This window comes from Buttiauxella brennerae ATCC 51605 (genome assembly GCF_001654925.1).
Classification (GTDB): Bacteria; Pseudomonadota; Gammaproteobacteria; order Enterobacterales; family Enterobacteriaceae; genus Buttiauxella; species Buttiauxella brennerae.
On sequence record NZ_LXER01000017.1, the window covers coordinates 230,687 to 288,357 of the forward strand.

General features: G+C 50.7%; 43 protein-coding genes and 2 pseudogenes (2 of these 45 running past the window's edge). 19 read left to right on the forward strand and 26 right to left on the reverse strand.

Annotated features, from left to right (window positions below; genetic code table 11):
* The 3 genes from M975_RS09185 to M975_RS09195 form a co-directional block, all read right to left on the reverse strand.
* A protein-coding gene (locus tag M975_RS09185) for an NAD(P)-binding protein (RefSeq protein WP_064558916.1) crosses the window boundary here: on the reverse strand, nt 1-1,535 show its 5' portion. It extends 358 nt beyond the left edge of the window; the window shows 1,535 of its 1,893 coding nt (coding positions 1-1,535); it begins with the start codon at nt 1,533-1,535; its stop codon lies beyond the left edge, outside the window.
* Nucleotides 1,536-1,643: 108 nt separating this feature from the next.
* The gene (locus tag M975_RS09190) at nt 1,644-2,117 is read right to left on the reverse strand and encodes an ester cyclase (RefSeq protein WP_064558917.1); all 474 of its coding nucleotides are present in this window, start codon (nt 2,115-2,117) and stop codon (nt 1,644-1,646) included.
* 59 nt (nt 2,118-2,176) lie between these two features.
* Nucleotides 2,177-3,604 carry a gamma-aminobutyraldehyde dehydrogenase gene (locus tag M975_RS09195; protein ID WP_064558918.1) on the reverse strand — a complete coding sequence of 476 codons (1,428 nt, stop codon included), beginning with the start codon at nt 3,602-3,604 and terminating at the stop codon, nt 2,177-2,179.
* 301 nt (nt 3,605-3,905) lie between these two features.
* On the opposite strand from M975_RS09195, the gene M975_RS09200 reads away from it, so the two are divergent.
* Together M975_RS09200 and M975_RS09205 are read left to right on the forward strand one after the other, a co-directional pair.
* Nucleotides 3,906-4,631, forward strand: a complete 726-nt coding sequence (locus tag M975_RS09200; protein ID WP_064558919.1) for a FadR/GntR family transcriptional regulator — start codon at nt 3,906-3,908, stop codon at nt 4,629-4,631.
* A 24-nt stretch (nt 4,632-4,655) separates the two neighbouring features.
* On the forward strand, nt 4,656-5,351 hold the full coding sequence (locus M975_RS09205; protein WP_064558920.1) for a cache domain-containing protein: 696 nt from the start codon (nt 4,656-4,658) through the stop codon (nt 5,349-5,351).
* Between the two features lie 42 nt (nt 5,352-5,393).
* On the opposite strand, the gene M975_RS09210 is transcribed toward M975_RS09205, so the two are convergent.
* The 3 genes from M975_RS09210 to puuE all read right to left on the reverse strand — a co-directional run bounded on the left by M975_RS09210 (nt 5,394) and on the right by puuE (nt 9,922).
* A complete protein-coding gene (locus M975_RS09210) occupies nt 5,394-6,872 on the reverse strand; it encodes an APC family permease (RefSeq protein WP_064558921.1) in 1,479 nt (492 codons plus the stop codon).
* A 324-nt stretch (nt 6,873-7,196) separates the two neighbouring features.
* The gene (locus M975_RS09215; RefSeq protein WP_064559190.1) at nt 7,197-8,645 is read right to left on the reverse strand and encodes an NAD-dependent succinate-semialdehyde dehydrogenase; all 1,449 of its coding nucleotides are present in this window, start codon (nt 8,643-8,645) and stop codon (nt 7,197-7,199) included.
* Nucleotides 8,646-8,656: 11 nt separating this feature from the next.
* Complete coding sequence (puuE, locus tag M975_RS09220) at nt 8,657-9,922, reverse strand: 4-aminobutyrate transaminase (protein ID WP_064558922.1); 1,266 nt, start codon at nt 9,920-9,922, stop codon at nt 8,657-8,659.
* A 110-nt stretch (nt 9,923-10,032) separates the two neighbouring features.
* On the opposite strand from puuE, the gene pdxR reads away from it, so the two are divergent.
* Both pdxR and zinT read left to right on the forward strand, forming a co-directional pair.
* Nucleotides 10,033-11,517, forward strand: coding sequence for a MocR-like pyridoxine biosynthesis transcription factor PdxR (gene pdxR / locus M975_RS09225; protein ID WP_064558923.1), 1,485 nt, complete (start codon nt 10,033-10,035; stop codon nt 11,515-11,517).
* Nucleotides 11,518-11,610: 93 nt separating this feature from the next.
* Nucleotides 11,611-12,258, forward strand: coding sequence for a metal-binding protein ZinT (zinT, locus tag M975_RS09230; protein WP_064558924.1), 648 nt, complete (start codon nt 11,611-11,613; stop codon nt 12,256-12,258).
* A gap of 144 nt (nt 12,259-12,402) precedes the next feature.
* Here the strand turns inward: zinT and M975_RS09235 are convergent, their stop codons facing one another.
* A complete protein-coding gene (locus M975_RS09235) occupies nt 12,403-13,695 on the reverse strand; it encodes an MFS transporter (RefSeq protein ID WP_064558925.1) in 1,293 nt (430 codons plus the stop codon).
* 282 nt (nt 13,696-13,977) lie between these two features.
* Here M975_RS09235 and M975_RS09240 point away from each other — a divergent pair, with 282 nt between their 5' ends.
* The 6 genes from M975_RS09240 to M975_RS09265 all read left to right on the forward strand — a co-directional run bounded on the left by M975_RS09240 (nt 13,978) and on the right by M975_RS09265 (nt 22,648).
* Complete coding sequence (locus M975_RS09240; RefSeq protein ID WP_064558926.1) at nt 13,978-14,925, forward strand: dihydrodipicolinate synthase family protein; 948 nt, start codon at nt 13,978-13,980, stop codon at nt 14,923-14,925.
* A gap of 422 nt (nt 14,926-15,347) precedes the next feature.
* Nucleotides 15,348-15,842, forward strand: a complete 495-nt coding sequence (locus M975_RS09245; RefSeq protein WP_064558927.1) for an SH3 domain-containing protein — start codon at nt 15,348-15,350, stop codon at nt 15,840-15,842.
* Between the two features lie 58 nt (nt 15,843-15,900).
* Nucleotides 15,901-16,851: a hypothetical protein gene (locus M975_RS09250; RefSeq protein ID WP_064558928.1), complete on the forward strand. Its 951-nt coding sequence runs from the start codon at nt 15,901-15,903 to the stop codon at nt 16,849-16,851.
* Between the two features lie 40 nt (nt 16,852-16,891).
* Nucleotides 16,892-18,280: a serine/threonine protein kinase gene (locus M975_RS09255; protein WP_064558929.1), complete on the forward strand. Its 1,389-nt coding sequence runs from the start codon at nt 16,892-16,894 to the stop codon at nt 18,278-18,280.
* 143 nt (nt 18,281-18,423) lie between these two features.
* The gene (locus M975_RS09260) at nt 18,424-20,130 is read left to right on the forward strand and encodes an alpha,alpha-trehalase (RefSeq protein ID WP_064558930.1); all 1,707 of its coding nucleotides are present in this window, start codon (nt 18,424-18,426) and stop codon (nt 20,128-20,130) included.
* Nucleotides 20,131-20,470: 340 nt separating this feature from the next.
* On the forward strand, nt 20,471-22,648 hold the full coding sequence (locus M975_RS09265; protein ID WP_064558931.1) for a TonB-dependent siderophore receptor: 2,178 nt from the start codon (nt 20,471-20,473) through the stop codon (nt 22,646-22,648).
* 44 nt (nt 22,649-22,692) lie between these two features.
* On the opposite strand, the gene M975_RS09270 is transcribed toward M975_RS09265, so the two are convergent.
* The 4 genes from M975_RS09270 to ebgR form a co-directional block, all read right to left on the reverse strand.
* Nucleotides 22,693-24,192, reverse strand: a complete 1,500-nt coding sequence (locus M975_RS09270; protein WP_064558932.1) for an amino acid permease — start codon at nt 24,190-24,192, stop codon at nt 22,693-22,695.
* 97 nt (nt 24,193-24,289) lie between these two features.
* On the reverse strand, nt 24,290-24,742 hold the full coding sequence (locus M975_RS09275; protein ID WP_064558933.1) for a beta-galactosidase subunit beta: 453 nt from the start codon (nt 24,740-24,742) through the stop codon (nt 24,290-24,292).
* A complete protein-coding gene (gene ebgA / locus M975_RS09280) occupies nt 24,739-27,810 on the reverse strand; it encodes a beta-galactosidase subunit alpha (protein ID WP_064558934.1) in 3,072 nt (1,023 codons plus the stop codon). Before ebgA ends, M975_RS09275 begins: the two co-directional genes overlap by 4 nt.
* 221 nt (nt 27,811-28,031) lie before the next feature.
* On the reverse strand, nt 28,032-29,009 hold the full coding sequence (ebgR, locus tag M975_RS09285) for a transcriptional regulator EbgR (protein ID WP_064558935.1): 978 nt from the start codon (nt 29,007-29,009) through the stop codon (nt 28,032-28,034).
* 233 nt (nt 29,010-29,242) lie between these two features.
* Here ebgR and ygjJ point away from each other — a divergent pair, with 233 nt between their 5' ends.
* Nucleotides 29,243-30,283: a protein YgjJ gene (gene ygjJ / locus M975_RS09290; protein ID WP_425339003.1), complete on the forward strand. Its 1,041-nt coding sequence runs from the start codon at nt 29,243-29,245 to the stop codon at nt 30,281-30,283.
* 9 nt (nt 30,284-30,292) lie between these two features.
* On the forward strand, nt 30,293-32,665 hold the full coding sequence (gene ygjK, locus M975_RS09295; protein ID WP_064558937.1) for an alpha-glucosidase: 2,373 nt from the start codon (nt 30,293-30,295) through the stop codon (nt 32,663-32,665).
* Nucleotides 32,666-32,810: 145 nt separating this feature from the next.
* Here ygjK and M975_RS09300 read toward each other — a convergent pair whose 3' ends face one another.
* Nucleotides 32,811-33,062 carry a GlsB/YeaQ/YmgE family stress response membrane protein gene (locus tag M975_RS09300; RefSeq protein ID WP_064558938.1) on the reverse strand — a complete coding sequence of 84 codons (252 nt, stop codon included), beginning with the start codon at nt 33,060-33,062 and terminating at the stop codon, nt 32,811-32,813.
* Nucleotides 33,063-33,286: 224 nt separating this feature from the next.
* Here M975_RS09300 and ycgR point away from each other — a divergent pair, with 224 nt between their 5' ends.
* Complete coding sequence (gene ycgR / locus M975_RS09305; RefSeq protein WP_064559191.1) at nt 33,287-34,018, forward strand: flagellar brake protein YcgR; 732 nt, start codon at nt 33,287-33,289, stop codon at nt 34,016-34,018.
* A gap of 72 nt (nt 34,019-34,090) precedes the next feature.
* Here the strand turns inward: ycgR and emtA are convergent, their stop codons facing one another.
* Nucleotides 34,091-34,699, reverse strand: coding sequence for a membrane-bound lytic murein transglycosylase EmtA (emtA, locus tag M975_RS09310; RefSeq protein WP_064558939.1), 609 nt, complete (start codon nt 34,697-34,699; stop codon nt 34,091-34,093).
* A gap of 105 nt (nt 34,700-34,804) precedes the next feature.
* Between emtA and ldcA the strand changes: the two genes are divergently transcribed.
* Together ldcA and M975_RS09320 are read left to right on the forward strand one after the other, a co-directional pair.
* Complete coding sequence (gene ldcA / locus M975_RS09315; RefSeq protein WP_064558940.1) at nt 34,805-35,725, forward strand: muramoyltetrapeptide carboxypeptidase; 921 nt, start codon at nt 34,805-34,807, stop codon at nt 35,723-35,725.
* Between the two features lie 91 nt (nt 35,726-35,816).
* Nucleotides 35,817-37,529 (forward strand): annotated as a pseudogene (locus M975_RS09320) (potassium/proton antiporter); the annotation flags it as partial.
* Here the strand turns inward: M975_RS09320 and M975_RS23575 are convergent.
* The 3 genes and pseudogenes from M975_RS23575 to M975_RS09330 all read right to left on the reverse strand — a co-directional run.
* Nucleotides 37,473-37,595: pseudogene (locus tag M975_RS23575) on the reverse strand (hypothetical protein); the annotation flags it as partial. The pseudogenes M975_RS09320 and M975_RS23575 overlap by 57 nt on opposite strands.
* A gap of 34 nt (nt 37,596-37,629) precedes the next feature.
* The gene (gene dadX / locus M975_RS09325; protein ID WP_064558942.1) at nt 37,630-38,703 is read right to left on the reverse strand and encodes a catabolic alanine racemase DadX; all 1,074 of its coding nucleotides are present in this window, start codon (nt 38,701-38,703) and stop codon (nt 37,630-37,632) included.
* A gap of 14 nt (nt 38,704-38,717) precedes the next feature.
* On the reverse strand, nt 38,718-40,022 hold the full coding sequence (locus M975_RS09330; protein WP_064558943.1) for a D-amino acid dehydrogenase: 1,305 nt from the start codon (nt 40,020-40,022) through the stop codon (nt 38,718-38,720).
* A 326-nt stretch (nt 40,023-40,348) separates the two neighbouring features.
* On the opposite strand from M975_RS09330, the gene M975_RS09335 reads away from it, so the two are divergent.
* Nucleotides 40,349-41,884 carry a SpoVR family protein gene (locus M975_RS09335; protein WP_064558944.1) on the forward strand — a complete coding sequence of 512 codons (1,536 nt, stop codon included), beginning with the start codon at nt 40,349-40,351 and terminating at the stop codon, nt 41,882-41,884.
* Between the two features lie 64 nt (nt 41,885-41,948).
* Here M975_RS09335 and fadR read toward each other — a convergent pair whose 3' ends face one another.
* On the reverse strand, nt 41,949-42,668 hold the full coding sequence (gene fadR / locus M975_RS09340) for a fatty acid metabolism transcriptional regulator FadR (RefSeq protein ID WP_064546136.1): 720 nt from the start codon (nt 42,666-42,668) through the stop codon (nt 41,949-41,951).
* 298 nt (nt 42,669-42,966) lie between these two features.
* On the opposite strand from fadR, the gene nhaB reads away from it, so the two are divergent.
* Nucleotides 42,967-44,532, forward strand: coding sequence for a sodium/proton antiporter NhaB (gene nhaB, locus M975_RS09345; protein ID WP_064558945.1), 1,566 nt, complete (start codon nt 42,967-42,969; stop codon nt 44,530-44,532).
* A 145-nt stretch (nt 44,533-44,677) separates the two neighbouring features.
* Nucleotides 44,678-45,208, forward strand: coding sequence for a disulfide bond formation protein DsbB (gene dsbB, locus M975_RS09350; protein WP_064558946.1), 531 nt, complete (start codon nt 44,678-44,680; stop codon nt 45,206-45,208).
* Nucleotides 45,209-45,256: 48 nt separating this feature from the next.
* On the opposite strand, the gene M975_RS09355 is transcribed toward dsbB, so the two are convergent.
* Both M975_RS09355 and ymcF read right to left on the reverse strand, forming a co-directional pair.
* On the reverse strand, nt 45,257-45,493 hold the full coding sequence (locus M975_RS09355; protein ID WP_064558947.1) for a putative hemolysin: 237 nt from the start codon (nt 45,491-45,493) through the stop codon (nt 45,257-45,259).
* Nucleotides 45,494-45,564: 71 nt separating this feature from the next.
* Nucleotides 45,565-45,741 (reverse strand): cold shock small protein YmcF, encoded by a 177-nt coding sequence (ymcF, locus tag M975_RS23370; RefSeq protein WP_134183199.1) that lies wholly within the window; start codon nt 45,739-45,741, stop codon nt 45,565-45,567.
* 813 nt (nt 45,742-46,554) lie between these two features.
* Here ymcF and M975_RS09365 point away from each other — a divergent pair.
* Complete coding sequence (locus M975_RS09365; RefSeq protein WP_064558948.1) at nt 46,555-47,547, forward strand: acyltransferase family protein; 993 nt, start codon at nt 46,555-46,557, stop codon at nt 47,545-47,547.
* Nucleotides 47,548-47,628: 81 nt separating this feature from the next.
* Here the strand turns inward: M975_RS09365 and M975_RS23100 are convergent, their stop codons facing one another.
* The 7 genes in view from M975_RS23100 to M975_RS09400 are tightly spaced (at most 59 nt apart) and all read right to left on the reverse strand, a layout consistent with a single transcriptional unit that may run on beyond the window.
* On the reverse strand, nt 47,629-49,389 hold the full coding sequence (locus tag M975_RS23100; protein ID WP_167350534.1) for a tail fiber/spike domain-containing protein: 1,761 nt from the start codon (nt 49,387-49,389) through the stop codon (nt 47,629-47,631).
* A 59-nt stretch (nt 49,390-49,448) separates the two neighbouring features.
* On the reverse strand, nt 49,449-51,932 hold the full coding sequence (locus tag M975_RS09375; protein ID WP_064558949.1) for a host specificity factor TipJ family phage tail protein: 2,484 nt from the start codon (nt 51,930-51,932) through the stop codon (nt 49,449-49,451).
* Nucleotides 51,844-52,311, reverse strand: a complete 468-nt coding sequence (locus M975_RS09380) for an NlpC/P60 family protein (RefSeq protein ID WP_064558950.1) — start codon at nt 52,309-52,311, stop codon at nt 51,844-51,846. The genes M975_RS09375 and M975_RS09380 overlap by 89 nt, the downstream gene beginning before the upstream one ends.
* Complete coding sequence (locus M975_RS09385; protein WP_425339000.1) at nt 52,304-52,729, reverse strand: hypothetical protein; 426 nt, start codon at nt 52,727-52,729, stop codon at nt 52,304-52,306. Before M975_RS09385 ends, M975_RS09380 begins: the two co-directional genes overlap by 8 nt.
* Nucleotides 52,730-52,773: 44 nt before the next feature.
* A complete protein-coding gene (locus tag M975_RS09390) occupies nt 52,774-53,271 on the reverse strand; it encodes a chorismate mutase family protein (protein WP_064558952.1) in 498 nt (165 codons plus the stop codon).
* 2 nt (nt 53,272-53,273) lie between these two features.
* Nucleotides 53,274-56,987 carry a tape measure protein gene (locus tag M975_RS09395; RefSeq protein WP_064558953.1) on the reverse strand — a complete coding sequence of 1,238 codons (3,714 nt, stop codon included), beginning with the start codon at nt 56,985-56,987 and terminating at the stop codon, nt 53,274-53,276.
* Nucleotides 56,988-57,025: 38 nt separating this feature from the next.
* Nucleotides 57,026-57,671, reverse strand: partial view of a DUF6246 family protein gene (locus M975_RS09400; RefSeq protein ID WP_064558954.1) — the 3' portion only. The gene runs 41 nt beyond the window's last position; only the last 646 of its 687 coding nucleotides appear in the window; its start codon lies off the right edge, out of view; it ends in the stop codon at nt 57,026-57,028.

Here is a 57,671-nt window from a genome sequence, read left to right on the forward strand (position 1 = left end):
CCCGGATAGGTCGGTACGTAAACCATATGCAGGCACATCGGTTGGTCTGGGTTTTGCGGGTGGTGGTAACTTCCCATGCTGACCGGGTAATCGAGCTTAACGCGGCTATACGGGGCCGCCGGAGAATAAAATTCGTGAATGCCCAATTTGGTGAACGCATGCCAGTTTTTGACCACCACATTGGTGTAAACCAGCGGGGCTTTGACGTTCATGCGCAGGTCGGCTTTTTGCTCTTCCGGGGTTTCCGGCACCAGGTATGGAACCATCATGTTGTAACCCGCCATGATCGCTTTTCGCCCTTTCACACGGTGCGCTTTACCGTCGTTCACGTAGGTCACCACCACGCCGTCATCGGTATTGGCGGCATTAATCACAATGCTGTTGAGGCGAATGCGGGTGCTGTTTTCTTTGCGGTCGAGTTTTTGATAGTTAAGACGTGAAGTAATGGAGTCTTCCATCGTGCTGCCCGGCAGCGCGTCAGGCACCAGGTGGCGGACTATCAGGCGCGCCAGGCCCGCATTGCCGTCGGGTAGATGGTAAACGTAAGGCTCTTCGAGGTCGGCCAGTGCTTCTTCATCAAGCGGTGGCAATTCCATTTTGTCCATTCCAGGCAACGCACAGGTCCGCGCGTCACTACAGCTCACCCCTTCGATGCCGATGGCAAAAAAGTCATTGGTACGCTGCTGGAAGTACATGATGGCCATTTTGCTCAGGCCCACTTTTTCGGCCAGAAAATCGCGGTAGCTGTGGGTGTCCATCCACTCGGTTTTTTCGTCGACCGTCATCCCTTTCAGGTAATCCACCGGGTTGATGTACAAATCCAGAATGGCTTTACGGTCGCTTTCACTTAACGGGAAGTCGTTAACGAACGCTTCGAGGCTGCGGCCATTGAGTCTGTCCGGCGGAATATCATCGGCCACTGCCCGCCCCGGATCACCGCCGACAATTTTGGTTTCGCCGAAGTTCTTTTTATCAAAGAAAACGCCACGGCTGAGGTTTAAATTCGGGTAGAAATTGACGTCAAAACTTTGCTTCATTCGGGTTACGCTGACGCCCACGGTTGTCATCAGGCCGTTGACCTCGTCGCTAAAGTTTCGCGTTGGCGACTGGAAGGCTTCACTGCCGCCGTAACCGATAATCTTTTTGCCACCTGCGTTAAATTCGTTACGTTTCGCATGGCCGCCAAAATCGTCATGGTTATCGAGAACCAGTACTTTGCTCTCTTTGCCCATCAGGTCGTGCCAGAAGCTCGCAGCTGACAAACCGCTTAGCCCGCCGCCGACAATAACCAGATCGTACTCTTCCTCAATGGGAAGGTGGTCAGTGCTGAACTTTTTATGGTCGCGCCCAATGGCATGCGCCATTTCAAATGAGCCGGGATGGTTACCGCGCATCCCGGTTAGCTGCGGCGGGTAATAATCCTCACCGATGATAGCGCTGGTTTTACCGGCAGCTTTTGCGAGCTCAAGGGGGGTCAGCCCTGCGGCAATAGTAATGGCAACGCCGTTGAGAAAATCACGTCTGGTAATCGACATATCAAACCTTACCTGGCAAGTTGGGCGAGTGCGCTAACGCACCCCGCCAGAACATGCAAAAGTGGTGGATGACGCAGTCGCTTATCCACCCTCCCAAACCTTAATCTGCTATTGTGCAGGCTTCAGTTCTTCATCTAATTTCTTAGAGTCATAATAGTCACCCTGCCAGGTAATTTTCCCATTATTGACAGTGATATAGCTGACGCCTTCAAATTTTATCGGGTTATTGGTGGCCGGACTGCCCGCCCATTCGCCGCTGTTTTTGCCGCTAAATTCCCAGCGAAATGCGATAGTGTCGTGGTCATAGACGGGCTTGCTGGTCATTTTCCACGTTAGATCCGGAACCGCTTTGATAAACGCACCAATGACCTCTTTTTCCGCGTTGCCCTTGCCTTTAACTGGCGTGCCACTTGCCGCATCGTAATACACCACATCATTTGCCAGATATTGCGCCGCTTTCGCCGAATCATGGGCATTCCACGCCGACATGTAATCTTTCACCACGGTCAGTGGGGAAACTTCCGCCAGTGCCCAGTTTGAGAACAGCACCAGAGACAATGCAGCGACTTTCATTGATTTCATTTCATCACCTTTGTGCCTACTGAGTAGGCGTTATTATTCGGTTTTCCAGGGCGGTCTATTTATTCAGAGATATCGCACATGATGTGTTTCACGCGCGTGTATTCATCGAGCGAGTAAGACGACAAATCTTTTCCGTAGCCTGACTTCTTGAAACCGCCGTGCGGCATTTCCGCGCACAATGGAATGTGGTTGTTAATCCAGACGGTGCCGAAATCAAGGCGAATGCTGAAACGCTGGGCGCGTCCGTGGTTGCTGGTCCAGATACTTGCCGCCAGGCCATATTCCACGTCGTTGGCTTTATCGAGCGCTTCTTCTTCTGTAGAGAACGACTGAACGGTCATGACCGGGCCAAAGACTTCGTGCTGAATGGCCTCGTCATGCTGCTCGAGCCCGGAGATGATGGTGGGTTCGAAGTAAAAACCTGGGCCAGCACCCGGCTTACCACCGGTTTCAACTTTGGCATGAGCCGGGAGGCGGCTGATAAACCCTTTCACCTGCTCAAGCTGGTTGCGGCTATTCAGCGCGCCGTACAACGCGTCTTTATCGTCCGGGGTACCGAATTTCAGCTCGCGAGTTTTATTGACCAGCTTCTCAAGGAAGGTGTCGTAAATGGAGGCTTCAATCAGGATGCGCGTTGCGGAGGTACAGTCTTGCCCGGCGTTGAAGAAACCGGCGGTGGTGATGGTGTTGACGGCTTTCTCAATATCCGCATCGGCAAAGACAATCACCGGCGCTTTACCGCCCAGTTCAAGGTGCGCTTTGGTCAAGTTGGCCGCGGCAGAAGCCGCAACCTGTAGCCCGGCGCGAACCGAACCGGTAATCGACACCAGCGAAGCTTCGGGGCTTGAAACCACCAGCGAACCGGTTTCAGCTTTACCCAGCACCACGTTAAATGCGCCCTGCGGGAAAATCGGTGCCGCAAGCTCTGCCAGAATCAAGGTGCTGATTGGCGTGGTATCACTCGGTTTCAAAACCACGGTGTTCCCTGCCGCCAGCGCTGGCGCGATTTTCCACACCGCCATCATGAACGGGTAGTTCCACGGCGTGACCTGGCCGACAATACCAAGCGGTTCACGGCGAATGGTGGATGTTAAGCCTTCGGTATATTCATAAGAGGCTTTGCCTTCCAGACAACGGGCGGCGCCGGCAAAGAAACGCAGCGCATCGCAGGATGCCGCAATCTCTTCCTTTTCAATAAAGTGACGCAACTGCCCTGTTTCCTGGCTTTGCGCTTGTGTCAGGCGTTCGACGTTGTTTTCAATTTCATCGGCCAGTTTTAGCAGCGCACGTTGTCTTTGGGCGGGCGTTGAGTGTCTCCAGACGGCAAACGCGCTTTTCGCCGCGCCATAGGCTTGTTCAACTTCCGCACGCCCGGCGCTTGGTGACAAAGCATAGGTTTCACCATTGACCGGGCTCACCAGATCAAAGAGGTTATCCTCCGAACCGGACACATACTGACCATTGATAAAGTGCTTGAGGATTTTCATTGTGCTCTCCGACCGTTTAAACATAAATTATATTATGTAATATGTTTGATAGCGGTTAATTTCAATAACATTATGCTAACAACATGATATACATCCCATTTCAAAGTGATTTTTTACGCTGCAATTGCGCTGCGTGAAATGTTGAAGTGGTTTCACACGGATACTTAAGGCTTCCTTCATTAACAAGGGGTTGTATGCTATGTTTATTCGTTCAAATATCCCCATGGGCATTCAAGTTGCAGCCACCCCCCTGCGGCTTGAAAGATGATGGGAATAAGGGAACATCTCACCAGGGAAAACTATGATTACGCATGCGGTGATATTCGCGCCAATCGGTCAGGCCAGCCGTTCAGATCAGATAGTTCAGCGACTTTCAAATGCCATTATTACCGGGTTGCTTGAGGCAAATGAGCAACTGCCAAATGAAGCTGATCTGGCAAAAATGATGGGCGTTTCCCACATCACCATCAGAGAAGCGTTAAATACACTGCGCGCCAATAACTTAATTCACACGGTGCGTGGGCGTAATGGCGGCAGTTTTGTCTGCGAGCAGGTGTGGGAATTCAGTAATATCCTTAATCCATTTAAAACATTAAGTACCGATTACTTATCCGACCTGGGTGAAATGCATTGTGCAATAATCAGCCATAGCGCAAGACTTGCTTCGCGCAGAATGACCCTCGCGGATATCACTCGACTGCGGGAATTTGTTGCAGTGCTTGATGCTTCAACCTCCCCCGAAGCACGAACGCAGGCGGATATGCGGTGTTTACTGGCCATTGCGGCAAGTTCTCAATCAGCCCGACTGGCAAACCAGGAATTGATTTTGCAGTCAGAGTGGTCATCTCTGGTGGCGATTTTGTTCCGTTCAGACAATATACACCGTGAGATTGTTGAGTTGTACACCTCGTTAATTGATGCGCTGACAGCCCATAATGAATCGGAGTCCGTGAGTAACGCTAAAAAATTAATCGACACGTTTACTTTCTATCTGATAGAAAATAAATTGAAATACAGTGCAAACTGACAAACTATAAAAATAGGCATAAATATGCTATTAACAACATCACTCCACGCCCTTACCCAAAAAATTGATAGCATCATTAACTCCACTATTGAATCCACCGGTTTACTGGCCCGCGATATTGAAACTTCGCTGGCTGAAATCGCGGATGTTAATCTGGAGCATCTGCTTGAACCTTCGATCAGAAAAACGATTCAGGAACATATTAAAGCGACATTAAACAGTAATATTTACTGTTCCGGCGCAGGCTTTGCCAGCCACATTGAAGGCGCAGGCAGCAATAAAGAGTTCTGGCTGCTTGAGTGGTGGTATAAGAAAGCCGACGGTGTAAAGCAGGTCAATCTGGACTTAGACCAGGCCACGCAACAGCGTCTGGATTTCAGAACCTTTGAGTGGTTTAAGCAAGCACCAGCTGTCGGTAATGCTTTTATTCATGGCCCCTACGTCGATTACATCTGCAATACTTCCTACACCATCACCAGTGCTGTACCGGTTTATTTTAATCAGCAATTCTTAGGGGTGGCGGCAATCGATTTATTGGTCAGTCGCGTTGAGGATGAACTATTACCTTACGCCGCTGATGATAAAGTTATTCTTACCAATAAAGACAGCCGAATTGTTTTTTCTTCCCACCCTCGTTTCCGAGTCGGTGATTTACTGGATATCAGCGTGGCGAAGATTGTCTTTGAGAATAACTATTTTAATTTGTATCAGGCTAAATAAATGCAGGGAGGATTAAGGTTCATCCTCCCTGCACTCGGTTTATCAATTCTGCTCAGCACTCAACTTTTGCGCGTATTCAATTGCATCATTTTCGGGTGCATTCGAACGGCCAAACGGCTTAGTGATAAACATATAAAGCAGGCCTGAGACAATAACAATTGCCAACCCCACCAGCACAGTCCAGCGGTCAACAAAACTCTCGCCTGCCGCCGGTTGCGCCAGTAACCAGATACCGCACACACCATAAGCTAATGCCAGAACGTTGACGATGATGCCCCATGAACCCACGGTCCACTCACCTGCCGGTTTCCAGCCTTTCAGGCGTTGGCGCAATGCCGCCAGTACCACCATCTGGAATGAAATATAGATACCGATAACCGCAAAGGCCGTGATACGCGCCAGGCTATCCGGCTGGAAGTAAACCCAGACGCAGATAATGACCGGCAATAAGCAGCTCACAATCATGGCGTTATCAGGTACGCTGTGTTTGGATATTTTCGACATCCACTCACTGCCCGGCAGCATTTTGTCGCGGGAGAAGGAGAATATCAGGCGACTCAGGGCCGCTTGCAGGGAAAGAATACAAGACAGCATGGCGATAATGGCGACGACTATAAAGATTGTTGCACCGGTTTCACCCAATGCCTGGTTCAGAATCATTGGGATAGGGTCGGCGATTTTCCCGCTGACGATATCTTTGAGATCCGGGGAGGAAAGCAGATAGCCCAGAATGGAGATAACCGCTGAAATAGCACCGAACACGATACTTAAAATCATCGCCACTGGAATCTTCTTGCCTGGGTTTTTAACTTCTTCCGCCACGTTGCCGCAGGCTTCGAAGCCAAAGAACATAAACAGACCCATTAATGAGGCAGACATAAATGCAGTGGTGTAATTGCCGTCTAAAGCCAACACACCCATTGAGTCAAAGACGACAGAGAACGGCTGTGAGCGGTGGAAAATTAACAGGTAGATACCCAGCGCAATCACGCTGACGATTTCACACCAGAAACCTATTTTCGCCACACGCGCCAGGTTTTTGGTACCCGACATATTCACACCCATCATTATCAACAGCAAGACGACGGAGGTGATCATCATATTGCCCGCGCTCGTTGCGTAATGGAATAACGATGCGACGAATGTGGACGTGTATTCAGCAATTGAGGTGATGGTGACGACTAATGCCCACAGGTAAATCCAGGCTGCAATCCATGCATATTTTTTGCCCCATAATCTTCTCGCCCACGGATATAAGCCGCCGGTAATCGGATATTGCGATGCCACTTCACCGAACACCAGTGCCACGAGTAGCTGGCCGCACGCCACAATCAGTATCCACCAGATTGCCGGAGGCCCCGCCAGCGTCACCGCCAGCGCAAACAGCGAATAAACCGCAGTCAAAGGTGAAAGGTAGGTGAATCCCAATGCGAAGTTAGACATCAGCCCTATCGAGCGGTTGAATTGCTCGCCTTTAACTGGCTGATGCTGGTGGTTTTCTTTGTCTGTCGTCTGTTCCATATCTTTTCTCTTTATGTGGCATAAGGGCAGGCAGTGTTCATATTTTATAAAACATAATATGTTATATGTATACGCTTAATGTCACATAATTGTTAAGATCGTGAGCGTGATTGCAACATTCACAAATGGGCAGTTTTTTGGGGCAATCTGGAGGAAAAGTCGGATGTCGCTGGCGCAAGTCCGACCTATGGTGCATAGAAGTAACCCAAAATAATTCGTGTTGCAGCAAGGCGGCAAACGAGCAAATCCCCAGGAGCTTACACAAGTAAGTGACTGGGGTTTGTAAGTGCGGCCAACGCTGCTGCGGCGCGAAGTATGAAGGGTTTAAAGTTTCACGCAGACATATTTCATTTCCAGATACTCATCAATCCCGAAACGCGAACCTTCGCGCCCAAGACCTGATTGCTTGATGCCGCCAAATGGCGCGACCTCATTGGAAATCAGCCCGGTGTTAACGCCGACCATGCCATACTCCAGCGCTTCCGGGATTTGCCACTGGCGCTTCGCATTTTCCGTGAAGATATACGCCGCAAGGCCAAACTCCGTGTCGTTTGCGTAATTCACCACTTCTTCATCGCTATCAAATTTAAACAGCGGTGCGACAGGGCCAAATGTCTCTTCCCTGGCAAAACGCATCTCCTGGGTGACATTGGCGATTACCGTTGGCGAGAAGAAGTTCCCACCTGTCGCATGCCGTTGCCCGCCAGTTAACACGCTGGCACCCTTTTCCACCGCATCCTGAATATGCAGTTCCACTTTTTCAATCGCTTTGGCATTGATAAGCGGCCCCTGGGTCACGCCATCTTCCATGCCATTGCCGACTTTCAACGCTTCCACGGCGTTTACCAGCGCGTCGCTGAGCTTCTGGTAAATCCCGCTCTGCACGTAGATTCGGTTAGCGCAAACACAGGTCTGGCCGCTGTTGCGGAATTTGGACGCCATAATACCTTTAACGGCAAGGTCGAGGTCGGCATCATCAAAGACAATCACCGGCGCGTTGCCGCCCAACTCCAGCGACAGCTTTTTGATGGTCGGCGCGCATTGCGCCATCAGCAAGCGCCCGGTCTGCGTTGACCCGGTGAAACTGAGTTTTCGAACCGTGGCGTTAGCACAAAGCTCGCCACCAATTTCTTTCGCGTCCCCGGTAATCACCTGCAACAAGCCCGCAGGCAAACCCGCCATCTCAGCCAGTTTTGCTAAGGCCAGTGCGGTGAGCGGCGTTTGTTCCGCCGGTTTTACAATAATGGCGCAGCCTGCGGCTAAAGCTGGCGCGACTTTGCGGGTGATCATTGCCGCCGGAAAATTCCACGGCGTGATCGCCGCGCATACACCAACCGGTTGTTTAGAGACAATAAAACGCTGGTCAGGTGCGGTTGGCTGCAAAAGCACGCCATCAACCCTTTTGGCTTCTTCTGCAAACCAGGTAATGAATGAAGCGGCATAGGTAATTTCGCCTCGAGCCTCCGCGAGCGGCTTGCCTCCTTCGAGGGTAATCAGGCGAGCGAGGTCTTCGCTGTTTTCCTGAATCAGGCTGACCCAGCTATGCAGAATTTTGGCGCGGTTTGCCGCAGTCTGCGTTTTCCAGACTTTTTGCGCGATTTCTGCTGCATTAATTGCACGTTGCGTTTCCGCCTGGCCCATAAAAGGCACATCGGCGATGTGCTCACCCGTTGCGGCATTGAGCACCGGGACTTTTTTGCCCGAGAGCGCGTGGCTCCATTCGCCATCAAGCGGGCATGCATCGAGCAGCAGAGCCGCGTTGCTTAATTTGATCATATCGACTCTCACAATTGCGCCGCGTTTTTAATGATATCCAGCGCTTTGTCGAACTGCGCATCCGGGATGGTGAGCGGATAAAGGAAACGAATCACGTTGCCATTCTGCCCGCAGGTCAGCAGCAGCAAACCTTGTTCTAACGCGCGTTTCTGGACTTGCTGCGCAACCGCTGCAGAAGGCTCGCCGGTTGCCGGATCGTAAAACTCAGCCGCCACCATGGAACCCAAACCACGGATTTCAACCAGCGCCGGGCATGTTGCGGTGATATCACGCAAGCGCGATGTCAGGCGCTCGCCTAACGCCTGGGCGCGTAAACACAATTTTTCGTCAGCAATCACGTCCAGTACCGCGTGTGCCGAAGCGACAGCCAGAGGGTTACCGGCGTAGGTGCCGCCCAAACCGCCCGGTGCTGGTGCATCCATAATTTCCGCTTTACCCACTACACCCGACAACGGCATGCCACCTGCCAGGCTTTTCGCCATGGTCATCAGATCCGGCTGATGTGCGTAATGGTTCATGGCAAACATTTTGCCGGTACGCGCAAAACCGCTCTGCACTTCATCAGCAATCATCACAATGCCGTGGGTGTTACAAATCTGGCGAATCGCCGCCACAAATTCAGGTGGTGCGACGTTAAAACCGCCCTCGCCCTGAACCGGCTCGAAGATAATGGCCGCAACCTGCGTAGCTTCAATGTCTGACTTAAACAGGCGTTCGATGGCTTTCACCGCGTCAGCCGTTGAAATACCGCTCAACTCTGACGGATACGGCGCATGGAAAACGGAACCCGGGAATGGCCCGAAGCCAATTTTATATGGAGCTACTTTGCCGGTCAGCGCCATGGTCATATAAGTGCGGCCATGGAAACCGCCGCTAAAGGCAATCACCCCTGGGCGGCCGGTATGGGCGCGGGCAATCTTCACCGCATTCTCAACCGCTTCAGCGCCAGTTGTGAAAAATGCCGTTTTCTTTGCGCCAACAATGGGGGCGGCGGCGTTAATTTTTTCTGCCAGAGAGACATAGCTTTCGTAAGGAACAATCTGGTAAGCGGTGTGCGTGAAGGCATTCAGTTGCTGTTCGATGGCCTGAACCAGGCGCGGATGGCGGTGGCCGGTGTTCAGCACGGCAATCCCGGCGGCGAAATCGATATATTGGTGACCTTCTACATCGGTAATGGTGCTGTTTTCAGCTGACTGGGCAAAGAAATTACACATTACGCCAACACCACGCGGAGTGGCATCCAGACGACGTTGATGGAGTTCGTTATTACTCATTTTTTTATCCCTCACACGAAAATCAAATTTACAGGTTGAACTACGCATTCCATTTAGACAGTATCTGGTACCTGAATCGAGAGCCAAATCGTTTTAATAGTAGGATCCAAATGCGTTCACTTGCCGTAGATGTGATCAAGCAGGCATTTAGCCAAACGCCTGGTGAGAAATTGCATAAGAAACTTTATGTGGCGATATGCAGCTGTATTCTCGAGGGAAGTTTGCGCCCTGCCGCGCGAATGCCGCCGACGCGAGATTTGGCGAATGAGCTGGTGCTGTCGCGCAACACGGTTTTGCGTGTCTATGAACAGTTGCAGGCAGAAGGCTATATTTCGACGCGCACCAGTAGCGGCACGTTTGTGACCGAAAGCGTGCTTGATAACCTCAACACGCAGGTTGCGAAGTCTGCGCAAGTCGCCCTGCCCGAGGATAACGCCAGCCTTTCCAGCCGCTGCCTCGAGCTGTTAGAAAATGCCAGTGCCAGCCCCGCGCAGTGGGGAGACTTCATTCCCGGCGTGCCTGATGTCAACAGCTTCCCGCACCGAACCTTCAAGAAGATTTATGACCGAGTGGCCCGCAGGCCAAGCCCTGAACACCTGACTTATGATGCCGCAAGCGGCCTTGAGATTTTAAAGTCTGCGCTGTCGGATTATTTGCGTACTGCACGCGGCGTGAAATGCTCAACCGACCAGATATTAATTACCGAAGGGATTCACCAGGCGCTGGATTTAGTCACCCGCACCTTGTGCAACCCCGGCGACCACGCGTGGATTGAAGAGCCAGGCTATTGGGGGATTAAAAATATCTTGCGCATGAACGCGGTAAACATTACTGCGCTTGATGTTGATGACCAGGGTCTGGTGCCACAACCTTCGCCCGATAAGAAACCGAAATTAATCTTCGTTACCCCGTCACACCAGTATCCATTGGGTTCAGTGATGAGCCTGCCGCGCCGCCAGTTGTTGCTTTCGCAGGCCAGGGAATTTCAAAGCTGGATTGTCGAAGATGATTACGACAGCGAATTTCGCTTTTCCGGGCAGCCGATTCCTTCTTTGCAAGGGCTGGAAGAAAACAGCCCGGTTATCTATATAGGCACCTTCAGTAAAACGCTCTACCCCGCGCTGCGCCTGGGTTACGTCGTGCTTCCTGAGCCGTTAGCGGCGCCGCTTAAAAAGGTCCACAACGAACTTTACCGCAGTGGTCACCAGATGATTCAGGCCGCATTAGCGGAATTTATTCGCGAAGGTTATTACGCGGCGCACATTCGTAAAATGCGCCAGCTTTATAACAAACGCCGCACCTTACTGGTTGAGCTGATTAAAGCGCATTTAGGTGAAAAGTATCTGGGCTGGTTCAACAGTAATGCCGGGCTGCATCTGATTATTCAGCTTCCCGCACACACCGATGATATTGGTATCGCAAAGCAGGCTAATGCCGACGGGATTCTGGTGCGCCCGTTGTCTCGTTATTATTTTAACCACCAAAAACTAAGCGGGTTACTGGTCGGGTTCGCCAGCATTAATGACAGCGATATGGTGCCGTCTTTTATGCGCCTCGCCGCCATTATCAAGCAACACAGCTCACCATCGCTCTGAATGACTTCAGTTTTGTCTTTGCACGGGTTGAATGTCGATAATGTTATGTTATAACATCAATCAAGACCTCAACAAACACAACTGGAGATATTCATGACATCACGCATTCCCACTATGGTTCTCAGCCTGGGTATTTTGCTCGCGAGCGCTAACGCGCTGGCACATGGTCATTCGCACGGAACACCGTTAACCGAGGCGGAAAAGAAAGCGAGCGAAGGCGTTTTCGAGAATAAAGACGTGAAGGACAGAGCGTTAAGCGATTGGGACGGCGTGTGGCAGTCGGTCAACCCTTATCTGTTAAGCGGCGATTTAGACCCGGTAATGGCAAAAAAAGCACAGCTTGATGGCAGCAAAACCGCCGCTCAGTACAAAGAGTATTATAAAAAAGGTTATGCCACGGACGTTGATATGATTGGCATTGAGAATAACGTGATTGAGTTTCACGTCGGCAAAACGGTCAACGCCTGCGAGTACCGCTATGCCGGGTTTAAAATCCTGACTTACACCTCCGGTAAAAAAGGGGTGCGTTACCTGTTTGAGTGTAAAGACAGCCAGTCAAAAGCGCCTAAATTTGTGCAGTTTAGCGACCACACGATTGCCCCTAAAAAGTCTCAGCATTTCCATATCTTCATGGGGAGTGATTCCCAGGAATCGTTATTGAAAGAAATGGACAACTGGCCGACCTATTACCAGTACGCGTTAAGCAAAGAGCAAGTTGTCCACGAAATGCTTGAGCACTAATACATCACGTCACAACACTCATGGGTTTGCCTGAAATGGGCTGCGGGTGAATTTACGCTTCAATGTCAAACACCTGAGCGAATAACGCCGGAGTCGTCACCGACTCCGGCGCACCTTGAGTAACAATTTTCCCTTGTGCCATTATTAGCACAACTGTTTCGCTGTGCGTGGCGAGGTCAGCACATAAAAGCCTAATAAGCCGCCCATGATCAACGCCGAAGCGACAATCGCCAGTGAAATATCATAACTCCCCGTCACATCTTTAATTCTGCCCATCAGCGGTGGGAAAATCAGCCCGGCGATATTCGCAACGGCATTGATCAAGGCAATAGCTGCCGCCGCGACAACGCCCGTTAATGATTCAGTGGTTGCCGCCCAAAATATCGGTGTTACCGCCCAATTTAGCGCCACCGTAATCACCAGCAGAATATAAGCCAGTAATAGGTTATCGCTCAAAATTGCCAGCATCAGCAATATTCCTGCGGCGATAAGTGGAACACCTAAATGGTAACGACGCTCACAGGTGAGATCGGAATGGCGGCCATTAACAAACATAAAGATACAGGCAAACAAGAATGGGACCGCAGACAAAACACTGACGATAAAATTACTCTGTTCGGAAACAACCCCTTTCACAATTAACGGCAAGAATAACGTGATACCGATGGTGCCAAATGCCTGTAATAGCCATATTGCACTCAGCAACCAGACCTTTTTATCGGTTAACGCTTTATGCCATTGGTGGCTGCCGCTGTGTTCCAGCTCAGAAGATTCCCCTACGAGTTTTTGTTGTAACCAATCGCGTTCAGAAGCACTTAACCACTGTGCTTTTGCTGGGGAGTCATCAAGATAAAACCACACCACCACGCCCATCGCGATAGCAGGAATTCCTTCGAGCAAGAATAGCCAACGCCAGCCAGCAATATCAAAAAAACCATGCATATTCAAAATAGTGCCTGAAATAGGCAAGCCGATAACCGATGCGAGTGCTGCACCGATATAAAACATCGACATCGCCCGCGCCCGGTCACTGCGTGGATACCAGCAGGAAAGATAATAAATAATCCCTGGGGTAAACCCGGCTTCGGCAACACCCAGTAAAAAACGCATCACGTATAACTGTGTCGGGGTTTGTACCAGGCTCATCCCTGCTGCGATAATTCCCCACGTCACCATAATGCGAGCAATCCACAACTTCGCCCCAACCCGCGTTAATATGATATTGCTGGGGACTTCAAAAATTATATAGGCGATGTAAAACACACCCGCCGCAATGCCATACATTTCAGCGGTTAACGCTAAGTCAGCATTCATTTGCAGCGCCGCAACAGAAATATTCGAGCGGTCAATATACGCAATCAAATACAGCAGCATCAGGAAAGGAATAATTCGTTTATTGATGCGTTTTATTACCGAACTCTGGAGATCAATTTGCATTATAACCCCTCATTTTACACGTGAATAACCACACCTTGTATTCTTAGGTTTAATATCTTGTATGATAAGAATGTAGAAGGTTATTGAGATATTATTTGTGATCGGTATTCAATACGCGGAATTTTGCGACGGTATGGTGAAAACGATTTACTAAAACAACAGTTCGAAAATGCGACATCGCGGGCTTTCATCAACGCGCCTTCCGCTACAATTGAAACCATTCGCTAATGAAATCAACGAACATTTTACGAAGAATCACCTCATAACCCGCAGGAGAAGTGAATGAATCAGACTCGTTTTAGTGGTGTTATCCCTCCGGTTCCAACATTGTTTGACGCTCATGGTGAATTTGACGGTGCGGCGCAGGCGAGATTAATTGAACACTTAGTCGCCTCCCCTGTGAACGGTCTGTTCTTTCTCGGTAGCGCCGGGGAGTTCGCCAATATGTCGGATGCCCAGCGTGCACAAGTGGCTGAGTTTTGTATCAAAAAAGTCGCAGGCAGAAAGCCGGTGCTGATTGGCATCGCCCATTGCGGCACGCAGCAAACCATTAATGCAGGGCTTCATGCGCAGAATATGGGGGCCAGTGGCGTGGTGGTGGTTAACCCGTGGTACAACCCGCTAAGCGAAGCGAATCTGTTGCACCATTACAAAACCATTGCGGCGGCACTTAAACTACCGATCATTCTCTACAATTTCCCGGCCCTGACGGGTCAGTCTATTCCGGTACATATCATTCGCGAACTGGCATTAAATTGCCCAAATATTGTCGGGCTGAAAGACACGGTTGATACGCTTTCACATATTCGCGAAACCATTCACGCGGTGAAAACAGACCGGCCCGATTTTGCGGTGTTTGCCGGGTATGATGAATACTTGCTGGGGACGTTAATTCTGGGCGGAGATGGTTGTATTCCAGCCAGCGCGAACTTCGCGCCACAACTGACGTGTGGGATCCTCGACGCCTGGCGCAAGCAGGACCTTTCCCGCGCGATTGAATTACAACAATCGCTCTCCTGGATACCGCCGCTTTATAGTATGGACTTGCCATTTTACAACGCGGTGAAGTATGCCTTGCAGTTAGTGGGGGTGGAAATTTCAGTGCATTCATTACCGCCTGCGTCACCGCTGACGGAAGAGATGAAAGTTGAGATTAAAAATATTCTGAACCGGGCTGGGGTACTTAACAGCAAGTCAGTGTCGCGTTGCAAAGATACGTGGCCCGCATGATGCGCAGATAGCGCTCGGGGGCCGCAATATCAAAGGGCAATATCTCGCCAACGGCCAGATAGTTGATGCTGATTGAGTGGTGAAACATGGGCGATAAAATCGCAGATATTGGGTAATAACGGTTCCATCCTCACACTTAATCCTAAAGTTGAAATTGTGTTTTATAATAGATGCTGTCAGTCACCCGGAAAGATACATTATTCACCCCATGAATAACCGCTTTACTCCCTGTTCTAGACGGGCTTAACACTTAATGATGTCAATCAGTTACATCACCATTGAATTGTTAATCAGGGAATGTAAAATTAACGTTACTATGTATAAGTGATGTGAATTACTCTTCAGATTCCTGGATTTCATTTTCGCCAATTTCACCCCCTCACGGCGACCAGGTTTGAACCATTTTTTCAGGGAAAGTTACGATGAAATTGCGAAATCTGTTGATCCTTGCTGTTGTTGCCACGGTCGTCGGCTGTAAAGCGCCACCGCCAAAAATGACGGACGATACTCTTGTGACCAGTGAAATCAATGGCGTCACGCTCACGCACCGTTACGCAGTTGCCGCCCCGCACGAGTTTACCCCCATCAACGCCAGCTATCGGGCGCTCTATCCAGGGTCAATTTTAAGTAAACCGGACTTCGGTGGGAAAGTGATCAGTACGCTTGAGAACGGGCAAACCTATACCGTGCTCGGCCAGGTCGAGAATAACTGGCTCGCCATTGCCGAGCAGGATAAGCAGGAAATGTTGGGCTACGTGCCAATGCGCGCACTGGTGAAAAGTGAACTGTATGCCCAGACGCTGAAAAAAGACCGCCCACGTCCACGCCGTGCAGCGAAGAAAACGACATGCGTTGCCGTCGATGACGCCAGCAAAGCCTGCCAGAACGCCAATAGCGGTACGTGGATTATTGATTAATGACTGACGCTTACGTCAGGACCTTTTGTTTAAAGTGGTTCGGCTAACAAGGATTTCTATGAAACTCTGGCTTTCGGGTCTGGCGCTGTTGCTGGCATCTTCAACCGTGTGGGCAGGGAACTACCGTATCGTTCAGTCTCCCTCTCAAAAGCTGGATGTCTGGATTGATGATGTTCAGAACAACACGCCGCAAAGCTGGTGCGCTGCTGAACTTCCGCTGCGTATCGTCGCCAATGGCGACAAAAACCCGTCACTGCTCAACACGTTTATGCCACGTCTTGGGACGCTACTTGAAAGCCAGTGTAACTCGGTTCAACTGGTGAGCTGGAAATTGGAAGACCCACAAGGTGCTACGCTTGCTGTCGGCACTGCGACGAAAAGCAGTGACTGGGCGGTGATTATCGCCCCGGTGGTGTCCAGCGAACCCAATACCGTGCTGCGAAAAGATGAAAGTTCCCCGCTGGCAGACCGCACGCCGTGGCAAGAGTTTACGCTGCAGGATGGCTGCCATTTGCGTACCTTCTGGCAAGGTGATGCCAATACTTCAGCGCTGTTTATTCCCAACGGGAAGTGTGAAAACGGTGGCTGGCTCAATGGCCGCACGGAAATCATTCAAAGTGGCGTTCACGGCGAAAAACGCAATGTGATGACCTTTGTGCATGGTTTCCCGGTCAGTGGCTTAAGCACTACTGCCAGTTCTGACAGCTTGCTGATAACCAGCCTGAACAATGAGCGGATGGTGGTCAGTAACGAACACGCGCCGCAAAGCTGGATGATTTTGCCCTACAGCCCTGAGCTGAATGGCTGGCAGGCGACGGGTACCGTGGCGGTAGAAGTCCCGCGTGAAATGACCGTTGATGAGGCGGTGATCCAGGCGCGTTTAAACCAGGTGCGTAAGGTGTGGTCGGCATGGCTTGCGCCAGATACCCCAATAAAGCTGCTGCTGATTGACTCCCTACGCCCGCAATTGCGTGATCCGGCGGTTGGCGCATGGCGCGCCCAGAAGTAACCTTTGAAAATTCGTCGATTTAGAGCACAGAAAGGCCATCATGACAGATAAAGAATACAACCCAGAACTTCCCGACGCTCTGCCGCCTGGTTTCCGTTTCGACGAATTTGAAATTCAGCATGTCACTGAGTCCACCAATACGCACGTCGACTACAAAGCATGGGACCACCAGCTTGAGCGCCCGGTGACTATCCGCGAATTTATGCCCCGCGCGCTGACTGTACGTAGCGATAACATGCAGCTGGTGCTACGCAGTAAGCAAGACAGCCAGGCGTTTAACTCAGGCCTGAGCCGGTTTGTTCAGTCTGCCCGTCAACTCGCGCAGTTTAACCACCCTAACCTGCTACAGGTTTTGAGCTTCTGGAACCAGAACGAAACCGCTTATGCCGCAACGCTCTATTCCGGCGGTGTGACGCTGGCTGACCTGCACCAACATCAGCCTGAGATTATTAATGATGCCTGGATTCGTCGCATGCTGCCGATGCTTTGCGGGGCTCTGGCGACGTTACACGAAGAAGGCTTTATCCACCGCGACCTGTCGCTGCGCAGTATTCAAATTCAGGATAATGGCGCACCGTTGCTGTTGAATGCAGGCGCTCCACGCCGCAACAGCACCGAGAGTGGCGATGAGATAAAAACGCCGCTGAACCCAGGTTTTGCGCCGCTTGAGCAATACGCCGACGATCTCGAAAACCAGCTTGGTCCGTGGACCGATATTTATGCGCTGGGGGCTATCCTCTACACCTTGATTACCGGCAACTGCCCACCAGCAAGTGTGACGCGCACGATTCAGGATCCGTGCGTTAAGCTGGCTAAAAACCGCCCGGAAGGTTATTCCCACAGCCTGTTGCAAGCGGTCGATCACGCGCTGGCACTGAAACCGGAAGACCGCCCGCAATCTGTGGCCGAATTTGCAGCCATTGCAGAACTCCCGCTGAGCGGCATCAACGGTCTGGTGCCGCAAAAGCAGCCTGGCACCATGCTTGTTGCGCTGGAAGATGCGGAAATTACGCCGTTATCGCCATTTATTAAACGCTACAAATTACCGCTACTGACAGCGGCAAGTTTGCTGGTTGGCGTGGCGGTGGGGGGCCTGATTTTTGGTGGACATACATCGTCTGTTTCTGCCCCCGAAACCGCAAAGGTCGCAAAAACCGTTAATGCAGAAAAGGCTCAGCCCACAACGGTTAAAAACCTCGTGCCGGTCACCGACGCCATGCTTGCACGTGTTTATATCCGCATGAATGAAGGTGAAGTTCTGTTTGTGAATGGCAAGACGGAAAACATCACTACCGGGGCCAATGGCTATGGCTTCCTGCAACTGCCCGCAGGGAAATACGAATTTACATTGCAGGATAATAAACAGTCGCGAAATATGACTCTGAATATTGAAAAAGCGGGGACATGGCTTATCAACCCGCAGGGGTAACCCCGGCGCAAGCAGCAAGGTAAATATTCCGCTTTGTCGGAATATGCGACATCTACCCTGGTGCTGCCGGGAAACTCGTCTAAGGTTTTCATAGGGTTGATCGCGGAAAAATTTCACCGCTACCCTGCAAAGGAGAACAATAGATGATAAATCCTGTTTTGCGCCGTCCTCGCACTTTATTATTTGCGATTCAAATAGCTATCGGTTGTGCGTTTGTCAGTTTTACCCTGCCCGCAACCGCTGCCGACGATCGACAAGCTCAGCCGCAGCCGCCAGATGTGCTGCTTGGCCCGCTATTTACCGATGTACAAACCGCCAAATTATTCCCCGATCAAAAAACGTTTGCTGATGCGGTGCCCAAATATGACCCGTTGATGATCCTCGCTGATTACCGGATGCAACGAAACCAATCCGGCTTCGATTTACGTCATTTCGTGGATGTGAATTTTGCCCTGCCAAAAGAGGGTGAAAAGTATGTTCCGCCGGAAGGTCAGTCGTTGCGTGAACATATCGACAGCTTATGGCCGGTGCTGACGCGCACCACGGATAGCGTCGAAAAGTGGGATTCGTTGCTGCCGCTACCTAAACCTTATGTGGTGCCCGGTGGGCGTTTCCGCGAAGTCTATTATTGGGACAGTTATTTCACGATGCTCGGGCTTGCCGAAAGCGGCCACTGGGACAAAGTCCAGGATATGGTGGACAACTTTGCCCATGAAATTGACGCATGGGGGCACATTCCCAACGGCAACCGCAGCTATTATCTGAGCCGCTCCCAGCCGCCGTTCTTTGCCTTTATGGTTAAACTGCTCGCCAGCCACAATGGTGATGAAACTTACACCACGTATCTGCCGCAGTTGAAAAAAGAGTACGCTTACTGGATGCAGGGCAGCGATACGCTACAGCCTGGCTCTGAAAACCTGCGGGCAGTAAAACTTAAAGATGGTTCGGTGCTGAACCGCTACTGGGATGATCGCGATACCCCACGTACCGAGTCTTATCTTGACGACGTAACCACCGCGAAGAACAACCCGAATCGCCCGGCGACTGAAATTTACCGTGATTTGCGTGCTGCTGCGGCATCGGGCTGGGATTTCAGCTCACGCTGGATGGATAACCCCGAGCAACTTGGCTCTATTCGAACCACGTCCATCTTGCCTGTCGATTTAAACGCCCTGCTTTTCCAGATGGAAAAAACGCTGGCCCATGCCAGTACCGTGGCAAAAGACAGCATGGGTGCTACGCAATATCAGCAACTGGCAGATGCCCGCCAAAAAGCGATGGAAGCGCATTTGTGGAATGCTAAGCAAGGCTGGTATGCCGATTACGATCTCAAAACCCACGCGGTTCGTTCGCAGCTGACTGCGGCTTCGCTGTTCCCGCTGTATGTCCATGCGGCTTCGCAAGAACGTGCCGACAAAATGGCCGCCATTACCCGGGCGCAATTGCTTAAGGCCGGTGGGCTTGCCACCACTAACCTGAAAACAGGTCAGCAGTGGGATGCACCTAATGGCTGGGCACCGCTGCAATGGGTGGCAACCGAAGGGCTACAAAATTACGGCCATAAAGATCTCGCCATGGAAGTCACCTGGCGCTTCCTGACCAACGTGCAGCATACCTACAACCGCGAGCAAAAACTGGTTGAGAAGTATGATGTATCGAGTACCGGTACGGTCGGTGGCGGCGGGGAGTATCCGTTGCAGGATGGTTTTGGCTGGACCAACGGTGTGACGTTGAAAATGCTCGACTTGTTGTGCGGTAAAGAGAAACCGTGCGATTCGGCACCGGACAAATTGCCTTCGGCAACGCCCGGGCCGGTAACGAAGGCGAGTCAGCCTGTAGCATCGCAATAATCTTTTCGCCCTCACCCTAACCCTCTCCTGAGGGAGAGGGGATTTGACCGTATCCCTTCTTTCTCATTTTTTGCCTGCGCTTTTTCCCCTCTCCCTCAGGGAGAGGGCCAGGGTGAGGGTTGTTTTTAAACATTAATCCCCTATCCCTTTCAAAAAACACCATTCTTTTCATGGGCTTTCATTTTTCTACTGCCAATATTTGTACTTGTATCAGTAAACAATAACGATAATAATTCGCATTCCAATAATTCAGTGGCATCACCTGATTTCGTCCCCATTCTGCTGGCAAAGACCAGTGTTTCAGGTGATTACAATAAGACCTTCTCGGGAAAATAACTCAATGAAACTGGCATTTACTGTCAAGCGCTCTGCTTTACTTTGCGCGCTTGCTCTTGCGGCACCTGCTTATGCACTGGCTGAAGACACCCTTGTCGTCACAGCAGCACCAACTGAAACCTCCACCAGCGCAACCGAAGGCTATACCGCAACCGTCAGCCGTGGGGCAACGAAAACGGATGAACGCATCATCACCACCGGACAATCTATTTCCGTCGTGACGCGCCAGCAAATGGACGACCAGGGCGCGTTATCGGTTAACAATGCGCTGAACTACACCCCTGGCGCTTTCACCGGTTTTGCTGGCGGAGCCACCCGTTATGACACCGTCGCCCTGCGCGGCTTCCATGGCGGCGACGTGAACAACACCTTCCTTGATGGCCTGCGCCTGATGAGCGACGGTGGCAGCTATAACGTGGTTCAGGTCGACCCATGGTTCCTGGAACGTATTGACGTTATCAAGGGGCCATCTTCTGCACTGTACGGGCAAACGATTCCTGGTGGCCTGGTCATGGAAACCTCTAAACGCCCGCAGTTTATCGAGGAAGGCCATGTCCGCGCGATGTACGGTAATAACAACACCACCGGCACCGCGTTCGATTACACCAATGCGATTAACGATGAATGGGCATATCGCATTATCGGGATGACCAAAAATACCGATACCCAGTATGAGAATACGCGTGAAGAACGTTACGCTATCTCCCCGTCCCTGCTCTGGCAGCCAGGTGAAAACACCTCGCTGTTATTGCGTGCTTATCTGGAAAAAGATCCGTCCGGCGGTTTCCACGGTTCCGTCCCGGCGGATGGCAGTATCTATTCTTCCACTGGCCGTAAAATCAGCACCGGTTTCTCTGACGTAGAACCTGGCAATGACGAGTTCAAACGCCACCAGCAGATTTACAGCTATGAGTTTGCACACCGTTTTAGCGACGTATGGGCGTTCCGCTCCAACGCCAGCTACACCCATTCAAACGTGGGCCTGAAGCAGGCATATCAAATTGGCTGGGCTGATGTGGCGCACGATGAACTGATGCGTTATTACAGCGGCGAAACTTCATCGCTTGACGCTTACGCCATTGATAACCAGCTGGAAGCTGATTTCGCAACAGGCGAGCTGGACCACAAAGTGGTGCTCGGCGGTGAGTTCCATAAATACACCAACGACTTGTCTGATGACTCGGCTTACACCACCAACATTAACCCGTGGACGGGCGAGTCCGGCGGCCCTGGCGGTTTCTATTATTACGACCCGCGCGACCCAACTTACTCCACCATCAACCAGGGTCTGCTGACCAAAGCAGGCAAACGCCAGTACGAACAAACAGGCGTTTATTTGCAGGATGATATGAAGTGGGATCAATGGCATATGACGTTGTCTGGCCGTTATGACCACATTGTCACCAAGAGCCACATTGTGGCCGAAGCCATTGATAGCGACGTGACGGATAACCGTACCGACGACCATTTCAGCGGCCGTGCATCACTGTTGTACGCGTTCACCAACGGTGTTTCCCCGTACATCAGCTACAGCCAGGCGATTACACCGCAGGTTCTGCCGGATGCCGATGGCAAACTGCTGAAACCAACCACTGCCGAGCAGTATGAAGCCGGTGTGAAATACCAGCCAGTGGGCACCGCGGATATGTACACCGCAGCACTTTATGACCTGACGCAGAAAGATGTCGGCAACCGTGTGGTTCAGGGCAGTTACTATGAGCCAGCCGGGAAAGTGCATTCGCAAGGTATTGAACTTGAAGCCCGTTCGCAGTGGAACCAACGTTTCTCGACCATCGCCGGATACACGTACAACAAAGTGCGCTTCAAGGATGCTATTGACGGTAACGATGGCAACACGCCATACGTCACGCCAGATCAGATGGCAAGCCTGTGGGCAATGTTCAAAGCCGACTTCGGTATCAGCACCGGTGCTGGCGTACGCTATATTGGCAAGCAGTGGGCGGATAACGAAAACACCCTGCGCGTGCCGTCTACAACTCTGCTTGATGCCATGGTGCGTGCCGATATGGGCGCATGGACACCGTCACTTAAAGGCGCATTTGTGCAGGTTAATGCCACCAACCTGACGGGCCGTGATTATGTCGCGGGCTGTTACGGGACGGGTTATTGCTACTGGGGCGCGGAGCGTTCTGTGATTGCGACCGTCGGATATGATTTCTAAGTTTGGTTAACTGTTAAGAACGGCCCCGTTTGGGGCCGTTTTGTTTATGGCTGACAGGTTACCGCGATATCACCGGCGAGCGGTGAAACCGGCTTTCCCTGCTGCTGTTCCAGCGCAATTTGGGCCAGTGGCGTATCGGCTTCATACCGCGCACGGGCATCGAGGCTTTTCTCGTATTTGTTATATTTCCACCAGGCGTAACCAAGGAATATCACCAGCCCGCCGACGTTATAAAACATGATGGTCATAATGCTGGCACCGGTCGGGAAGGTAGAGGCAATAAACCCAACGGTGAAAATCACAATCAACACGCTAACAATGGCGATGCCCTGCATGCGTGTCCCCATGCGGAAATCACGATTCACTTCGTCATATTTCATGCGCAAGTTCAGGTAAGCCAGCATGATAAACAGCGGTGGCAACATGGATGCCGCAGCCGTCATGTTAATCAGCGTGTTCATCAACTCCTGCACACTACCCGAACCAATGGTTGGGATAAGCATTAATGGAATGACAATCAGGAACTGGATCCAGGCCGCGCGGGTCGGTACGCCATGCGCATTTAGACGCACGGTTTTCTCACCAAAAATACCTTTCGGGATTTCAGTAAAGAAGATTTTAACCGGTGCCGCCGTCCACATCAGCAATGAGCCAAACATGGCGGTGAAAGAGACAATCCCCACGAAGCGATTCATCAACACTGTCGGTAAACCGAAGTGACGGGCCAGCCCTTCAAATACCTGCACTGTACCGCCGGTAAAGTGCAAATCGGCCTTGTGAACAAAGACGTTAATCAGCAGCGACGACACGGTATACAGGCCGCCGATAAACAAGCCGGACAAAATGATCACTTTAACAAACGCTTTGCTGCCGCCTTTGACGTCATTAACGTACACCGCCACGGACTCCGCACCACCCGCAGCCTGGAAAATCCACGCAATAATCCCGAGGAATGCCCAGCTAAACTGCGGCGTAATCGCTTCGACGTTGATAGGGTCTGCCGGTTCCACGCCACCAATCACTGCGGCACCTGCCAGAATGATGTAGGAGAAAGTCAGTAGCAGCATCAGTGTGGACGTGACAGATGTCATCGGCCCAAGCAGTTTCGCGCCATGGTTTGAAATCCAGGTCGAGAATGCAAACAGGAAGATACTGATTAAAGCGGTGGTTAATGGCGTGAAAATATAGTCATAACCGAGGAAGGCATACGAGGCGTAAGCAATAACCCTTGGCAACAGTGCAGTGAAGAAGAATAGATTCACAAACCAGTAAGTGTACGCCGTAATAAACGCCCAGCGCCCGCCTAATGCACTTTTGACCCACGCATAGACACCCGCTTCAGAATTACGGTTTAACGAAACAAATTCTGCGATGATTAAACAGAACGGGATAAAGTAAATCAGCGTCGCCACCAGAAAAACAGGTGCCGATGCGATGCCTAACTGGATATTGTTGTTAATGACATTATTGAAGCTAAATACGGCCGCAAATGTCATCGCCAATAACCCGAACTTGCCAATAGTATTTCTGTTTGTTGAAGCCATAAAAACTCCACTCCACATTGTGTAGGATACTTTTATTAGTGCTTTTCGTCGGTCGGATAAGCGCAAGCGCCATCCGACATTGGGTTACGTCCGCACCTTATTTGTTTAAGAAATACGTTTCTTCAACGGTGACTTTTAAGATCACTTTGCGCACTTCTTTCCCTTGAGAAAAACGCTGCGCTTCGTGATTTTCAAAAATAACGACGTTGCCTGCTTTAAGTTCATGTAACTCACCCTGCCCGCGGAAAAACTCCCGGTCAGATTCATCGCGGTATGCCACTGCAGGTGTTAATTCATTTTTAGCCGCAATCTCCACCTGTTCGTTTCCTGCGAGGTAATAATGCACATCAAAATAACGGCGATGGCCTTCGAATAACTCCGTGTTTTCCGCCCCGCCTTCACTCAGGCGGTAAACCAGAGAATCACCAATGGAATAAAAAACATTAGCCTGAATATTTTTCAGGTTATTAATGGCTTCCATGCAACGCTGCCATTTTTTACCGGCACGGTAGTTCTGTTGAAAATCTTCAAGCGTATTTAAAATAATCATTGCGCATCCTCCGCTTCCACGCCTGGCTGGAGATTGTGTTTCGCAAGCTGTGCGGCGCTAATTTGTGCCGGACTGAACGGCACCATAGTGAACCCGTACTGGAACGGCTGGAGATAGACCCGGAATGAGTCCAGCACTTCGGAACCCCAGGAGTTAGAACCCAGGCCAAGGATCTGGTCGTCAAGGTTGAGCGTCAGGTAATCGCAGGTTTCCAGCTCATTGATGTGCTGCGCCTGTTGCAGCATTTCTGCGCTATACGGCCAGAGGCTGAAGTTAATTGGCTTACGCGGCTGAATGAAAATACCGTTGCCATTTTCATCCTCAACGCTTAACCAACGCACTTGCTGACGGTTGCCGTTATCCTGCGGGAACGGGTAGTTTTCAAACAGGTTCGCAACCGGCTGGCGATAATGGCCAATCAGGTTGCTCTGGCAGCTGTCCGCGTAGTTTTCGCCAGGCCCTCGCCCGTAATATTCCACCTGCTTAAAGCGAGTGCTGATCCCAAAGTCGAGGCCGATTTTTGGAATAATGGCCTGGTAGTTGCCGTAAGGTGCGCCAGACAAATTAAGGGTGACGTGCCCTGCTGGGGTAATTCGCCATTGATAGGTACAACGCATGCCAAAGTCGAATACCGGAGGGGCAATCACGCTATCAACTTCAATCACCCGATCATCGCCTTGCGAGTACTCACGCATCGCCCGGAAATGATGCTGCATCAGGTGGATGTGATACGGCTGCCACAACCCTTCAAATTCCTGCTTATGGTTATCAATCGTCGGTTTGAAGAAAGTCAGATGCGGTGCGCGCCCGACAATTTCCTGACCGTTGACCAACCATGACACCAGCTCACCGCTCAGGCGGCAGAACGTCAGGGAAAAATCGGTACCGCTGACGATTTGTTGATGCTGCTGAGTTTCACTGCGTAATGCGCCGGTCTGCACCGCAGGCAAGTTTTCACCCGAAACAGCGGGCTTGCGCAGTATCTGGAACTGGCCTAGTGCGTGCAGGGCTTCGCTGTATGGCGTGGCACTGCGCTTAATGATTTCAACATTGATAAACACTTCACCCGCAGGCAGAACCGGTGGCGTGAGATGCAGCTTTTCCGCTTCGCCCGGAAGCAAATGCGGCACCGTCAGCGTTTGCTGCGTAATAGTTTTGCCATCGACCTGATACGACACACGGAAATCAATATCGGCCAGCGTGCTGAACCAGTAACGGTTTTCCACCAGCAACACGTCGTCTTGTTCTGTCTGGCGAATATTAACCGGGCATAACACCTGTTTGTATTCGCGCAGGCCAGGTCCTGGGCGCTGGTCCGGGTAAATCAGGCCATCCATGCAGAAGTTGTAGTTGTTTGGATAGTCGCCGTAATCGCCGCCATATTGGTAACGCTCGCGCCCTTGCTCGTCATGCACCAGTAAACCGTGGTCGCACCATTCCCAGATGTAGTGCCCTTGCAGGCATTTGTGCTGGTTAAATACGGCCTGATATTCAGCAAGCCCCCCCGGCCCATTACCCATCGCATGGGCGTATTCACAGATAATGCGCGGTTTCGGGTGTGGATATTCACCGAAGGCGTTCATCATAGAGACACGTGAATACATGGTGCTGATAACGTCCACCACTTCTGCATCGCGATCTTCTTCGTAATGCACCAGGCGCGTTGGGTCGAGAGCCTTGCAGCGTGCCGCCATCGAACGAATGTTGCAGCCGTAGCCCGACTCGTTCCCCAAAGACCAGATGATGATTGACGGGTGGTTTTTCTGCGCCATCACGTGGCGCTCGATACGTTCGACGTAAGCCTGTTCCCACTGTGGGTCATCGGTAATACGGCTGATATTGCCGACGTTGGCAAAACCGTGGCTTTCGAGGTCAGTTTCAGCCATCACAAACAAACCGTACTGGTCGCACAAGGCGTAAAAACGCGGGTCGTTCGGGTAATGTGCAGTGCGAACGGAGTTAATGTTGTGCTGCTTCATCAGAATAATGTCGCGTTCAGCACGCGCCATATCGACCGCTCGGCCTTTCCGATGGTCGTGGTCGTGGCGGTTAACACCATGCAATTTCAGGTAACGGCCATTTACGTAAAACAGGCCATCGCGCACTTTGATGTCACGGAAACCGACTTGCTGCGGCACAACTTCGACTGTCTTACCGTTGTTATCTCTAAGCGTTAACAACAGCAAATAGAGATTGGGGTGTTCTGCATTCCACTGTTTTGGCTGTGTAACAGGAATCGAAAACTGGCATCGGGAAGCGCGCTGAACAGACAGCGTGTTTTGCTGTTGGGCAATACACTTTTCCCCGTCAAATAACTGCACGTGCAGCTGATAGCCTTCGGCTGATGCCCCGGAAAAATTGTGCAGTTCACAGTCGAGCTTTAGCTCGGCGTCGCAGTAGTTGTCATCAAATTCGGTGACAACCGTGAAGTCATGCAGGTGCACTTTTGGCTGGCCTAGCAGGTAAACGTCGCGGAAAATCCCCGCCATCCACCACATATCCTGGTCTTCAATATAGGTAGAGTCCGCCCACTGCATCACCCGAACGCTGAGCAAGTTTTCACCAGCCTGCGCGTATGGGCTGATATCAAATTCAGCACTCAGGCGGCTACCTTTACTGAATCCCACATACTGGCCATTCACGTAAACTTCAAAATAGGTTTCTACACCATCGAATTTAATAATGATCTGGCGTTGTAGCCATTCAACCGGCAGTGAAAACTGGCGCTGATAAGCACCGGTTGGGTTGTAGGTAGGAACAAACGGGACGTCGATGGGGAAAGGATAGCCTTCATCGGTATATTGCAAGTTGCCGTGGCCTTCCATCTGCCACATACCCGGAACGGTGATTTCGCCCCATGCAGCCATGGGTTCACGATAAAACTCGGCCGGGACTTTTTGTGGGTGATCGAAATAGTTAAACGCCCACTTCCCACTCAGCAGCATAAACCCCTGGCTTGAATTACGATCCAGCGTGCGGGCCTGTTCGGCGCTGTCGTAGCCATGAAACCAGGCGCGCGAAGGCAGCCGGTTCTCTGATTGTTTTTCTATATTTTCCCAGTTATTCACGCCAACATCCTCATTACGTGTGTATGAGGCAGACAATAGTAAAATTTTAGTAAAAATTAAAAGTTAATGTTTACTAAATGCCGTGGCGATCACAATAAATCGAAGGGAGTGTCGGGAAAGGAGGGAGATGATGCGCTGCTTCTTTATTTTGCGCAGCCCGCATGCGCCGGGGGTTGTACTCTACCCCCGCGGCGTTTGTCGTCGGTCAGGTATACGCACGATTAAATTGTGGTATCGCGCAACTGCAAAGAGCTGGGAACATAAACCGAAAGTGGGATTGTACGTTCATCGCGGATGCGCTCCATCAGCAGGTTTACCGCCTGAGCACCGATAGTTTCAGAATGAATTCGCACAGTCGACAGCGCCGGGTAAACAAAGCGCGCGGTAGGAATATCGTTCACGCTAATCAGCGCCATTTGTTCCGGCACTTTAATGCCGTGTTCATGCAATGCACGCAGCACACCAATGGCGATGGAGTCCGTTGCCACAAACAAAGCTGGCGGGTAATCACTTGATGTTGCAAGCATTTTCAGAGCGCACTGGTAGCCGGCCTGGCTGCTGAAATCACCGTAATAAACGTCCTCAGATTTTACGACTTTTTTACTGCGACCATACTCAACGAACGCTAGTTCGCGCTGGTCGGCATATTCCGGGTCATCACGGCCGCCAATAAAGCCGATGCGCAGATAGTCGCGGGAAATAAAGTAGTCGATAACTTTCTGGCTGATTTTGGCTAAATCGACGCTGACGCAGTCAAAACGCGGGTCATTTGTGACGCCATCAAGATACACCACTGGCAATTCCTGCTGTTCAAGAATGGCCTGTGTCGCAGGTTGGGGTTTGCCAATCACCAGTAAACCGTTGGCCGAAACCAGCGGGCGGTCACCTTTGAAGTCGTAACAGGACGCCAGCGTAATACCCAGTTTTTCACATTGTGTTTCAATGCCATAGCGCATTGACAGGTAATAAGGATCGTTGATTTCCAGCTCTTGCCCGTGCGTATAAAGTGCAGCAAAAGTGAGGCGCTGATTGGCCTGGCGTTTAACGCTAAGCACTTTGTACTCCAGGCGCTCAGCGGCCTCGAGAATTTTCTGACGCGTCTGGCTTTTGACGCTCAGCGTGGGATCGTCATTCAGCACCCGCGAAACCGTAGCCACAGATACCTGAGCCGCCTGCGCGATTTCCTTCAATGTAGCCATAACATCCCAATAATCAACTGATGAAAACAATAGCTTAATGGCATACAGAGAACATGTATACCCTCGGCTGGCCTGCAATTGCTTGCTGTGACGATGTGATCAACTTATCGCTTTATCAATTTGAGTGTATTTTTTAGTAAAATTTTAACTAATATAAGCTCCATTCCGCTGTCTGAGAACGGCGATAACAATAAGGAATGGACTTCATGGTTAAAATTTTTTCTATGGCACCGCTGATATTACTGCTTTCGCCCGCAGGCTCACTGCTTGCAGCCGAGGCGGTAGTACCGGCAGAACACCAGACGCCCCCGCCTCCGGCACTGGCGGCAGACACCGATAAAACAGCATTCCGCTTTTACGGTGAAATGGGGCTTGGCGGCAGTGTTTACCTGAATGGCGACGATAAGCACAAATACAGTGACGGCACATACATCGAAGGTGGGCTCGAAGTTAAACACGGTAACTGGTTTGGATTATTGTACGGCGAAGGCTGGACTGTTCAGGCCGACCACCAGGGCAACGCCTGGGTACCGGATCACGGCTGGGGCGGTTTCGAAGGTGGCATCAACCGTTTCTACGGCGGCTACCGTACCGATAAAGGCACCGAGTGGATTTTAAGTGCCCGCAACGATTCATCCCTCGACGATTTGCAATGGTGGGGCGACTTCACCCCGGAATACGGTTATGTCATTCCCAATACCCGCGATTTAACTTACGCCGCCAAGCTACAAAACCTGACGGGCAAGTTACGTTACAGTGTCATGGCAGCGCCTGAAAGTCGTGTCGATGAAAGCAAAGCCTGGCTGCATTTCGGGAAATATGACCGCTATTCAGATAAATACACTTATCAGGCGATGATCAACGGCTATGTTCAGTATGACATTCTGGAAGATTTAACCCTGCTCAACGGGCTGGAAGTGACCGATGGCACCGGGCAGATGTATTTACTGGGACTGCAAAGTAAACACCTGGCCGGACGCGTGTGGCACCACACCGGAAAAGGTGACGGGCACGCGCCGGGGAGTGAAACCGGGATGATGGTCAGCGGAATGATTGAACCCGCCAAAGGCCTTTATTTTTCGACGGCGTGGAGCTACGCACAGCACCTGATGGACAACGCCGAAGACCAGACCACGTCCTACGCACAGTTTGGTATCTGGTATGAGTATTTTGGCGGGAAACTCGCCACGGCACTCGACAGCCGCTTTTATCTTCACAATGACACTACCGATGCCAGCAACTCGGTATTCGTAATGCAATATTTTTACTGGTAAGGATACGACATGAAAACCATCTTCCGTCTCGCCCCGATTGCCGCCCTGCTTATTCTTGTCGGGTGTAAAACCACACAGCACGACACCCGCGCGTTAAAAGCCGACCAATTCCATAACGTGATTGATCGCAGCGGTGCGCCGCAAGCGATGCAAGATTTCGATTTTGATGAACACCAGCGCTTTAACCCGCTATTCGATGATGGTGCCTGGCACGGGCATTTACTGCCAGCCAACAACGAAGGCATGGGTGGGTTCCCAGGCCCTGCACTGCTGACCGAAGAGTACATCAACTTTATGGCGAATAATTTCGACCGCCTGAGCGTGTATAAAAATGGTCAGAAAGTCGCTTTCACCATGCAGGCCTACAGCATTCCCGGCGCCCTGATTCAAACGCTGAGCGCACCTGGCGTGACGGTAAAAATGACGCTGCGCTTTGTCACGTCCCGCACCTCACTGCTGGCGACCGAAATAACCACCGATGCGCCACTTGAACTGGTGTGGGATGGGGAATTACTGGAGAAGTACCACCAGCAGGAGCAAAAACCTCAGTCTGACGAAACCATTGATCAGGAATTTCCGGGCTACAACCGCACGCTGCATGCCACACCTGATGGCCTGAACGTCACCTTTGGCAAAGTGCGTTCCGACTCCAATCTGATGACCTCTGGCGAGTCGCAGTATCAAATCCATAAAACGCTGCCGATGCATACGCAAATCGACGGGCATCGTTTTGTGGCGAAAGCCAATATTAAAGACTCGACCACCGTCTATACCACCTACTCTCATTTGCTGACTGCGGCTGAAGCGCAAAAAGAGCAGCGTAAAATTACCGATATTCTCCAGCACCCGCAGCCTTATATCACGGCATCGCAACAGCGCTGGGAAGGCTATCTAAAAACAGGTTTAAACAACCCTGATGCGACTGCCGCACAAACGCGTGTCGCCGTGAAAGCCATTGAAACGCTCAATGGCAACTGGCGTGGTGTGGCGGGTGCGATGAAATTTGATTCCGTCACCCCGTCGGTCACCGGGCGCTGGTTCTCCGGCAACCAGACATGGCCGTGGGACACCTGGAAACAGGCTTACGCCATGGCGCATTTTAATCCGGATGTGGCGAAGGATAATATCCGCGCGGTGTTTGCCTGGCAGATACCGGCAAATGACCCTGTTCGCCCATGGGATGCGGGTTTTGTGCCGGATCTGCTGGCTTATAACAAAAGCCCGGAGCGCGGCGGTGATGGCAGCAACTGGAATGAACGCAACACCAAGCCAAGCCTGGCCGCCTGGTCCGTGATGGAAGTGTATAAAACCACGAAGGATAAAGCCTGGCTTGAGGAAATGTACCCGCATCTGGTGGCCTACCACGACTGGTGGCTGCGTAACCGCGACCATAACCACAACGGCGTGCCGGAATATGGTGCCACGCGCGATAAAGCCCATAACACGCCAAACGGTGAGATGATTTTTACCGTCAAGCGCGGCAATAAAGAGCAAAAAATGGTTGGGCTGGATAACTACAACCGCGTTTTGCGCAGTGGGAAATATGACAGCATTGATATCCCTGCGCAGGTGGCGGCGTCGTGGGAGTCCGGGCGTGATGATGCTTCGGTATTTGGCTTTATCGACCCGGACCAGTTACAGCGTTACCTGGATAAAGGCGGTAAACGTGAAGACTGGCAGGTGCTGTTTGCTGAAAACCACGCACCGGATGGCACACTGCTGGGCTATTCGCTATTGCAGGAGTCCGTGGATCAGGCCAGTTATATGTTCAGCGACAGCAGTTATCTGGCTGAAATGGCGAAAATTCTTGGTAAACCTGAAGATGCACAACGCTTTAGCCAGCACGCCAAAAAACTCGCGGACTACATCAACACCTGTATGTTCGACGATGCAACCGGCTTCTACTACGACATCCGCATTGAAGATAAACCGCTGGCAAATGGCTGCGCAGGCAAGCCTATTGTTGCCCGTGGCAAAGGCCCGGAAGGTTGGTCACCGTTGTTCAATGGTGCCGCCACCCAAGCCCACGCTGATGCCGTCGTGAAAGTGATGAAAGACCCGAAAGAGTTTAATACCTACGTGCCGCTGGGCACCGCGTCGCTCACCAACCCGGCATTTGGCGCAGATATTTACTGGCGTGGCCGCGTGTGGGTGGATCAGTTCTACTTCGGGCTGAAAGGAATGGAACGCTACGGTTACCGTGCAGATGCGGTGGAAATGGCGAATCGTTTCTTTGCGCATGCCAATGGCCTGACGAGCGATGGTCCAATTCGCGAGAACTACAATCCGCTTAACGGCGAGCAACAAGGTGCACCGAATTTCTCCTGGAGCGCCGCGCACCTTTATATGCTGTACAACGATTTCTTCACCCAAAAACAGTAAACGTAAAACGGCCCCAAAAATGGGGCCGTTAAGTCTAATAACAAATCTTTTCGACTTTTTGTAGGTCGGATTAGCGTAGCGACATCCGACATTTCTGGCGGACATGGTGGATGTCGCTTGCGCTAATCCCCCCTACAAAACCCGCTTAGCGTCGAACCATTCTGTAGATAATCAACACAATAATCGCCCCTGCTACTGCGACCAGGAAACTTGGCAGGTTAAAGCCCGTCACGTTTCCTCCAACATGAAGGAATGTTGCAATCCATCCACCCACAACCGCACCGATAATCCCCAAAATACAGGTCACGATAAAACCGCCGCCATCTTTACCAGGCATAATAAGTTTTGCGATAACACCCGCTATCAAACCGAAAATGATCCAGGCCAGAATACCCATGTTGAACGTCCTCTTCATTATTGTGTTTGTGGTAACAAGTCAGAATCCACATCAATTTGGCAGTGGGTTCTGTCTGTCGGTACGCTAAGTATAATCAAAGCTTAGAAAAACGTGATTCAAGTCATGAAGCTTAACAACTTTAAGCACAAAATTTTTCTCAACGTTTACATTTATCTGCCGATATACCTGCTTACCACTTTAGAAAGCACAACATGGACCTGGCCTTGAGTAACTATAACGAGCAGTTTCTGAAACAAAGTCCTCTGGCAGTACTAGGCGTGTTACGTGATCTCCATAAAAACCAGGTGCCTGTTCGTCTGAGCTGGTCATCAGGGCAATTTATTAGCAAAATTCTTGAGGTGACGGCTACCGGTTTGATCGTGGATTTTGGCAGCCAGACCCAGGAAAACCAGGCCGCGCAAAAGGCGACAAACATCCAGTTTACGGCGGAGACTGAAGGGGCAAAAGTTGAGTTTATGATGCCGAAGATTCAGCCGGTGGATTACCTGAATTTACCGGCCTTCCACGCGCCCCTCCCTCCTACTTTATGGTTTATTCAGCGCCGGGAATATTTTCGCATCAGTGCACCGCTTCAGCCTTACTACCACTGCAACACAGCCCTGCCGGATGGCACACCCTTCCAGTTCAGACTATGTGATTTGTCTTTAGGAGGCATGGGTGCACTGGTTGACGGGCCATTGCCGGAAGGGCTAAAAGCCGGAATGCGTTTCTCGCAGGTCGAAATGGATTTGTCACAGTGGGGGAAATTCCACTTTGATATGCAATTGATAACGCTTTCAGAGCGAAAAGTTATCGACGGCAAAAATCAGACGATAAGCACACCACGCCTGAGCTTCCGCTTTTTGAATGTTAACCCGGCCGTTGAGCGCGAATTACAGCGCATTATTTTCTCACTGGAACGTTCGGCGCGTGAAAAAGCTGACCGGGTTAAATAAAACAGGCTGGATGAACCCAAATACTTCAAGTTGCAGCCAACATCCCTGCAACCTGAAGTATGACGAGTTTCATTACATCGCGTTTAACGCTTTGGACACTTTATACAAATAACGCGGTGCCTGCGGTGCCGGGTGGTTTTTGGCGATGTAATCGTAAAACTCATCCGGGCTCAGATCGTTGATCTCGTCAATGGCATCTTTGCGATCGGACGAGAATGTTCTGAGCAATGCCCCTGCACCGTTGGCGTAAGAGGCCAGCAGTGCATATTGCATGGTTTGCGGGTCTTCAATTCCCGCCAGAATACCGTGCTCCAGAATGCTCAAATACGCCGTACCAATAGAGATATTTCGCGCGGGGTCTTTCAGCTCGCTGGTCGACGGTTGCCCGCCCCATCCCAGATGGCGGTAAACATCTTTGCCCGCCGTCGAAGCTTTAATCTGCATCAAGCCTACTGCATTGGATTTACTGACAAGCGTTGGGTTACCGCCTGACTCCACCGCGATAATCGCCGTAATCACGCGCGGGCTAACACCCCACTCTTTTGCCGCCTGATCGGTTATCGGCATCCATGTTTTTGCGCGTTGTACCGGTTTTGTGGGATCCCACTCAGGTTGTTTAGTGGTGTGGCTCGAACAACCCGCTAAAAACAGAACCAATACAATCAGCCATCTTATATTCACGCATCTATCCTTTGTGTTACGTACCAGGATTCATCACTGCCAGGCGAGTGACAACCACCGTTGATAACGGCATGATAACCAAATAACTCTCAGCCAGGAAATGCCATGACTACGATTCGTTTGATTGCCCCTTCAGGTTTCTGTGTAAATCAGGCTGCCGCTGCACGCGGTATTGAGCGCCTGAAAGCCTCTGGTCACAGGGTAGAAAACCAATCCGTGGTGACCCGGCGCTTCCAGCGTTTTGCCGGTTCTGACGACCAGCGCCTGGCGGATATTCAGGATTTATCTGCACTTCCTGAGGAATGCGATATCGTTCTGGCGGTGCGCGGCGGTTACGGCGCAACCCGTCTGCTTGAAAATATCGACTATGCCAGTCTGGGCCGCGCGTTTCGTCAACGCACGCCGGTGATTTGCGGGCACAGCGATTTCACGGCAATCCAGTTAGCACTGCTTTCGCAAACCGGAACCATCACATTCAGTGGGCCGATGCTTGCCGGTAATTTTGGTGCGGAAGAGTTAAATAGCTTCACCTGGCAGCACTTCTGGCAAGCCATTACGGAGCCACAATTTACCCTCAACTGGCAAAGCCCAACGCCTGCCTGTTCGGCCAGTGGGACCATTTGGGGCGGGAACCTCGCGATGCTGGTATCACTGATTGGCTCGCCGTGGTTAAGCGTGATTGATGGCGGCATTTTGGTGGTCGAAGATATTAACGAGCACCCTTTCCGCGTCGAACGTTTATTGCTGCAACTCCATCATGCCGGGATTTTAGCCCGCCAGAAGGCGCTAATTCTGGGGAGTTTCAATGGCGCTACGCTGAGTGATTATGACGGTGACTATAATTTCGATGAGATGTGTCGGATGTTGCAGCAGCGGTTGTCTATTCCTGTGCTGCGCGGTTTACCGTTCGGACATGAACCTGAAACGGTTACCCTGCCATTGGGCGCGTTCGGAGAACTGCACCACGACGGGCAGACAGCAAGTCTCACCGTCAGCGGTCATCCGGTAATGAGACAAAATAAGTAGAATATGCCCCTCAGAAAGCACAATGAATCAATGCTTTCCGTGTTAAAATTTGCTTCACGAATAGATACACACGCAAAGGAGAAAGATAATTTTGGACGCAGGGGCGATAGTCAGTCTGTTTATTTTAGGTTCCGTATTGGTAACTTGTAGCATCTTATTGAGTTCTTTTTCCTCGCGTCTTGGTATCCCCATCCTCGTTATTTTCCTCGCTATCGGCATGCTGGCGGGGATTGATGGTATTGGCGGCATTCCGTTTGATAATTATCCTTTTGCCTATCTGATCAGTAACCTGGCGCTGGCAGTCATCCTGCTTGATGGCGGAATGCGCACTCAGGCAAGCTCCTTTCGCGTAGCGCTTGGCCCGGCACTTTCGCTTGCAACCGTGGGCGTTCTCATCACCTCCGGTTTAACCGGCATGGCAGCCGCCTGGCTGTTTAATCTCAATTTAATAGAAGGCTTGTTGATTGGTGCCATCGTCGGTTCAACCGATGCGGCAGCGGTGTTCTCGTTGCTCGGCGGCAAAGGGCTGAACGAACGTGTCGGCGCAACGCTCGAAATTGAGTCCGGCAGTAACGATCCGATGGCGGTATTTTTAACCATCACGCTTATCGAGATGATTCAGCATGGGCAAACCGGCCTGAGCTGGATGTTCCTGATGGATATTATTCAGCAGTTTGGTCTGGGCATTGTGCTTGGCCTTGGCGGCGGTTATTTGCTGTTGCAAATGATCAACCGTATTACGCTGCCGCAGGGGTTGTATCCCCTGCTTGCATTAAGCGGCGGGATTATGGTGTTTGGTATCACCACCGCTTTAGACGGCAGCGGGATTCTGGCGGTTTACCTGTGTGGTTTTGTACTCGGCAACCGCCCTATCCGCAGCCGCTTTGGTATTCTGCAAAACTTTGATGGTCTGGCGTGGTTTGCGCAAATCGGCATGTTCCTGGTGCTGGGACTGCTGGTCAATCCGACCGATCTGTTACCGATTGCCATTCCTGCCTTGCTGTTGTCGATCTGGATGATTTTCTTTGCTCGTCCGCTGTCTGTTTTCCTCGGCCTGCTGCCGTTCCGTGGTTTTAATTTACGCGAGCGTGTGTTTATCAGTTGGGTGGGGTTGCGTGGCGCGGTGCCCATCATCCTTGCTGTATTCCCGATGATGGCAGGCCTTGAGAATGCGCGTCTGTTCTTTAATGTCGCCTTCTTCGTGGTTCTGGTGTCGCTGTTACTACAAGGCACGTCATTGGGTTGGGCGGCAAAAAAAGCCAAAGTGGTGGTTCCGCCTGTCGGCTGGCCGGTGTCCCGCGTAGGTCTGGATATACACCCTGAAAACCCGTGGGAACAGTTTGTTTATCAGCTCAGCGAAGATAAGTGGTGCATCGGCGCCTCTTTGCGCGAACTGAAAATGCCAAAAGATACGCGAATCGCCGCACTGTTTCGTGACAATGTGCTGCTGCAACCAGGCGACCGCACGCGTTTACAGGTCGGCGATGTGTTATGCGTGATTGGGCGCGAACGTGATTTACCAGCACTGGGTAAAATGTTTAGCCAGTCGCCACCGGTTGCGCTCGACCAGCGATTCTTTGGCGACTTTATTCTTGAAGCCAGCGCTCAATTTGCAGATGTAGCCACCATTTACGGGCTTGAGCTGGACGATAGCGTCAATACGCAGCAAACGCTGGGTGAGTTTGTCGTGGGCATGTTAGGCGGCGCGCCGGTTGTGGGTGACCAGGTTGAATTTGCCGGCATGATTTGGACCGTTGCCGAAAAAGAAGATAACCAGGTGCGTAAGATCGGTGTACGCGTTGAGAGTGAAGAGACCGAGTAATAAAACAATATGGCGGGTAAGGTAATTTACCCGCCATACCCATACCAATACCGATGTGCAAAAGGCGTTGATGCAACAATAGTCAGGATGTTGTAACTACAGGCACGCGTGGTGCCAAAGCGCACATTAATTCGTACCCCACCGTCCCCGCGGCATGAGCCACATCATCAATTTTCACCTCGCTGCCCCACAATTCCACCGGGCTGCCGATCCCTGTATGCGGGCACGGTGTGAGATCGACCGCCAGCATATCCATAGAGATGGCCCCGACCGTATGCGTTAACACGCCGTCAACACGCACTGGCGTGCCATCAGGCGCATGGCGCGGGTAACCATCGGCATAACCGCAGGCGACAATACCAATGCGTTGCTCGCTGCTTGCCCGGTAACGGCTACCGTAGCCCACCGTATCGCCCGGTTTAAGGTTTTGCACGCCAATGATTTCGCTTTGCAGACTCATCACAGGCTGCAAGCCACTGGTTGCAACGTCGCACCATTGGCCCGTCGGGGATGCACCATACAGAACAATGCCGGGGCGAACCCAGTCAAAATGCGCTTCCGGGTGCCACAGCGTTGCCGCTGAATTAGAAAGCGAACGCGGGCAATCTAAGCCTTCCGCAGCCTGTTCAACGAGTTTCATCGGCTCAACAATGCCATCAGTCTGTTCCGCATCGGCAAAATGCGCCATTAGCGTTAGTTGGCCGACGTTAGCAATCACACGCAGCTGCTGCCAGATGGAATGCACGCGTTCAGCGCTGAAACCCAAGCGGTTCATGCCACTGTTCATCTTCAGATAAACATCCAGCGGCGCATTCAGTTTGGCATTAGCCAGGGCTTTTACCTGCCAGTTGCTATGCAAACTGGTGGTCAGTCGATACTGGTCAAATAGCGGCAGTTCATCGGCATGGAAGAAACCTTCGAGCATCAGAATCGGCCCTTTCCAGCCGCGTTCACGCAGCAAGATAGCCTCTTCAATATTGAGCATGGCAAAGCCATCGGTTTCGCGTAACGACGACCAGACACGTTCTATTCCATGACCATACGCATTTGCTTTAACCACCGACCAGACGCGCGAATGAGGGGCGGCCTGGCGGACAACGTGTAAATTGTTACGCAGCGCGCTGAGGTTCAGCGTCGCAACAACAGGACGGGTCATTGACCACTCCTTTATTAATATTCGTTATGAGCGTTGTGCAAACGCTGCGATCCTGTCGGCTTAAAACCTGGGGAATAACGCGCAACCGCGAGGTCATCAAAGGGGATCGCGGGCGTTCTTCCGGAAATTAAATCGCTGAGCATCTGGCCGGAACCGCAGGCCATCGTCCAGCCAAGCGTGCCGTGACCGGTATTGAGCCACAGGTTCTTAAATGGCGTACGCCCAACAATTGGCGTGCCGTCTGGCGTCATTGGGCGTAAACCCGTCCAGAAAGAGGCTTGCTCAACGTGGCCACCGCGTGGGTAAAGATCACGAACCACCATTTCCAGTGTTTCACGGCGTGGTTGCAACAATTCCGTGTTAAAGCCGACAATTTCTGCCATCCCACCGACACGGATACGCTGGTCGAATCGTGTGATAGCAATTTTGTATGTTTCATCGAGAATAGTCGATACCGGTGCGCCCTGCTCATCAGCAATCGGGATTGTCAGCGAATAGCCTTTGAGCGGATAAACAGGAATATCAACGATGTTTTTCAGCAAACCGGTGGAGTACGAACCAAAAGCGACCACATAGGCGTCGGCTTTCACCACTTCTTTACCGCACTGCACACCATAGATGCTTTGGCCTTCATACAGCAGGCGATCGACTGAGGTATTGAAGCGAAACTCAACGCCCGCCTCAGCAGCCATCCGCGCCAGATTTTGCGTAAACAACTGGCAGTCGCCGGTTTCATCGTTCGGTAAACGTAGACCACCCGTTAGTTTATGGGCGACATGGGCCAGTGCCGGTTCGACCTCAGCCAAACGGCTCGCCTCGAGCAATTGGTAAGGCACACCCGCATCTTCGAGCACCGCGATATCTTTGGCGGCATTGTCATATTGCTGAGCAGTGCGGAAGAGTTGCAGCGTGCCGCCCTGGCGCCCTTCGTACTGAATATTTGTGGTGTGACGCAATTCTTTAAGGCAATCGCGGCTGTATTCCGCCAGGCGCACCATCCGGCCTTTGTTTTCCATGTAGTGGCGCATGTCGCAATTGCGCAGCATTTGCAGCATCCATTTGAGCTGGAATTGTGTGCCATCAAGGCTGATGGCAAGCGGCGCATGGCGCTGGAACATCCATTTAATCGCTTTTAGCGGCACGCCCGGAGCGGCCCAGGGCGCCGCATAGCCCGGTGAAATTTGCCCGGCGTTAGCCGCACTGGTTTCCTGAGCAGGCCCCGCTTCCCTGTCGATAACCGTGACATCATGCCCTGCCTGGCGTAAATACCAGGCACTGTTGACACCCACAACGCCACTTCCCAGCACCACAACACGCATAACCATTCCACCATTTAGCTAAAAGAATAATGTTCTGATTACAAATTGATAACTCAGATGAAAATGTTATTCAACATATGGCTTTGTTATAGTGACTTTCCTCACATCCTGACCTGATACAGCGGGGTGACGATAATTAGAATCTCCTACGCGCGAAGATATCATCACCAAAATTTTATGCTGCTTTCATGGCTAAAAGCGGGTCATTGGAATAAGTATATTGTGATGAAAATATTTTTCTGGTCACAGCTAACTTTCAGGAGTTGTCTATTCTTGAAAGTGAGGCTTTCCATCCAGAGAGAGCCGCCAACAATGAGGGCGCGCTGATGGCTATTATTGACCTTTCCGCCACAAAGGATTCTAAACGTCTAAGTGATGGACCGGACTGGACGTTCGAGCTGCTTGATGTCTATCTCGCAGAGATTGACCGTGTTGCAAAACTCTATCGGCTGGACACCTATCCTCATCAAATTGAAGTGATTACTTCAGAACAAATGATGGACGCCTACTCAAGCGTTGGGATGCCCATTAACTATCCGCACTGGTCGTTTGGTAAGAAATTTATCGAAACAGAGCGACTGTACAAACATGGGCAGCAGGGGCTGGCTTACGAAATCGTCATCAACTCCAACCCGTGTATTGCGTATCTGATGGAAGAGAACACCATCACAATGCAGGCGCTGGTGATTGCCCATGCGTGTTACGGGCATAACTCCTTCTTCAAAAACAACTATTTGTTCCGTAGCTGGACCGATGCCAGTTCAATTATCGATTACCTGATTTTCGCCAAAAACTATATTACGCAGTGCGAAGAGCGCTACGGCGTGGATGAAGTGGAGCGCCTGCTCGACTCCTGCCATGCACTGATGAACTACGGCGTTGACCGCTATAAACGCCCGCAAAAAATTTCCCTGCAGGAAGAGAAAGCCCGGCAAAAAAGCCGCGAGGAGTATCTGCAAAGCCAGGTGAACACGTTGTGGCGCACGCTGCCACGCCAGGAAGCAGAAAAAACGGTGGCTGAAGCGCGCCGTTACCCTTCTGAGCCGCAGGAAAACCTGCTCTATTTTATGGAGAAAAATGCGCCGTTGCTGGAGCCGTGGCAGCGAGAGGTTTTACGCATTGTGCGTAAAGTCAGTCAGTATTTTTATCCGCAAAAACAGACCCAGGTGATGAACGAAGGTTGGGCGACGTTCTGGCACTACACTATTCTTAACCATCTGTATGATGAGGGAAAAGTCACCGAACGCTTTATGCTGGAGTTCCTGCACAGTCACACCAATGTAGTGTTCCAACCGCCTTATAACAGCCCGTGGTACAACGGTATTAACCCGTACGCACTCGGCTTCGCCATGTTCCAGGACATCAAACGGATTTGCCAGTCACCGACCGAAGAAGACCGTTACTGGTTCCCTGACATCGCAGGCAAAGACTGGCTGGAGACACTGCATTTTGCGATGCGTGACTTCAAAGATGAGAGCTTTATCAGCCAGTTCTTGTCACCAAAACTGATGCGCGATTTCCGCCTGTTTACCGTGCTGGATGATGATCGTAACAATTACCTGGAAATTGCCGCGATTCACAATGAGGAAGGTTACCGGAAGATTCGTGCTGAGCTTTCCGCCCAATACAACTTGAGTAACCTTGAACCTAATATTCAGGTGTGGAACGTCGATTTACGTGGCGATCGCTCGCTGACGATGCGATATATCCCGCATAACCGCGCACCGCTGGATAAAGGGCGCAGGGAAGTTCTCAAACATGTGCATCGTTTGTGGGGCTTTGACGTGACGCTTGAGCAGCAAAATGAAGACGGTAGCGTTGAGTTACTTGAACGCTGCCCACCCCGGCTGAATACACTTTAGACATAAAAAAACGCTTCCATCAGGAAGCGTTTTTCATATTACAAAGGCTGGCCGACATGCCGGATTAACGGCTATGCATCGCCAAATCGCCCGGTAAGTTTTTCTGCATCCGGTGCCAGATTTCCCCACTTTCACGCCCGTAGGTACGAACGGTATCAAATACCTGATCGTGCAACCCTTGTTGGCAAATTTCTGCCAGACGGTGGTAAAAACCTAATGCCAGGCTTCGTGCTTCAGGGCTTGAGAAATAGTGACGCCCGATGCGGGTATATAACCCTTTCATTCCATTGAGGATTAACCCGTAAATCGGGTTCCCGGAAGCAAAAGCCAGACCACGGAAAATGCTGTAATCAAGCTTTGCAAACGCATCAGCGTGGTCTTCAACACTGTTCGCGGTTGCCAGGACTTCTTGCGCTTTATCCGGATGCTGACGGACAGCAGTACGAATAAAGATGGTTGCGATGTTCGTGCGAACTGATAACAAGTTATCGATCAGCTGCGGTACGCTGTCGTGATCGAGGCGAGCCAGCGTTTCCAGAATGTTCAAACCTGAGGTTTCCCAGAAGTTGTTCACTTTGGTCGGTTTGCCATGCTGTATCGTTAACCAGCCATCACGCGCCAGACGCTGAAGCACCTCGCGCAATGTGGTACGGGTAACACCGATAAGCTCGGATAACTCGCGTTCAGCAGGAAGAATTGTCCCTGGCGCGAAGCGGTTATTCCAGATACTTTCGATGATATATTCTTCCGCGAAACCCGCCGGGCTCTGCGCCTTAATGACCATAGTATGCTTTCCATTACACAGGTTTTGCTAAAGAGACTCATCATACCAGATGCCTTGCGGCGCAGGTAGCGGCGACAACCGCCAATTGTGGAATGATGGTTTAAATTTGCAGGTAATCACACAACCAAAGAATATTCCTATGCCTTGATTGATATCTTGCGCGCGAGTAACCTAAAACCACTCAATTGAATGCAACTTTATATTTGTCCATATATTCCAGTTTTAGGTCAGGAAGAGAAAGCCTCACCCTTCCCGTACTTTGGCATATATCGGGGAAATGGAGTGTCAAAATACTACGATGGAAATGTCTAGCGGGCGTGCACTTTATAGGAACTTTTTAGGTCAATCACCAGATTGGTATAAGCTAACTTTACTGGCTTTTTTAGTCATTAACCCTTTGGTATTTTGGTTCGTCAGCCCATTCGCAGCAGGATGGCTGCTGGTTGCCGAGTTTATCTTCACCCTGGCAATGGCCCTGAAATGCTACCCGTTACTACCTGGTGGGCTGCTGGCTATTGAAGCTGTGCTGGTTGGCATGACAAGCGCCGAGCATGTCCGGGAAGAGATTGCCTCAAACCTTGAAGTCCTGCTGTTACTGATGTTCATGGTCGCAGGCATCTACTTTATGAAGCAGTTGCTGCTGTTGGTCTTTACCAAATTACTGCTGGGCATCCGTTCAAAAATTCTTCTTTCTCTCGCCTTTTGTATCGCCGCGGCATTTTTGTCAGCATTCCTCGATGCTCTGACCGTTGTCGCAGTGGTTATCAGCGTGGCAGTAGGTTTTTACGACATTTATCACCGCGTTGCGTCTACTGGAGATCTGGAAAGCGACATCCAGGACGATACGCTTCTCGACTCAGACCACCGCACCACGCTTGAACAGTTCCGCGCATTTTTGCGCAGCCTGATGATGCATGCAGGCGTCGGCACCGCGCTGGGTGGCGTAATGACAATGGTGGGTGAGCCGCAAAACCTGATTATTGCCAAAAATGCCGGCTGGCACTTTGGTGATTTCTTGCTGCGCATGGCACCCGTCACTATTCCAGTACTCATCTGCGGCCTGCTCACCTGCGCACTGCTGGAGTCCACTAAAATTCTCGGTTACGGTGAGAAACTGCCTGAGAAAGTACGCGCCATTTTGCAGGATTACGACACAAAGAGCGCGCAAAAGCGCACTCGTCAGGACCGCATGAAACTGGTTGTTCAAGCATTGATTGGTATCTGGCTGGTGATTGCGCTGGCGCTGCATTTAGCCGAAGTGGGGTTAATTGGCCTTTCCGTGATTATCTTCGCCACCGCCCTTTGCGGCGTGACTGATGAGCATCAGATTGGTAAAGCCTTTACTGAAGCCCTGCCGTTCACCGCCCTGCTGACCGTATTTTTTGCTGTTGTTGCGGTGATCATCGACCAGCATCTGTTTACGCCTGTGATTCAGTTTGTGTTGCAGGCCGAACCGCATTCACAACTGGCGCTGTTCTATTTGTTCAACGGTATTCTCTCGTCGATTTCCGACAATGTGTTTGTCGGCACTGTGTATATCAACGAGGCGAAAGCCGCGCTGACAAGCGGCGTTATCGACCTTAAGCAGTTCGAGTTGCTCGCGGTAGCCATTAATACCGGGACTAACCTGCCATCGGTTGCAACGCCAAACGGCCAGGCCGCGTTCTTATTCCTGCTGACTTCCGCACTGGCTCCGTTGATTCGCCTGTCCTACGGCCGCATGGTGTTGATGGCGCTGCCTTATACTCTTGTGCTGACTGTGGTGGGGCTGTTGTGTGTTCAGTTTACATTGGTTCCGGCAACCGACTGGATGTTGCATGCCGGTTGGATTTCATCACCCAGCATGAATCAAATATCGCACTAAATTAATCTGAAGGGCAGCTTGCTGCCCATGCTTGTGTTTTTGTCTGATAAACATCCAATTAGCGTGTTATTTTGATGTGGCTACTGGTACAGAAACCGAATTCGTTTACACTGCCGACTCAACGCATGTTGCAGGGATACTGATTATGTTGCGATATTTAAACCAATGCTCCCGCGGGCGCGGTGCCTGGCTTCTGCTGGCATTTACAGCTTTCGCCCTGGAAATGGTGGCATTGTGGTTCCAGCACGTGATGATGCTGAAGCCTTGTGTGATGTGTATTTATGAACGTTGTGCATTGTTTGGCATTATGGGTGCAGGGATTGTTGGTGCTATTGCACCGAAAACGCCACTGCGTTATGCCGGGATTGCATTGTGGATCTACAGCGCCGGGAAAGGCCTGCAGTTGGCATGGGAGCACACCATGCTGCAACTTCACCCCTCACCGTTTGTGACCTGTGATTTTGCCGCACGCTTCCCGAGCTGGTTACCGCTGGATAAGTGGTTGCCGCAGGTGTTTGTGGCAACCGGCGATTGTTCCGTGCGCCAGTGGGAATTTTTGTCACTGGATATGGTGCAGTGGTTAGTGGGGATTTTTGCAATCTTCCTGCTGATTGCCGTGCTGGTGTTGATTGCTCAGCCTTTCAAACCAAAACGCCGCGATCTGTTTGGCCGTTAATCCCCGGTTAAGAAAACAAAAAACCCGCCAAGGCGGGTTTTTTTATTATTAGTGGTCGCGACGATAAAGCGTCCACTGGTCTATTCGCTCGCCGCTCGGCAACAAACAATCGCCACGCTCACCCAGATCGGTTTTCACCGTTCTCAATTCACCGCCTTTATCTATGCAGTAAACTGACGCCGGGTTCGGCATGCCGATAACCTGCGGCGGTTTGGGTGCCACGGGTTCAGGCGATGAACAGCCGCTGAGAATGATCGCCCCAATCAGTAGTGTTATTTTTTTCATTATTCCTCCGTAATGGAGGCTGAATGTTAACAGTGCAGGAGTGGGGAAAGCAAAACCAGCGCAATACGCTCTTAGCGAGCAGCTACACTATATTGATGAATCGCACTCATCGGACGATGAAGAAGATGCATCCCTGATTTACAGAAGATACAAACAGCGCCATGGGGATTTGTTTCTCGGACATCGTAGGGGGAGGTGCGATACTGTGAACCGCCACAAGACGGACACTTAAATGTTAAATACTGGATAAAAACCTACTTTTATTTGTTATTGAAAGAACACCGTATCATAAAGATTTCGTTTTGTACGATTTATTTTTGCATTCTTTCATGTGACTGGTGGTTTAGTCTGCCCACTCAGGTTTGTTGAGTATAGGGTCCCGTTAAAAGCGGATGTGCGACGAAGCGAGATGGAAGTAGTCATATAGCAATGCATTAGCGCAAGACGAATCGACGCCTTAAGTGGTTTTGAGTTGTTTTGCGCTAATTTTTTGCCCCTTATATGCCCCATCACATCACCGGCACATCGTCGAACTCACCACTCCTGGCATCGTTCAGTGTCGGCGTCACCACGCCTAACCTGTTATAACTGTATAAATTAACAGTTAAATATTCCTAATATTTATCAAGTTACGGGGGCGAGAAGGCGCATTCATGTGTAAAATGACGTCGCTTGAAACATTTGGAGTCATTATGAAAAATATGCAGCTATACATTGGCGGCGTTAACGACATCACCTACCGTTACGATATTCAAAAGGCAGGCGATATCTTTAACGTTCGCATTTTCAGCGTTGTGAATCGTAAGCACACAGAGGCAGGAACCAAATCCATGCATCACATAACCGTGCAGGATGTGATTGATGAGTGCTTATCGCATTATCGAAGAAAAGCCCATAGCTTCAGATGCCTCTTGCGGTGGTTGCATATTATATAAGGCCTATTAGATTTATTGGGTCATTCTTATAAATTGGTGCGAAAAGCAAAGTGCACATATATCGCCATTAAACTTGTATAGCTAGATGAAAGTGAATGGCTATTGACATAAGTAAGAAAATAGACAATGCATAAATACAACTGTTTTGACACAGCAAGACTTTTTGCAGCATTGATGGTTCTTTATACGCATCATTTTTCACTATCTGGACTTCCTGAGCTATATGTACTCAATTTCGAAAGCCTTGGTGGAATAGCTGTAATAATATTTTTTAGTATTTCTGGATTTTTAATATCCAAGTCAGCTATGGCGAGCTCTGATTTTATTGAATTCATGTCTAAGCGACTTCGCAGGCTACTACCAGCATTATTGCCTTGCTCTATTTTCATGTATGTTATTATTGGTGGTTATGTAAATTTTGAAAACATTGATAACTATCTAGGCTGGAGTGTCATTCATAACATAGTGCAGACTATCACGCTTACCTCAGTTCTACATGACGGGATTACAGGCGAGTTTATTCATGGGGGGATTAATGGAAGTCTATGGACTCTCCCTCTAGAGTTCTTGTGCTACTTAATTGCGGGGTGTGTATTAATAACAAATAAAAACAGAAAATATTTCATTTGTGTATTCATGCTAACCATCATGGCATCCATTTGGTATAAAAACAACAGCCTGGTTATTTTTTCAATTCCTACTTGGCTATTCCCACTGCGTGGCATGGCATTTTTCCTTGGTGCCGTGCTAGCAATGAATGTTGATCTTTGGAATAACTTAAAAGTTAAATTGTTTGTAATGGCGACCTTGTCTTTATGCATGTACTCCTATCAAGGCAGTCCAGTTGAATACAATATTTTTGGGTATTTGTTACTTTCATTTTCCACAATAGCTATATGCTTATCCTTTAAGGACCCGCTGGTTAAAGGTAGGTTTGATTATTCTTATGGTATTTATATTTATGCTTTCCCTGTTCAACAGTTTGTAATAAATGTGATTGGGATGAAGTTTTACCAAGGAATGGCTGTAAGCTTTCTCGTAACAATTACTCTTGCAGCTGCTTCTTGGCATTTTTTGGAGAAAAGATTCCTTGTGAAAAAGGAGAAGGCCAAAGAGTAGGGGGGTGGATAAATACCCTTTAACCTTCTGTTACATAACGTTTTAGTTTTCGTTTATTTGAATGTTAGCTTTAACTGTATGTTACAGAATTCTTGTTACCATCCAGTTAAAAGAACAGGCAACTCCCGAACCGCCAGAGTTCCTGATGATGACTCTGAATGAGGTTGTGCTTAGGCTTGTCGTTTCAATGGTAACGTCTGCGTTAGCTGCATACGGGGTCGCCATCACTACAAAGGATCCTATATCGGTGCCCAGTTGACCTTCATTGTATACAACGGTGTACACGCCTGCAGCACTTGATGTGGCAGTGAAGTTTGCCGATGCTGTACCCATTGCTCCAGCTGCAGTTACCCTACCAGAGTAAACCATGCTTTGGGCCGCTGTACTTGCAGCGGTTAAGTCGTCATAAACACAACCAATAGGAATGACTTCGCAATTTGTCCCTTTAGTCCAGTAAGGGCGACTGGCAGAAGGTGTGTATCCTGCAGTGTTAGCAAATGCCGTACCTATAAGGATCACCTTAGTTGCGCCACCTGCAGATGATATTGATATATTAGTTTTTGTATATTCCGTTGGGCTGCCGCGGTTAAATAGACCTCCATTTATAATCACAGTAAGTGGCTTTGTAGAGCTAGTGTTTGTAATGCTTAAATCAGCGCCACCCTTGTTCAGTTCGAAATACGGGTTATTTAAGACAAGTGCAGGACAGGTGAAGTTGCCAGCCAAATTTACTATCATCCCTCCCGAGTTCATGTCAGACATGGAGCCATTACCCTCGCACGTCAATCCTGTGATGACATTTGAGGCCCCCCATCTCTCACCATATATTCCATATGCTGCATTATTACTGGCGGTTATACGTTCCATTGTTACGGCGTTCATATCACCTCCACTTACGCCATCTCCTATAATGCGAATTCCTATATTGTTATACTGCGAATAAATATCATGCATATTCGATGTGATAACATTCTGAATCCTGATACCTTCTCCATTTGTATGTGACAAGCATAGAATATCTGACAATTTGGTGTAGGCTTTACCTTGTATTAATAATCCATAAGAATTTGCTGTTCCATTCAATGTAAACCCACCCAAATAATCATAGGTGTGGACCCTTTGTGATGTATAAGTGTTGTCACCCTTCATCTGCATTGCAAATGTACTTAAATTACAGTTGAAGATAGTTTCAGCCATATTTTCGCCCTCATAGTGATTGCGAACCCCAGCTGCTCCTGGGAATTTGGCAGGGAATAATCCATAATCCATTACTAATGAGCTGGTGATATTGTATTCACCTTGTTTTATTTTTAAAGTCCCTCCATCAGCCCATTTAGTTAAGGGGTCTTGATACATCGTACCGTTAATATCATCCAGCTCAACCTGCACTGTATTTCCAGAGTCCGTTCCTATCATGCCTGCACCGCCATCAGCAGCCAATTGACTCCGTAAAACCGTATCACCAACATTCAGCCATTTCCCCGGGCCGACACCACCCGAGCTCGCAGGTGTTGAGTTAGGTGGCACCACTTTTGGCCCTGTAGCAAATGAGCCAGTCCATTTGTAATACGAGTTGTCATCGGGGTTGAACAGCGCTTCATTTGGCGTGGAGATGGTAGCGCCTGTGTCGAAGTCAACACCCGTTAAAGTGATATACCCGAAAGCGTTCATCACCTGCTGAGCTAAATAGTTAATGCCTTCAATCGTGTAATGCTTATTCCCGAATCGGTCTGTATAAGTCCATCCCATGGACGTAACGAACTCGTCAATTTTACCCGAGTTAAATTTCAGGTCTTGAGGCAATTCTGATGCAACCGGTTTCTGTGAAGGTGTAGTCGCCATAATTTTTCCATAAAAAAACCGGCGCATTGGCCGGGTTCGGAGTTGGATTTAAAGGTTGTTTATGAGTAAATCAGATCGCTATATTCGCGAACGGTTAACGCTGTGGTGCCGTCAGTTCCGGGAGTCTTGTCTGTTATCTCCCATTGCGTAGCATCCAGTTCCTCAGATGAGGCGATGAAGTAACGAGACGGTGACTGCACGTTCATGCCGTCATAGATGTTGAGCTCGATATTTGGGATAGCAGCGCTGAAGCCGAATGCTGTATCGGGCAAAGGTTGTGCCGGGTAGCGCGCTGTCGGCGTGCCGAGATAGTCCGTAACCACCACGAACATTGAGCCAGAAAAATTAATTCGCTCGCTTGTCTCGAAGACGTTACCGATACGCGAAACGATATATCCAGACTGCTGGTTGGTGTCGTAGGTATCAACAATCTGCACCATGTCGCCAACACCCACCCACTCCCCGTCTGCCAGCGCTGTTATGCTCATAGCCATTCGTGAGTAGATGAGGCGCTTGCACTCTCTGAGCGCCCTCTCGTTGGCCTGAAACGCATCTCGGACATACATCATCTCGAACTTCTTCGCCTTCACTGGCGCACCGGAGACGATTGCTCCGTTGCTTATGCGGTAGCGAATGAAGTCCTGCTTATTGGTTGACGGGTTGCGGTACTGCACCTCGACACCATCAAAACCACCCGGTAGCGTCATGTCATAGCTGAGCGAGTAGCCAGCCTCGACCGTGTTATTGCGGTTGAATACTGTGGCCGGAGTTATTCGCTTCTTGTCGCGAACAAACGACATTACGCCGTCATCCCAGAACGCCGTTACGCTGGCGGCATCGCAGATGGTTTGCAGGCGAGCGCCAAGTGACACATCTTCATCATCGAAGGTGTAATCGAAGCGACCAAGGCGCGGGTCTATGGCATCAATTTCAGCCTGAATCTGATACAGGCCGTAAAGGTCGATATTGCTCTCCGGCTGCCCACCCATCACTAACCAGGTATGCGCCACGGCATCAGCGAATCTGCGCGACGGGCGGAGCGTGTAATCAACCGACTGCGTAGTGAGTGAGTAGCTGATCGTGTATCGGTTGATCATCGCGTTGTATTTCAGCTCTCGCCCGGTTGAGTTCTCCGTTGCGCGAACCTTGATGATGGCGGTAGTGTCATTCGCGTGGCTGACGTTAGTCCTGATGTTTACCGCGTGAACTTCCTCGACTTCCAGTTTGCTTGCATCGCTGGAGTTATCCGTTCGGTGGAATGAAAGCGAATAACGTCCTCGCCCGGCCGCAGGCGTTATCTTGTCAGTGCGGTAAAACGTCTCGCTGGTAGAGTCATGAGGCGTTGTCTGTCGGTATGTGAATGTTTGAGTGGTACCAGGTATCTGATTGTTCTCAGCATCAACTTTCCATATCTGCAGTTGCCAGTTGGTTTCGCTATTCCCACCAAGGCCAGAACTGGTATGTACCCAGAGCTGATCTGAATCGATTGGTGAGAAGAATGGGCCCACAATCAGCGCCGCGTTGTCATTAAGAATGAACTTCGTGGTGTTAATGGTTGCTGTCGTTATGTACGAGGCACTGGAACCATTGATGCTGTCGAAGGTGAAGGTGTAATAAAACGTCGGAGAAACCACCGCACCATCGTCGGTCTGCACTGCACTGATCAGGTTGGCAAACAGCGTCACATCTTCCGTCTTGGTGCCGCCTGGTACCGGATAGGTAATGTTGAGAACGAATGAAACGGCATGCGGAAATGTCAGCCCCATGAAGTAGTCGAATTCAGCCTGCTTCACGATTTTCACTGCTATCTGGCCGCCAGCATAGTTGCCGCTAATCATCGTCGTTGCGGTGGCCGTCTCGATAGGTACGCCAGTATCCTCGTTCTTGCCCGGCACTTCCTGCCCGTCCACATCGTCGAACTCATACCCTTCGTATACTGTCGCAATCACATCACCTGGCTGGTAAATGGTGTACGACGCGCCAGCCATTGAGCCAACGTTAGTTTCCGAGTAGCGCACCTGACTGATGTCATATTTACCCAGGCCAAAATTCATGAACTGAGTGACTTCTTTCTTGTTGTTCACGTACTCGAATATGGCCTGCTGAATCAGGTCAGGATAGGCGCGGATCAGGCCGTAGTTATCAGGTCTGGCCTCGCCATTACGGGCAATGTTCGTCTGCCCCTTGAGACTGTTATTCGGTGATGTCTTGCTTTGCCCTGCAGCGCCGCCAGCGTTGGGCTGCTGCATGAAAGAACCCATCACTTTCTGCGTAAATTTTATCGGATTGAAATGCTCGAGGGGATTGAGCAGGGTTTTGGCAAGGCCGCCGTTCTTGGGCTGGTCAAAGATGATGATTCGGTCATCGGCGTTAATGGTGAAATCGACATCGTCATCATCCTGCAGCTCTCGGCCATTAATGATGGCCCGCACATCAGAATGCACACCCGCCGTTTCAATCCACTCGCTGAACTTCGTCCCCGCTAATACTTCCATCCGTTGCTTCGGCAGCCCCGGCACTCTCTGAATTTCGATTACCGGCATACGAATAGATCTCCGTCCTGGTGAATAATTTCTGGATAGTTCTTATCTGGTCAGAGCGGACACAGCCATTCTCTCCGCGGCTATGTAGCGCCCTTCCATCGACAATCAGCCCCACATGCACCGGCTGCGCGCCGTAGTAAGCAATGAAGATATCGCCGTCGCTGAAGTGCTCAGCCCGCTGCCAGTAAACAACCTCACTCTCAAAGCACGTCATGAAATCCTCACCCGCTTCGTAGTCGGGCGAGTGATGCAGCTCAATACCGAGAACGTGCCGGTAATAGAGAATGACTAGGCCCCAGCAGTCGATCGCGTCAAAAGTGCAGGCGCGATTACGCCAGGGCATGCCAATAACCCTTTCAAGGAATTCAGCTTTAAGCATTTTGTAGCCCCTGGAATTCTTCGACGTTATAGAGCATAGCGATGTTGGCATTTAGCGGGTTCTTGATGGTTAGCGACACGGTGACGTCATTGGCATCCAGACTGGTATCGCTGACAAACAGCGTCCATGCTTTGATCGGGGTATTCAGGTCGGCAGCATCAAAGCGCGTACGAGTAAACTGGATGGGAGTGATGCGGCCATACCCCTTCCACTCTTTAAGCTTCTGCTTGAAATCAGATGCCATGCGGCTAAATTTAACGCCCGCAGCAATAACAGGTGTTGAGCTCTGTTGGCTATCTGATATGTCCATTCGGCATGGTTGATAAACATTCCCACCAAGTGTCTTGGGGAATATCTGATCGTTAACGAAGCGAATATATCCGAAGGTCGGGCTGTAGATGGTGATTGTGTCGAACATGGTTCGTCTTGGCCTTCGGCTTCTGTACTCCCTTAGAGTGGTCATTATGGAGCCCTCGGCAAAGACTCTGGGTCACGGTTATCTGGATACCCGGTAACGACAATATCGAGGAAGCTGGCCCATGGTGGCGGCAACTCAACAACAATGTCGTCGTAGTCATCGTCGGAGTTTTTCAACTGTTTGCAGATAACATCACCTGACCAGGTGAAAACTGATCCTGACTGGTTCCATGTTGGGTAAGCAGTAAAGTGAAGTTCCTGCATCTCTGGTTCACCATATGCCCCCGAACCGATACCCACTGGCATCAGGAACCACTGATTGCAGTTGTCCAGATAGTTAGGGCTGCGCAACCACTGCATGAATGCCCGGTGCTGCGCCATGGTGAATACCCATGTCAGCGAGAATCCGGTTTTCAGGTCATCGGTGAGTTTCTGGAATATCGGCGCGCCAACTTGCGGAAGGTCAGTGCGAAAGCCTGTATCTGGCTTTGGTGTTTTCGACTTCTGGGCCAGCGGGAGCCAGTCCGGGTAGGGTATTGGCATGATCACTCCGTTGCTCTTGGTGTTGCACTGGTATTGCGGGTAACTGCCTGTCGCATTGGTCCCCCCTGATCCATATCAGCAATGAACGCCTGAACTGTGACCGTGTTTCCATTTTGCGTTGCTTGTGCATCAAAGCTATGACTATTTGACGAGTAATCATTGAACTGAATGGAGACTTGTATTTGCCCGCCACTACCGCTCTGCATATCCTTGTTGCTGATGACCTTACCGTTATCACCTGGGATCATGAATTGCTTCCCGCTGCTGGCCTGGTAAATTTCAGGCATTCCGCCCTCACCTACCTGGTACATTGAGCCAGCCGACACCGGGCCGCCATTCTTGCGTTTGCCTGCAATTGAACTGGAAAGCGCCATTGCTGCTATTACTGCGCCAATACCAATTGCTGCTGCGCCACCGAATGAACCGATAGAGGCCACGATTGCCGCTGGCGTCCATGCTACGGTTGTTGCAGCAGCGGATGATACGCTTGCTGCCGTGGTGGTTGCGGTTCCTGCAACTGCCGCTGATGTTGTGGCCGCCGTTGCCGCTACTTGCGCGGCGCTACCGGTAATAGCGGATTTAACCCACTCAACACCCATCTGAACGAAGCCATTAATCAGGCTGTTCAGTGCATTACTGGCGAGAGAGCTCATGGCCTCCTCAGCGGTCATGCTCTGGGTAATGATGCCCGTGAATGCATTCGAAGCATTACCAGCCAGTGACTCAAACCCGGCTGCAAGAATCTGATTCGACTGACTCTGGTTTTTGAATATCTCCCATTGCGCCGCAATACGTTGCTGCTCGTAAACAGTATCGAGAGCGTTGCGCTGGGCTAGAGCATTCTGGTGGGTAATTACTCCCTGCTGCTCGAATTGCTGAATTAATGCGAGCTGTTGAGCGTGCTGATTTGCCAGCGCCTGAACCGGGTCAACACTGCCCGCTGCTTCCTGCATTGGTGAAACGGCCTGGTCTGCGCGGATTTTGGCAAGCGCAGCCACATGCGTCTGCTCAAGGCGTTCAGATGTGGAGTTATATTGCTCCTGGCTGATTTTCTTGGCGGCAAGAGCTGTATTCAGATCCTGAATATCTTGCTTATAAGTTGCATTCTCTTTAGCGTCAGGGAGAAGCTTCTCGGCGGCGGCCTGAGCGCGGATGGCATTAGCCGTATCCCATTTAGCTGCAGCGTATTGCCCAGCCAGCGCGATATCTTGCGGCGTTGCGCCTGTGCCGAGTGATTGCTGCGCGTTAAGGATCGACTGTTCGCGGCTTAGTTGCTTTGTTGAGTCGGCGACCAGCTCTGACTGCTGTTTCAGATTGGCAAGTTTTTGCGCTACGGACTCGGCATTATTGCCTGCCTTTTTGGTTTCAGATGCTGATTCCTGAGTCGCCTTTTTCCTTGCTTCCTCTGCTTTTTGCAGATCGTAGTTAGTTCCGGCTAACTCCTTGGCCTGAGCAATCTGGTTGGGGTTATCAGTTACTTTTGCTGCTTCAATGCCAGCTTTTGTAACAGCACGCAGCCGCTCATCCTGAATAGATAGAAGCTCGTTCTGATCTTCCAGGTCTGTTATGTACTTGCTGCCCTTGGCAGTCGCTGGCGACACCTGCAAAGAGGTTGGCTTAAAGTTCTGGCCTGCCTGATTTGCCCGGTTAATTTCATCAGCGGTATTCCCGAATGCCTTCGCTACCGCATCCTGAACGCCTTCCAGTACAGTTCCTTTCTGGATAAGGCCGTCATGAATCCCCATCGAGGAGAGCATGTTGTTGTTCAGTGTTATCTGGGCATCATCACGCGCTTTGGTGGTGTTGGTGAGTTTGGATTCGACTGACTCCAGATCGCGTTGCTTCTGCGCTATCTGGTCGGTAAGGTTAGCGGCCTTCTGTAACAGGCCATTACCCTGCTCGATGGTCGTGCCGTACTTCTTCCCGGCTGTCTCGGCTTCATTTCGCTCAGCGGTAAGCGCAGCAATCTCATTTTTCAGATCGCTGACAACATCCTTCTGCCCTTTGATTGCCGCATTTGCATCGGCAATAGAACCACGCAGCGACGTGTTGCTCATAGCCGACATGGATGCGTTTAACTTGTCCAGGCCATCAGCAAACGCCAGTGACTCTTGTTTGGCTTGCTGTGCTTTCTGCCAGAAATAATACACGGCAGCGGCAGCTATCATCGCCACGCCTGCGGGGCCGCCAATAAGCCCCAATGCGCCGCGAAGTAGCGCCGTGCTTGCACTTGCCGCCCTCGTTGCAATGGCTGACGCTTCTTGCGATGCGATATATCTGCCGTTTGCTGCTGTGGCAACCCCGGTTGCGTCTGCGGTTGTTAATCGCGCCGCTGATACCTGAGCCTCTGCTGCCTTAACGGCATTAGAGCGCGCCTGCTCGGCTGCCATTTCCGTTGATGCCAGTTTCGCATTCAGAACGGCAGATGCTTGTTGCAACTGTGCCATTCGCGTTGCGGTGGCAATTCGGCCTTGTGTGCTGATCTGCGCTTTTAGTCGCTGCGTCTCGAGTGCTTTTTCTGACTCAATCAGAGCGATATTGGTGCGGATTGAAGCCGCTTCGGCTGTCGCAAGCTTGACCTCTTCAACTTCAGACGCCGCGGTAGCCTTGATGACATTAAGACGCGCCTGAGCAAGATTGAGCGCCGATACTGCCGCCGACTTATCAGCCTGGGCGATGCGTAATTTTGCCGAAGCCTCGGCTTCTGCCATCGCCGCCGACTCTGCTGATGCTTTTGCGCTGGCAATAGAGGCGATTGTATTTTTAACTTGCGCAGCGGTCGCCATTGACAGCGCGCCAGCAAAACGTGAACCCATTAGCAAGCCAAGACCAACGAAAGCCCCAGCAAGAACATCAAGGTTCTGGCTCAACGTTACGATGGTGCTATTAAAGCCGTTGTATGCTGATTTTATGGTGGACGATTCACCAACGAATTTCGTGACGTTGTTTGTGGCCACGGCGAATGCCTGGCCCATTGTCATTGTGGTATTGGCAAATTCTTTAGCGATCTGATCGCCCTGAGAGAGCAGCCCTTTCACGACAACATCGGTGGTTAGCTGTCCTTGCGCCGCCATTGCGCGGAGCTGGCCCACTGTTACACCAAGAGACTCAGCCAAGCCAACCGCCAGGCGGCTGCCGTTCTCTGAAATTGAGTTAAATTCTTCGCCGCGCAACACGCCCGAAGCCAGCGCCTGAGACAACTGAACCATTGTGGAACTTGCTTCTGCGGCGGTGGCGCCAGAGACAGCGAGTCCTTTGTTAATGGTTTCAGTCAGCTTAACCAGGTCTGCCGTGCTGGTTCCCGCGCTGCGGGTGGCTCTTTCGAGTCGCGCATACAGCGTGGCGGTTGCTTCAAGGCTGCTTCTGGTCTTCTGTGATATATCAAAAACACGCTGAGTAACATCTGCCAGTTCTTCACTCGGGCGAATGGCGTTAGCTAGTTTGTTGTTTACCGTCACCCATGCATCAGCATACTGAGCAACCTGCTGAACGGAGAGTGCGGCAGTTAATGCAGCAGCGACTTTGGTTAGTGATGAGAAAGACCGCTCGGCACTGTGTACGCTTCGCTCAGTGTTGTTGATACTCCGGGTGGAAGCATCAAAGCCGCGATTCATTCCGCTCAGGCTATCAGAAACCTGTTTCTGCCCACGCAGAAAGCCAGCAAGATCCATATCCACTTCATAAACGATGCTTCCAGCGTTCTGATTGGCAGCCATTCATTTTCTCCGGTCGTAAAAAAACCAGCCGGAGCTGGTTAGTGTTGTTGTGCTGCCATTGCCCTTCGGCGAGCTTGCTGAGCAAGGAAGTCATCGGTGACACTGTCATATTCTTCTTTTGTGAAGCCTTTCTGGTCTGGGTATTTTGCAGCAAGAAGCAGGGTAAATTCGGTCATTGTCAGATCGGCGGCATCATCACGATTCATTCCGAAATGGTTACGCGCTGCAATGATGTAATCGATAGCTTTAAACTCCGTCGAGTACTCGTTTGTTTCATGTCGCTGAAGCTTGCGAATCTTCGCTTTGCCAACAACGCCATGCTGCATCAGATGTTGAGCGAGCACGATAATATCTTCTTTGGGTAATGCGCCAGGGCGGTACACAACGCAATTACTCCAGCCCTTCCACTCACCGATTAGCGGAGTTAAATCATCATGTCCTTTGTAGCAGCAGCGCAAAACATGCATGGAGGCGGTGAGTAACTTTTCGCCCGGCATCTGGAATAGCGCATTTAGCATATTCTGAGGCAATGAGGTCGGCAGTTGGGAAACCTTGTCGATAATCTTCTGAATATCAGCGCCGTGAATCGTTGAAAACATGCTGACAATTTCTTCCGGTGCTCCGACTGCTGCCATCGCCTCGAAAGACGGCTTGAAGAAGTAATCCTTCCCATCTTCCCTGGCT

Coding starts and splice junctions, on each gene's coding strand:
- M975_RS09250 (WP_064558928.1), top strand. CDS start 15,901: ATGAAACTCTGGCTTTCGGGTCTGGCGCTGTTGCTGGCATCTTCAACC.
- M975_RS23100 (WP_167350534.1), bottom strand. CDS start 49,389: ATGGCGACTACACCTTCACAGAAACCGGTTGCATCAGAATTGCCTCAA.
- ygjK (WP_064558937.1), top strand. CDS start 30,293: ATGAAAACCATCTTCCGTCTCGCCCCGATTGCCGCCCTGCTTATTCTT.
- M975_RS09375 (WP_064558949.1), bottom strand. CDS start 51,932: ATGCCGGTAATCGAAATTCAGAGAGTGCCGGGGCTGCCGAAGCAACGG.
- M975_RS09260 (WP_064558930.1), top strand. CDS start 18,424: ATGATAAATCCTGTTTTGCGCCGTCCTCGCACTTTATTATTTGCGATT.
- dadX (WP_064558942.1), bottom strand. CDS start 38,703: ATGACCCGTCCTGTTGTTGCGACGCTGAACCTCAGCGCGCTGCGTAAC.
- M975_RS09240 (WP_064558926.1), top strand. CDS start 13,978: ATGAATCAGACTCGTTTTAGTGGTGTTATCCCTCCGGTTCCAACATTG.
- pdxR (WP_064558923.1), top strand. CDS start 10,033: ATGCGTTCACTTGCCGTAGATGTGATCAAGCAGGCATTTAGCCAAACG.
- M975_RS09380 (WP_064558950.1), bottom strand. CDS start 52,311: ATGCTTAAAGCTGAATTCCTTGAAAGGGTTATTGGCATGCCCTGGCGT.
- M975_RS09275 (WP_064558933.1), bottom strand. CDS start 24,742: ATGATTATTTTAAATACGCTTGAAGATTTTCAACAGAACTACCGTGCC.
- M975_RS09330 (WP_064558943.1), bottom strand. CDS start 40,022: ATGCGTGTTGTGGTGCTGGGAAGTGGCGTTGTGGGTGTCAACAGTGCC.
- M975_RS09300 (WP_064558938.1), bottom strand. CDS start 33,062: ATGGGTATTCTGGCCTGGATCATTTTCGGTTTGATAGCGGGTGTTATC.
- M975_RS09355 (WP_064558947.1), bottom strand. CDS start 45,493: ATGAAAAAAATAACACTACTGATTGGGGCGATCATTCTCAGCGGCTGT.
- M975_RS09210 (WP_064558921.1), bottom strand. CDS start 6,872: ATGGAACAGACGACAGACAAAGAAAACCACCAGCATCAGCCAGTTAAA.
- M975_RS09200 (WP_064558919.1), top strand. CDS start 3,906: ATGATTACGCATGCGGTGATATTCGCGCCAATCGGTCAGGCCAGCCGT.
- nhaB (WP_064558945.1), top strand. CDS start 42,967: ATGGAAATGTCTAGCGGGCGTGCACTTTATAGGAACTTTTTAGGTCAA.
- M975_RS09365 (WP_064558948.1), top strand. CDS start 46,555: ATGCATAAATACAACTGTTTTGACACAGCAAGACTTTTTGCAGCATTG.
- puuE (WP_064558922.1), bottom strand. CDS start 9,922: ATGAGTAATAACGAACTCCATCAACGTCGTCTGGATGCCACTCCGCGT.
- M975_RS09245 (WP_064558927.1), top strand. CDS start 15,348: ATGAAATTGCGAAATCTGTTGATCCTTGCTGTTGTTGCCACGGTCGTC.
- dsbB (WP_064558946.1), top strand. CDS start 44,678: ATGTTGCGATATTTAAACCAATGCTCCCGCGGGCGCGGTGCCTGGCTT.
- M975_RS09390 (WP_064558952.1), bottom strand. CDS start 53,271: ATGCCAATACCCTACCCGGACTGGCTCCCGCTGGCCCAGAAGTCGAAA.
- M975_RS09270 (WP_064558932.1), bottom strand. CDS start 24,192: ATGGCTTCAACAAACAGAAATACTATTGGCAAGTTCGGGTTATTGGCG.
- M975_RS09255 (WP_064558929.1), top strand. CDS start 16,892: ATGACAGATAAAGAATACAACCCAGAACTTCCCGACGCTCTGCCGCCT.
- ldcA (WP_064558940.1), top strand. CDS start 34,805: ATGACTACGATTCGTTTGATTGCCCCTTCAGGTTTCTGTGTAAATCAG.
- M975_RS09395 (WP_064558953.1), bottom strand. CDS start 56,987: ATGGCTGCCAATCAGAACGCTGGAAGCATCGTTTATGAAGTGGATATG.
- M975_RS09205 (WP_064558920.1), top strand. CDS start 4,656: ATGCTATTAACAACATCACTCCACGCCCTTACCCAAAAAATTGATAGC.
- M975_RS09265 (WP_064558931.1), top strand. CDS start 20,471: ATGAAACTGGCATTTACTGTCAAGCGCTCTGCTTTACTTTGCGCGCTT.
- M975_RS09190 (WP_064558917.1), bottom strand. CDS start 2,117: ATGAAATCAATGAAAGTCGCTGCATTGTCTCTGGTGCTGTTCTCAAAC.
- zinT (WP_064558924.1), top strand. CDS start 11,611: ATGACATCACGCATTCCCACTATGGTTCTCAGCCTGGGTATTTTGCTC.
- ebgR (WP_064558935.1), bottom strand. CDS start 29,009: ATGGCTACATTGAAGGAAATCGCGCAGGCGGCTCAGGTATCTGTGGCT.
- M975_RS09235 (WP_064558925.1), bottom strand. CDS start 13,695: ATGCAAATTGATCTCCAGAGTTCGGTAATAAAACGCATCAATAAACGA.
- M975_RS09385 (WP_425339000.1), bottom strand. CDS start 52,729: ATGTTCGACACAATCACCATCTACAGCCCGACCTTCGGATATATTCGC.
- M975_RS09335 (WP_064558944.1), top strand. CDS start 40,349: ATGGCTATTATTGACCTTTCCGCCACAAAGGATTCTAAACGTCTAAGT.
- fadR (WP_064546136.1), bottom strand. CDS start 42,668: ATGGTCATTAAGGCGCAGAGCCCGGCGGGTTTCGCGGAAGAATATATC.
- M975_RS09195 (WP_064558918.1), bottom strand. CDS start 3,604: ATGAAAATCCTCAAGCACTTTATCAATGGTCAGTATGTGTCCGGTTCG.